A 55,810-nucleotide genomic window follows, 5' to 3' on the forward strand; every position below is an offset into this window, starting at 1 on the left:
TTCCGTCAGCACGGCCACCAGGCTGCCGGGGCGCGACACCACCTGCGCCGCAAAGCCGCCGCGCCGGCTCACTTCCAATGTTCCCAATTCCTGTTCCGGCACGATGAACGCCTGCTGCGCCAGCGCGGCCGGCGCCGCCACCTCCAGCCGGGCGAGCGGGCTGTCCGCCTGCACGGCCAGCACGAAGCGGTCGCGCAGCAAGACCACGCTGTCGATGCCGTCCGGCAAGTGCAGGGGCGGGCGCACGAACGCCAGGTCGACCCGGCCCTGGTCCAGCAAGCCGGGCAGGGCATCCATCGCGTATTCGCGCGCGCCGATGTGGATGCCCGGGTGGCTGGCACGAAAGCGGGCAAACTGGTCCTGCAGCACGCCGGAATACGCGGCCGACGCCACGTAGCCGATTTCCAGCCGCCCCAGTTCGCCCCGCCCGGCGCGCCGCGCCACTTCCTGCGCTTGCGCCAGTTGCCCCAGCGCGCGCGTGGCCTCGACGACGAACAGTTCGCCGGCCGCCGTCAGGGACACGGCGCGCTTGCTGCGCTGGAACAGCCGCGTGCCCAGCAGCTGCTCCGTTTCCTGCACCTGCTTGGTCAGCGCGGGCGGCGAAATGCCCAGTTCCGCGGCGGCCCGCGCGAAGTGCAGGCTGTGCGCGACGGCCAGCACGCAGCGGAAATGCCGCAGTTCCATTTCTTTATCTGTATTCACCATGAGTAAATTATAAGGCTGCTGTCTTATAACAGGAAATAATACAAGCGTGCTTACAATCGGGGCATGAAGAATACCAACTGGACCTTATATACGTGCTCGGGCGTCTGCGCGCTGATCATGCTCGACACCAACGTCGTGGCCGTCTCCTTGCCGTCGATCGCCCGCTCGCTGAACGCCAGCTTCGTCGACGTGGAATGGGTGGTCAGCGCCTACATGCTGGCGTTCGCCTCGTTTTTGCTGCCCGCCGGCAGCATCGCCGACCGCCTGGGCCGGCGCAAGGTCATGCTGTTCGGCCTGGCCGTTTTCGCGCTGGCCTCCTTGTTGTGCGGCCTGGCGTGGACGCCGTTCGTGCTCAACGTGGCGCGCGCCGTCAAGGGACTCGGCGCGGCGCTGTTGCTGACGTCCGCCTTGGCCGTCATCGGCCACACCTTTCATGCGGAAAAGGAGCGCGCGCGCGCCTGGTCCGTGTGGGGCGCGGCCATGGGCGCGGCCATGACGGTGGCGCCCCTCTTGGGCGGCCTGATCACGAGCGCCATCAACTGGCGCTGGATTTTCTATTTGAACCTGCCCGTCGTCGCCATGTTGATGTGGCTCGTAGGCAAGCACGTGGACGAATCGAATGATGCGTCCAACGCTAGTTTCGACCCGCTCGGCGCGGCATTATTCTCCGCCGGCCTGTTCGCCATCATCTGGGGCTTGATCGACGCCAGCGTGGCGGGCTGGTCCAGCCGCGCCACCGTGCTGCGCTTCGTGGCCGGTGCGGCCCTGCTGGCCGTTTTCGTGCTGGTGGAACGGCGCCAGCGCGCGCCCATGGTCGACTTGTCGCTGTTTGGCCGGCGCGTGTTCGTCGGCGCCGTGCTGGGCATGTTCGGCTATGCGATCGCCGCGCAGGTGATGATGACCTTCCTGCCGCTGTACCTGCAGAACGCCTTCGGCTTTTCCGCCGTGCTGGCCGGCTGCGCCATGCTGCCGTTTGCCGTCGCCATGGTGGTGCTGTCCCGTCTGGCGCCGCGCGCCATGCGCCATCTGGACGACCGCGGCATTTTAGTGGCGGGCTTGCTGACCGTCGCTGTCGGCAACGTGGCCACGGCGCTGGCCGCCGCCAGCCTGCAGTACGGCCTGGTGGCCGCGGGCATGATCGTCACGGGAGCGGGCGCGGGATTGCTGAACGGCACCACGCAAAAGGCCATCCTCGCCTGCATCCCGCGCGAGCGCACGGGCATGGGCTCGGGCATCAGCACGACGACGCGCTTTGTCGGCATCGTGCTGGCCGTGGGCGCCTTGGGCGCCGTGCTGGCCATGCGCACGGCAGCCTCGTTCGACAAGCTGGCGTGGCTGCACGGCCTGAAGGCCTCGCCCGAAATGATAGGGCGCATCGTCGCCGGCAACGCGGCCGACGCCTTCGGCCAGCTGCCGCCCGCCCTGCAGGCCGTGGCGCAGGAAGCGGCGCGCCACGCCTTCATCGACGGTTTTGCCAGCGTGCTGTACCTGGCTGGCGGACTGGCGGCCGTGGTGGCGGCGCTGGTGTTCGTGCTGGCGCGGCCGCTGGAAAAAGTGTAACTGTTCAGCAATATCCGCGTGCGCGGCCTCTGCTTGTAATATGATGCCATCGAGAAATACATGGCAATCATATAACACGATCAATCAAGAGCGCCGAACAGAACCTTAGCGAGCGGCAGTGAGTTGTGGCTGAGAAGCGGAGCTGTGCGAAGCACGGGGCCGCCGAGGCAGTGAGCATCGGAAGCCGCAAATCGCGACGCGCAGTAGGTTATGTTCGGTGCGGAGAATCGCATGCGCAGAAAACGCATTATCTTCACCAGCGTACTGGTGGCAGTCATCGGCGTGGCCGCCCCCCTGAGCCTGGCCTTCTATTTATCGTCCGTGCGCGCCGAGCAGGGCGAGCAGGAACGCCTGCGGCTGCTGGCCGGCTACGCGCTCGAGCGCGCCCACCGTTCCATCGCTTCGGCCGGGCTCGCCCTGCGCAGCGCCGATGCGCTGGACCTGGCGCCGTGCTCGGACGCGCATATCCAGCAGTTGCGCCGCATCACCATCACCACGCGCAGCATCGACGATATCGGCTATGTGGAAAACGGCTTGCTCAAATGCACGTCCACGGGCCTGGAAGAGGCGCGCATCGCCGTCACGCCCGGCGACTTCACGCTGGCCAACGGCATGGGCATCGATTTCAACCTGCGCCCCGTCGTCAGCGGCGGCAAGCGCATGGTGGGCTTGTCCTACCGCGCCTACAAGGTGCTGATCGATCCCGTGCGCTTTTCCGACGTCATCGTCGACAACGACATCCAGATGGCCGTGGCCATCGGCAAGCAAGGCGTGCTCGACACCTTGCACCATCCCGATCCCGCGCTGGTGCAAAGCCTGCTCGCCGGGTTGCCGGCGACGGGAGACGCGGCGCACGACGGCAGCATCCATGCGATGCTGTACCGCGATGGCTTGACGGCCGTCATGATCGAGCCGCGCAGCAAGCTGAACGACAGGCTGCGCCGCGAACAGCTGCTGCTTTTGCCGCTGGGCTTGCTGATGGCCGCCTTTATCTTCGGCATCGTCGTGTGGCTGTCGCGCCGCCGCCTGTCGCTGCGCGGCGAACTGGAAACGGCGGTCGAGCGGCGCGAATTCTTTGTCCATTATCAGCCCATCATCGCACTCGACACGGGCGTGTGCGTGGGCGCCGAGGCGCTGATACGCTGGCGCCGCCCCGACGGCAGCATGATACGGCCCGACCTGTTCATCCCCGTGGCCGAGGAAAGCGAACTGATCCTGCCCATCACGGACCAGGTCATCGCCTGCGTGATCGCCGACATGCGCGCCGCGCTGCTGGCCGACCGCGAGCTGCACATCGCCATCAACCTGTGCGCCAGCGATATCGAGACGGGCAGGGTGCTCGACGTGCTGGAACGGGCGCTGGCCGGCACGGGCATCGAGGCGCAGCAGATCTGGCTGGAGGCGACGGAGCGGGGCTTCATCAACGTGGAAGCGGCCCGCGCCACCATCGAAAAGGCCAGGGCGCGCGGCCACGCGGTGGCCATCGACGACTTCGGCACCGGTTATTCCAGCCTGTCGAGCCTGCAAAACCTGCCGCTCGACGCCTTGAAAATCGACAAATCCTTCGTCGACACCATCGGCACGGACGCGGCCACCAGCAGCGTCACGCCGCACATCATCGCCATGGCCCGCACCTTGAACATGCTGATCGTGGCCGAAGGCATCGAAACGCAGCAGCAAGCGGACTATCTGCTGGAACGCAAGGTAGAATTCGGCCAGGGCTGGCTGTTTGCCAAAGCGCTGCCGGCCGCGGAGTTCCTCACCTTTTACCGGGCGCGCCGCGCGCCATCGTCCACATGAAACAGCCACGCTTTCCGTATGCCTTGCAGCCGCTGCGTGTTCCCGGCGGCTGGCACATCACCGTCAACACCCTGTTCGAAGTGGAGCCTGGCCCGGATACCATGCAATGGTTCAGCAGCGCATTGCTGCTGTGGGGCAGCTGCCGCGACAGCGGTTACTGCTTCAATTCGCACTTCGAGCCGGAAGACGATCCCGATGGCGAATTCGTGCTGGAGATGGGCAAGGTGGCATACGACCGCCACGGCAAGATCGTCCAGGGCAGCGACGCCTTCCTCGGTGAATTTCGCACGCGCAGCAAGGCGGCGTTTGTCGCGCGGGTCGAGCAATTCATGCAGGACCCGGCCGCTTGAATTTACGGCTTGCGCGGCAAGACGACGTCCTGCCCGCCCTGCTTGAGCACGGCGCCGGCGATCTTGCCCGCCGCATCGCGTGTAAATGCCAGTTCCGCCTCGATGGCACGGAAGAAAAACTGGTCCTTGGCGCTGGCAAACAAGGGGGCGGAGCCGACGCCCGTGCCGGCCGCTTCCAGGCCGTTCTTGCCCAAGGCCACCGTCAACGTGAATTCCTCGCCCAGCGGATACTCGCCCACGTACTCGGCCAATGCTGCGCGCGGCAGCTCGATGGCGGCTTGCGGCTTTTTCAGCGGCGGCAGCGGCGTGCCGGGCAGCAGGGCGGCCAAGCCCAGCGCATCGACGGTGCGCGCCGTGTTCGTCAGCACCATCACGCCCCGCTTGCCGTCCGTGGTGAACGCCGCATAACTCGAGTAGCCGCCCGTCTGGCCGCTGTGCCAGGCGTAGGTCTGGCCCTGTTGCTGCTCCAGCAGCCAGGCCAGGCCGATTTTCGTACCGCTATCGGGCGCCAGCGGACGCTGCGGCTGGATCGCCAGCGCGTACTGACGCAGCGGCTTGAACATGTACGCTTGCAAGTAGGAAATCATGTCGCGCGCGCTCGAATACACGCCGCCGGCCGGCGCCACCACATTTAAATCCCATGCGGGCGTCGGCTCGCCCGACAGCAAATGGCCGGGCGCCAGGCGCGCCAGCATGCCGTGCGTGGGTTTGTTCGAGGTGGAACGCATGCCCAGCGGCACGGCGATGCGCTTTTGCAGCAGCGCTTCATAGCTGGTGCCCGCCTGTGCCGCCAGGGCCGTGCCCAGCACGGCCTAGCCGATGTTCGAATAGTCAAATTTCGTGCCCGGCGCGCGGGGCAGGTGGTAGGCGGCGAGAAATTGCCGCTGTCTGGCTTCCGTGTAGTCGGCATACGGATTGGCCGGGTCCTTGGGCGCGAAATTGTCGGGCAGGCGCGGCAGCGAGGAGTAGTGCGTGGCCAGGTCGAGCAGGGTGATCGTCTTGCCGTCGAACGCAGGCACCGTATAGCCGGGCAATAATGCCGCCACCGGCTCATCGGGTTTGACCTTGTTTTGGACGACGGCGTCCGCCAGCAGCAAGCCCGTCATGGTCTTGGTGACGGAACCGATCTGGTAGACGGTATCGGCGCCCGGCTTGATGTTCTTGCCGGCATGTACGCTGCCAAAGCCGTAGACGGCGCTGTCCTTGCCGTCGATGATGGCGATGACGATGCTCGCGTGCATGCCCGTGCGCGTGAGTTCCTCGGCGCGCTGGCGCACGGCGTCGTCCAGCACGGGAGCGGCCAGCGCGGCGCCGCCGAGCAGGCAAAGGGGGAGAAAAGTAAAAGTGGATGTCATGGGAGCCTTGTCCTGGGTGGGCCGAATGCGCGCCAGTGCCTCGATAGGGTATCTGGCATGTCAAGTGAAGGATACGGCGCCAACATGAAGGTTGCCTGAGTTTTATGACATGGTTACCGGCTTGAAAATGCTTGTGCCTGCTCAATTGTCAGCCGCCGGCGCTTCCAGAAAATCCGCCAGCTGCGCGCGCATGCCGTCGGCCATGTCTTGCAGCAATTCGCCGCGCCGCCGCGCATCGGCGCGCTTTCTCGATGGCACGCCGGCCAGATCGGGCGCACGGTAGGGCGCGCAGGGCAAGTGATAATTGCCGTCGCGCATGCGCAAGGCGTGCAACTCCTGCCAGGCCAGGTCGTAGTCGGCGGCGATATGGCGCCGACGCCGCGCATTCAGGGCGATGCGGTTGTCATTGCTGATCAAGAACAGGTTATTGCAGGCAAAAAAATCGCCGAAATCGCGCAAGGCCGCCACCATCAGGTTTTTCGGACGGCAACCGTGCAGCGCCCGCGTGGCGTCCTTGACGGCCAGCTTGCCCGCTTCCGAGCGCAAGCCTTGCAGCGCGCCCAGCTGCAGCGAGACGCCATCGGCGCGCGGCACGAACAAAAAACTGGCCAGGTACAGGGGCAGGCCGTCGCGCGTCAGGCGCAGGCACAGTTCGCCCTCGCGGTAGCTGTCGTGGATGGCCGTCAGCTGCAAACGGTATTGCGCCCCATCCTTGCCGTCGAGCGCGGCCAGCACCACGGGTTCGCGCGCGGCCCGTTCGACCAGCGCGCGGGCGCCTGCTTGCCACAGGAAGCGGTAATGTCCTTCCAGCAAGGCCAGGCGATCCGCGCAACCGAGCCGGCGCGAGGCGTATGGGCGGTAGATCTTGAAGCGCAGGCAGGGATGCAGCTGCGCCAGCGAGCTCAAGCCCGGCATGCTGCCCAGGAAAGCGTGCCAGCGCGTGCGCTGGCGGGGAAAGAAGAGGGCGCCCAGCGCCGCTTTCATGCGGTGGCCGCTGGCGGGAGGCGGCGTCACTGCGGGCGGCACGGCGGCACTGTGGCGCAGGGTCAAAGCGATGTCATTCATGATTCTGCCGGAAAATGGCAGGCGCTGCACAATGAGAGCCTTGCCAACATGAATGCTACGCGGGCCAGGTGAAGTTCATATTAAGAGCCAGTCCCGGCAGATGAATACATCCGCTGCTGACTCCCCTCGGCAGGAACGGCAGATATAATTGGGCGGCAAGGGCGCCGCCGTAACCTTGAATACTGCCCCCAAACCAAAGCGAACGAACACTTGAGACATTATCTGTATATCTGGCACGACCCGGCCGAGCGCATGCTGGTTGCTTCCGGCATCGAATTCAACGATGTCATCCCCGCGCTCGGCGAGGCTGGCGGCATCGTGCTGCGCAAGGGCAGCGCCGGGACGCCCAGGAAACCTGCCGGCTACCAGACCCTGGCGCGGCAGCAATTGCCAGCGCTGGCGCATGAAGATATCCATGCCTGGGGCAGTCACGCCTGGGCCGATTGGCACGGCAAGCCACCCGCGTCCAAGGATGCTGCCGTGGCTGAGATGCTCGACCACCGTGGCGCGCTCACGCCGCTGCCTGCCTTGCGCAGCCGCTTTCTTGCCTTTGCCCATGACGACGGCTGGTATTTGAAGCTGTTGTATCGGGAATGGAGTGACGTGGCGGCAATGCTCGCGAGCGTCATCCCGCCAGCCCTGGGCACGCTCGATCTGGCGGCACTGCAGCAGGGAGGTGACGGCTACTGGCTGCAGGACGGCACAGTCCAGGCGGAACTGAAAACCCACGCTATCGACAGCGTGCTGAACCGCCGTCTGTAAAGAATGGATAGCGCGCCAGTTATGTGCCTGATTCGTCCTTTCGCCAATGCGGACACGCAGCCCTGCACCGCCATCCTGGCCCTGGCCGGACGCGACGCCTTCGGCCCCGTCGCCGGCAGCGCTACTTTTACGGCGGCGACGCAGGGCGAAGCCATCCTCGTTGCCGAACGCGGCGGCATCGTCACCGGCTTTGCCGCCGTGTACACGGGCGATGCCCCCGATTACTTCCTGCACCACCTGTATGTGCACCCGGCGCACGGCGGCTCGGGCATCGGCAGGCAACTGCTGGCGGCCGTCGTGGCGCGCTTCGGTCCTCGCCTGAACCTGAAAACGCAGCTGAGCAATACGGGCGCGCGGCGCTTTTATGCGCGCGCGGGCTGGGTCGAAGATGCGGCAGACAGCGGCGTGGACGCCATCGGCGCGTGGATACGGGTGCGCTATCGGCAGTAAAGCGTCAGATTCAGCGAGGCGCGCAAGGCAGCCATACAGACAGGTTCAAACATCGCGCTTCTTCTTGCTATCCGAAAGCAGGGCCATGCGCGCCGCCATACCGGCATTATCGCGCAGCAAGGCGTCGCGCTCCTGCGCCAATGCCTCCATTTTCTGCTGCGATAGTTGCCCGTTCTCCGCCAGCATGTCGAGCTGCCGGTCTTGCGCGGCCAGCGCCACCTTGGCGTCGTTCAGCGCCAGCAAGGCTGTGTCCAGCTTGGCCAGCAGGGCGTCGGCCGAGGCGGCCGCCTGCAAATATTGAAATTCAAACTGGTCGCGTTCGGGACGCACGGTGGCCAGGGTTGCGCGGTCCGCGGCCGCTTCATCAGTCAGGCGCGTGTGTTCGGCCTGCAGCTGCGCCAAACGCATGTCCTGCTGCACCAGGGTCGCCTGCTGGCCTTGCAGGCGCTGCTGTAGCTGCGCATTGTCCTGCTCCAGACGGCTGATCCGTTGCTGCGCCTGGGCCCGCTCCTCGTTGCGCTGGGCGGCGGCCGCTTCCTGGTAGTGGTCGAACTGCGAGCGCACCTGCGCCAGCTGGCGGTTCAGGGCCGCGATTTCCTCGCCGCGGTCGGCCAGGCGCTGCGTCAGGCCCGCGTTATCGCTGTGCAGGGTGGCCAGGGTGACGGCGCGGAAATGGTGTTCTTCCTTCAGTTGCGCCAGCGCATGCTGGGTGGCGCGCAATTCCTGGGTGAGGGCGGCGCGCGCCTCCGTCAGTTTCAACCGCTCCGTTTCCGTCTTTTTCAGCTTGTCCAGCGCCGCGTCCAGTTCGGCGCGGTTCTGCTGCATGCCTGTTTCCAGCTGCTGCGCCACGTCGCGCCGCTGCTTTTCATAGACGCCGCGCATCGCTTCCATCAGTTCGGCCGGCAAGCCTGACTCCGTTTTCACGGCGCCCGCACCCTGGAACTCTTCCTTCCAGCGTTTCAACAGGGGCGCGATGGTGCTCTTGCTGCCCGTGCTGCCCAGCGCTTCGCGCACGCTGTCGACCGTGGGATTGCGCCCATCGGCAGCGACGATTTGGGCTGCTTTCATAACATCAGAGTACAAAATGCCGGTGCGGGCCATAAAATCACCTATGAGCGAAATTTAGTAACGTATTACATGATACGTAATATCAAATAATATTACGATATAAATTTTCGTGATTTTTGAAAAATATAAGTTGCGATAAGATCGCTTATCGCGTGTTATGGGGGGCTTTGCATGCTATTCTGTGTGTCTCCCAGTACAAAACCCCGATTTCGCCGCCGCCATGCCCGATTTGCCCGTCCCGAAACGCCGTATCGCCTTGCCAAAAAACGCCGCCTTGGCTCCTGTACCGTTACACGGCGCCCTCGTCGATGCCGAGCTGGCCGCGCGCCACCAGGCGTTTCTCGCCGCCGCCACGTCCGACAACACGCGCCGCGCCTACCGTTCCGCCATCCGCCACTTCCAGGCTTGGGGCGGGGCGCTGCCCGCCGACGAGTCCACCGTCATCCGCTACCTGCTGGCGTATGCGGACAGCCTCAACGCGCGCACCCTGGCTCTGCGCCTGACGGCGCTGTCGCAATGGCATGTCTACCAGGGCTTTGCCGACCCCGCGTCCACGCCCACCGTGCGCAAGACCCTGGCCGGCATCGCCCGCCTGCATGGCAAGCCAAAGAAGAAGGCCAAGGCCCTGCCTCTGGAAGATCTGGAAGTGATCGTGTCCAAACTGGCCGCGCTGGGCACCAGCAAGGCCTTGCGCGACAACGCCTTGCTGCAGCTGGGATTTTTTGGCGGTTTCCGGCGCAGCGAACTGGTGGGATTGACCGTGGAAGACGTAAGCTGGGAGCCGCAAGGCATGGTGATCACCTTGCCCCGCTCGAAAACGGACCAACTGGGGGAGGGCATCGTCAAGGCGATTCCGTTCGGCGACGGCGTCTGCTGCCCGGCCACTGCCTTGCGCGCCTGGCTGGCCGCGGCGCACATCCGTTCCGGGCCGCTCTTGCGCACGGTGAACCAGTGGGGACATGTGGGCGCGAAGGGACTGCACGCGAGCAGCATCAACACGATATTGGAAGGCTGCGCCAGGCTGGCGGCGCTCGATTACGTGCCGGAACTATCGAGCCACAGCCTGCGCCGCGGCATGGCCACCAGCGCGCACCGCGCCGGCGCCGATTTCCAGGCCATCAAGCGCCAGGGCGGCTGGCGCCACGACGGTACCGTGCATGGCTATATAGAAGAGGCGGGCCGCTTCGAGGAAAATGCGGCGGGGAGTTTGTTGAAGGGGAAGAAGACGGCGGGCTGAGGGCGTCCGGCAAGACCTTGCAGTGCGCCTTCAGCGGATGTCTGTGCGGGCGCAGCAAGCTGGGGCATTACACCGGGTTTTCTTCGACACGCTCCATTTCCAACTCGGTAGCAGAGCTTAATTGCGCCGCAATAAGAGCGCTCAGATCCACGTCCACACCGCCATCGGATACGTCCGCGCAGGTATCGATAATTAGCTGAAAACAGTTGTCGCGTATCTCCCGCGTATCTATATCCGGCGGTGGAGGCGCCAACAGAGCGATTTCCAGTCCAAGCGCGAAGGCGCGATACGCCGGATATTCTTCGTATTTCCCTTCCTCGTCAGGCGAGAACCTGATGCCAAGTGCCTCAGCCAGAATGACAACCGTGGCTTCGAATGGCAGCGTTGGCCGAATGTTCAGACAAGCCGTAAAGTAGCTTCCGCTTTGACAATTTCGCATGCAACCTCTGGTGTAAATTTAAAATAGATGATCTCTTGTCACGTCACGTTTGGACGCCCGCTCCTGGCCGGAAGAAGCCACCTCAAATGCCATACTTGTTGTGAACGGCGGCCTCAAGCTCAGCCTGCGCCAAGCCTCCTCTCCGCCAAAACGCAAAAAAATACTCTAAAGTTCCGGCAGAAGCCGGTGATGAATCGCTTCGCCACAGCGGCGACTGACTTAGCAGCCTCAGGCAATTGTGAAGTCACTCTTCCTATCGCCTCAATCATGAATCGCTGTGCTAAAACAAGTTCGAGTCTCTTGTGAACGTCTGGATTTGGCCGGAGCCGGCATCACAGTTTCTGATATAGAAATGTTGGGCACGTTCCCGCCCCATCTTTGCTAAATTTAACCACCTGAGTCAGCACAGCGGCGACGTCATGATACTCGGTCAGCGTCAACACCTTGTCTTGGTCGGTATCACGCTCACAGGACAAGACAGCGTTGGATTCGTAGCGCAGAACATGCAACAACGCTTGCAAAAACATATCTGGGCTTGGCCAAAGATATGCACGCTTACGGTCAAGTGTCGGCAGTAGAGCAATCACTTTTCCCTCACCGTCGCCACACTTCACAAGCTTGCCAAGCAAAGTCTCGCCCACATAGCAAAGCAATTCGTCAGTCTCTCCGAAGGACGTGACAAACGGCTGTATCGAAATAGTTTCTACTTGTGCCGGAATACGTAGCCAAAATGAATCCGGTGAGAATACGAACGTTGAGGTCATTACAAATCTGATGAGGTTAAAGTAAGGTACTGGCTGTCTGCTTGTGGCCGGGTACCGACCGAGACATAAAATCCTCCTGCAGCACAATCTCACGCGCAAGAAAATACGTAGCTACGTGACCGCTTCATAAAACCCGCTGCAAGAGGAGCGACGCCATTCGGATTTGTAACAAACTCAAATTTTCTTGGGCAGATTCGCGCAGCTTCGCGTTGCGCGTGAATGAATATGCGCTGTTCAATTGAACCCTCAGTTTCAGCTAGCGCCGGTGATGCTGTCACTACCAACATATGTTTGCCATTACCGAGAGCTTCATGCTCTGCTGCTACACCACCGGTAATGCCAACTGACCCGGTATCTTCTGTAAGTGCGGCATGAGAACAGCCGCCAAATAAAGATATAAAAGCAAGCATGAGGAGCGAATTTTGCATCTTTTCTTATACCTGATGTATTCAGTCGTAGATTGCGAGAGGCAGCTTCTGGTTGCGGATTCAATCGGGGGTCGCAACACGCTAACCTAAACGCCTAGGTTACAGGAGTGTTGAAGATGAAACAGAAACCACGAATTTATTATACCGAGAGCCAGAAGGCCTTGATGTGGGAACGCTGGAAGCAAGGCAACTCCCTGCAGATGATAGCCCAGCTATTTGATCGGAATCACTCGTCGATACAGCGGATTCTGGCTGAGTCTGGTGGCATACGGCCAGCGCCGCGATGCCGTTCCCGACTGGCGCTGACGCTGGCCGAGCCAGCTATACAGCCTACCATCTTCTGCTGGACCGTATCACGCGGCCGCTTGCTCCCGGGGGCGGATGATCATGCAGGTGGCCGTCGCGTGCGCGTAGACTTTGCCGGCTTCGTCGCGGATCGTGCCTTCGGAAATGACCAGGTTGCGGCCCGCATTGATGACCTTGCCTTCCGCAAAGACCGTCACGTTGAAGGGCAGGGGACGGCACATCTTGATGTTCAGGTCCGTCGTGCCATAGCTTTCGCCGGCCGGCAAGACCGTGTGCGTGGCGCAGCCCGTGACCGTGTCGAGCACGGTGGCGGCGAAACCGCCGTGCACGCCGCCCATGGGATTCGTATGATTTTCATTCGCCGTGGCCGTGAAGATGACTCTGCCGTGCTCGATCGTATGCGCATCCATGGGCATGGTCTTGGAAATGCCGGGCCGGGGAAACAGGCCTTGCGCGAACGCTTGCATCAGTTGCAAGCCGGTCATGTCTTTCGGGTGCATGGGTAACTCCTGTGGTGGTGATGTGGGGATGAATCAGACGTCCTGCGCAAAACGCAGGCGCGAGGCGTGCAGCAGGAAGCGGGCGACGATGGCCAGTTCTTCCTCGCTGAAACCGGCTTTCAGTTGTTCATTCAGGCTGTCGAGCAGGGGCAGGGCGGCGGTCAGCACCTCGCCGCCCTTGGGCGACATGTGCAAAGTGCCGGCGCGCGCGTCGAGCGCCGACTGGCCCCGCACGATCAGGCCGTTTTCTTCCATGCGCGCCACCAGGCCCGTCACGGCCGAGTTTTTCAGCTGCAGCGCCCGCCCCAGATCCTTCAACTGGCAGCCTTCCTCACCCTTCAGGGCAAACAGGGCGACCACTTGCGTGCCGGAAAAGCCCAGTTCGCTGGTGAACACGGCATCGGCCGAGCGGAACAGGTTCTGGCGCGCCAGGTTGAGCAGATTGAACAGGCGCGGCGAACGCTCGCCCAGCGGGCAGGCGGCGACATCGGGAAGGTCGGATTGGGGAGAGGTATTGGTACGCATGCGGAGTATACTACTACGTATGCGTAATAAAGCAAGCATCGATGTTCAAGTACCAGCGGGAGGCAAATGTCCACTGGCGGTCTACGGGGAATTCGCCAGGATGAAGACTGCCTTTGCGCATGACCTACGGGGCGCAATAATATTGGCACCCTGCATTACGGGGTTACTAAATGTGTCAACAACGTTAGAATCCGGAAAAATCGAAATAAGCGGCATTTTGTCTGTGATCCGCCAGTACAGAATAGGGCCCGAGACAGGACCGCCTTTGCGGCCAAAAGCCGCGCGCACTATTGCGTCCTTGTTGAACGAGAAAATTTGCTGCAGATCCGGGTCGATCAATGTCAAGTCTTGCCAACCAATGCAAGTTGCGTCCAGTCGGTCAGATTTTCCGGTTCGGGCTTCACACAGCCGAACAACGGTAATGCAATCAGCGATATGACTAATTTTCTGCGCATGGAACCTTCCCAAGTTACGGCGGCCATGATTTCCACGATCCTGGATAGGTGTAGCAGCTCGCGTTTCAAACCGTCCGTGCTCGCATTCGACGCCGATTTCGGCTCGAATTAACTGCAAATGACGGTATCATTAGCCAATGATCAGCATGCGGGCCATTAGCTCGGGATCGACTGATGGTCGGTTTGAGTCGGTAGATTTGCCCAGGCCAAGCTGCCCGAAGCAATCAAATGCTTATCTGCCCGCGTGGTCGTTGCCACCGTGCGCGGCGATGAACATGGCGACGGCCGAGCGGCAATAGGATTCGATTTCGTTGTCGTCCTCCGCTATCGCATCATTGAAGCGTGCGATGATCAGCAGATCGGAGCCCTTCAAAAGCGCGGCAAACAAGCGGGCGGACAGGAGAGGGTCGGGCACGTTCAGAACCGCCCTCGCGTGCAACCGACGCAACAGAGCCTCGATTTGGGCGATGACATGGGCGGGGCCGGCTTCGTATTGGAGCTTGCTTAACGACTTTTGATTTGTCTTGTCGATCAAGATCATGGCTTCGACAAGACGGACGTCCGGACTCAAGAACGTGCGAAGCAGGGATGACCCCACCGCCATGAGCTGATCCGCGGCCGAACCGTCGACGCCTTCAAACAGAGCCTGTGGCGCAAACTGATGGCAGCGGGCCGCGATGGCAGCGCTAAACAGCGCCTCCTTGTTCTCGAAGTGCCGATAGATGCTTAGCTTGGATATCTTCGCCCGCTGGGCGACCTTGTCCATTGTCGTCGCTTGAAAACCCAATTCCACAAAAAGTTCGCACGCGGCATCGGCGATCGTTTGACCAAGCGCCTCGTTGGCGGGCCGGCCGCGCCGGCCCTGATTTTTTTCAGTCATAAAAATTCCAGTACTTGACAGTATCCAATTCTTTAATTAGGATACCATGAAGTATCCAAAAGGTGCAAACCCAATGGGCAGGTTATCGCGCGCCAGGCGCAGCCCACCCTTCATCCACACACGGAGCCCATCACCATGAATGACGTCATCATCATCGGCGGCAGCTTTGCCGGCCTCGCCGCCGCCCTGCAGCTCGGCCGTGCCCGCCGCAAAGTCACGGTCCTCGACACTTGCCGGCCGCGCAACCGCTTTGCCGGCCATTCACATGGCCTGCTCGGCCACGATCACAAGCCGCCGCTGGACATCCTGGTCGAGGCGCGGCAGCAGTTGGCGCGCTATCCGACTATCAGGCTGGTCACTGCCCGGGCCGACAGCATCTCCGGCGCAATCGACGATTTCTGCGTCGTTACTGACGATAACGAAAGCCTAAGGGCACGCCGCCTGATCCTGAGCTATGGCGTCGTCGACCAGATGCCTGATGTCCCGGGCTTCGCCGAAGGCTGGGGCACGTCCATTGTGCCTTGCCCCTATTGCGACGGCTTTGAAGTCGCCGGCCAGCACTGGGGCCTAGTCTGGTCCGGTCCGCAGTCGCACAATTATGTCAGGCTGTACCACGATTGGACAGAGACGCTGACGGTCTTCGCCGATGGTCACGACATTCCACCCGATATCCGGGCCGATCTGGCGTGCCGCAACATACCTGTCGTCGATGGCCAGATCACGGAAATCGCCCGACACGGAGGCCATAATGCCACTGTCAAGCTCGCTAGCGCCCCCAATGTCGCGGTCGACATCCTGTTCGCGCATCCGCGCAACAAGCCGTCTGCAAGCCTGCATGAATCACTGGGCCTCGCCACGCTCGATACGCCCCTGGGCATCGCCCTCAAGGTCGACGAGCGCCGCGAAACCAGCATACCCGGCATCTACGCCGCCGGCGATCTTGCAAACCCAGCCATGGCCTCGGTCACCACGGCCATATCGCAGGGCGCGACGGCTGGTATCTCCGCACAGCAATCGCTGCTGGTCTGAAAGCACAGATTTGAGATGAGCATGGCCATCGAACCCGGCAGCACGGGTGTGCGCTTCCCTCCGCCTTTCATCTATCCGGGAGCGCTGCTGTCGGGGTTGGCGGCGGAGCGGTTCGAACGCGCCGTCGCGCTCGCAATCCCTTACCCACTCACGGTCATGAGCCAGCTGACGTTCCCCGCCCAGCTACGCCGGAGCTGGTACATGGGGCTGCTTCAACTGTCTGGAAGCGGCTGGGTGGCCACCACCCGCGATCTCGCTCTCCAGGCGGAGCTACAAGAGCGCCTGCGGACGAGCATGCCCGCGCCTCTATAGTACTACCGGGCGATGCTGCGACCCGGCATGCTTGGGGCGACGCGCCGCATGTCTCAGCCGATCGCGGTGCCCCTGTTGCAGCTTCACGGTACCAACGACGGCCACTTCCTACACCTCGAGCCCCCGAGGCGATTGCGGAACGGAGCGCGGCGTGGGGCCGACTCGTGTCATCCCCCTGCCTCGATAAAAGGGGACGAGTTAAGAACGAATCAGAACAAGGAGATAGCATGACAGAGAAAAATACCTATCAGGTCGGCGACTGGAATGATCAAAGCGGGGAGCGCTGGGTCGCAAACCAGGCCCGGCTTGATGCCATGGTGGCGGTGTTCGGCCAAGCCGCGATCGAAGCCGCCGCGCCCGCGACGGGCGAGCGCGTGCTGGACGTCGGCTGCGGCGCGGGCGCGTCGAGTCTGGCTTTGGCCGCCCGCGTCGGCGCGGAGGGCCACGTGCTGGGCGTGGACATATCCGAAGCGTTGATCGGCCGCGCGCGCGCGCTTGCGCCACAGGATACGCCGGTCCTGTTCCAGGTAGCCGATGCCAGCAGCGCCGAGTTGCCCGAAGGCGCGTTCGACATCCTGTTTTCGCGTTTCGGGGTGATGTTCTTCGACAATCCGACAAGGGCGTTCGCCCACTTGCGACGCGCGCTCCGGCCGGGTGGGCGGGTCGCTTTCGTTTGCTGGCGCGGCGTTGCCGAGAACGATTGGATGCGCCTGCCGATCGGCGCGATCAAGAGCATCGTCCCGCTGACCGCGCTGCCAGATCCTGAAGGGCCCGGCGCATTTTCGTTCGGCGACCAGGGGCGGGTGGCGTGCATCCTGACGGCAGCCGGTTTCACCGATATCGCTATCGCGCCCTTCGATACTGCCGTCCCGTTCGGCGAGGGCGGGACGCGGGACGCTGCAATCGACGACGCGGTGAAGATGGCGCTCGAGGTCGGCCCGCTGTCGCGTGCGCTCGCTGATCAGCCAGACGACATCCGCGCCCGCGCCTCGGCCGCGGTTCGTGCCGTCTTCGCGGGCCTCCCTGGCGAGCGGTCGGTGATGATCGACGGTGCGGCGTGGATCGTGATGGCGCGCAATCCGATAAGCTGACAGGGATTTAAAGGAGGGTTTACCCCAGTCCCACTTAATGCAATTCAATAACTGCTCTGGGTTGCGGATTCAATCGGTCAACGCAAGCATTTCATTTGCAGTTAGCGTGAGCACGACCCTACGTTCATTTGCAGTTAATTCGAGCCGAAAACGGCGTCGAATGCAATACAGATAGGCAAACCAGCGTTACGTATAGTGAAAAATTACCAAACCGGTAGTGTCATATATGCTGACCTGAGAGGCAATTCACAACGCATTCTGAACTTTGATTTCTAATCGCGATGATGGCGCCCCACATAGCGGGCTCTCGGCCGTATCAGGGCCGCGCTGGCCGATTGCTCGGCGGCATGCGCGATCCATCCGGCGGAGCGGGCCAGCGCAAACACGCTCATGCCGGCGCCCTCCGGCCAGTCGAACACCAGTTCCATGGCGGCCAGCGCCAAGTCGGCGTTCGGCCTGGCATCGAGCAGCTCGCCTGCCGTGGCGCAGATGGACAGGGTGGCGCGCAGTTGCGGATGCTCGTGCGACAGCGCCGACAAGCGGTCCAGCAGATACGCGGCGCGCGGGTCGCCATGCGGATACAGCGGGTGGCCAAAACCGGCGAATTCCGGCGCGACGGTCTTGTAATAGGCGCCGATGGCGGCCCTGGCGTCCGGTGCGGCCAGCGCCTGCGTCACCATGCGCCGGGCCGCCGCGCTGCCGCCGCCGTGCCTGTCTCCGGACAAGGCCGCCAAGCCCGCGCCCAATGCGGCGGGCAGGCTGGCGCCCGTCGACGCGACGCAGCGCACGGCAAAGGTGGACGCGTTCAATTCATGGTCGGCCAGCAGCACGAGGGCGGCGCGCAGCAATTCAGTCTGGTCTGTGTCGGCCTGCCACGCCTGGGACAGCTGCCGGTGCAGCGGCATGGCGGACGGCGCCGTCCGGAGCAGGGCGGCAGCCAGGATGCGCATCAAGGCGGGGCCGGACTGCAGCGGGTGCGCAATGTCCACTGTCGCCAGCATGGCCATGGCGAACATGGCGCGCGCCAGCGGCGGCGCGTCCGGTGCGCAGGCCAGCACTTGCGGCAGGGCAGACGCGTCCTGCTGAAAATGGTCGCTCACGTTATCGTCCCACAGCAGGCAAGCGGCCGTCTCCAGCGTCGCGTGCCGCGCCAACGCCGTCGCATCGCAGCCCCGGTACAGCAATCGTCCATCGAAAATGCGGGAAATCCGCGTCTCCAGCACGGGCACGCCCCAGTGCATGGCGGCCACGGCAGTCTGGCCACCGCGCTTGGCATCGCTTTTGCGGGCTGCCAGGCGCAGCACGTCTTCCTGCGGATAGCGCTTGCGGCGCGATTCTCCATTGCTGACGGAGGCCAGCAAGCCCCGGCTCACATAGGAATACAGGGTGGGCAGGCTGACGTTCAAGAGGCGCGCAGCCTCGGTAGCGGACAGATCGTTGTTCATGGCGGCCATTGTAGCGGCTGTCGCTTTATATTGATTGATGGAATCAAGATTGACGGGCCGGGCCGGGCCTCACTAGACTCATGCCTTTCCAGGAGTCTTCATGAGCATACACACCATTCGCACCTTGCGCCCCGGCGACGCCGCGCCCTTGCTGGCTTTCGAGCAAGCCAACCGGGCCTGGTTCGAGCGCCATATCGACCGGCGCCCCGACGATTTTTACAGCCGCGACGGCATCCAGGCGCATGTCGCGCAATTCCTGGACGAACACGCCCAGGGGCGCATGCATCCCTGCGTCATCGTGGACGAACAGGGACAATTGATCGGGCGCGCCAACCTCAAGGATATCGATGGGCAGGCGCAAACGGCCGAAGTCGGCTACCGCATCGGACAGCAGCAGGCGGGCAAGGGCCTGGCCACGGCCGCGCTGCGCCACCTGATTACCCTCGCGCAAGAGGAATGGCGGCTGCAACGCCTGTGCGCCTACGCCATCGACGGCAATGCGGCGTCGATCCGCGTGCTCGAGCGCTGTGGTTTCGCGCAGGGAACGGCCGTGCCCGATATTGCCATCGTGGAAGGTAATGTTGTCGATGGTCATGCCTATGCGCTGGAGTTGCGGCCGGCTGGGGTAGACTCTGCCCTGTGATAAACAAGCAAAGTTGGCAGAGATGAATCATGAAAGTCCAAAACGCCGAAAACGCGTCGTCGTCGTCGTCATCGGCGCCGGCATCGTCGGCGCCTCGCTCGCCTACCACCTGGCCGGCAAGGGGACACAAGTTATTGTGGTGGAGGCGGGTGGCGTCGCGTCCGGCGTGACGGGCACCTCGTTTGCCTGGATTAACACGTCCTGCGCGGGCCCCGATCCCATTGCGGTCCTGCGCGGCGGCGCCATCGCCGCCTGGCGCCAGCTGGAAACGCAGGTGCCGGGTTTGAAAGTGCGCTGGCATGGCGCCTTGTCGTATGGCACGCAGGATGGGCGGGTGTCGCCCGAATCCATCTTGGTGGGCCGCTCGCGCATCGCCCAGCTTGAACCGCGGCTGCGGCAGCCGCCGGAACAAGCGTTGTACGAGCCGGAACAGGGCGCCCTCGACGCCGTTGCCGCGACCCACGCCTTGCTGGCAGCGGCCCGGGCGCTCGGTGCGACCGTGCGCACGCACACGCCCGTGCTGGATTTTGTGGTCCAGGACGCGAAGGTAACGGGCGTGCAAACGGCCGCGGGCCTTCTCGAAGCAGACGTGGTCGTGCTGGCGGCAGGCACGGGCACGGCCAGCCTGGCGGAAAAACTGGGCGCCAGCCTGCCGATTCACGCCTCGCCCGCCATCTTCCTGCGCTACCAGGCACCGCCCGGCCTCGTGCGCGCGATTATTTCCAGCCATGCAATGGAAGTGCGCCAAGCCGAGGACGGCACCATGCTGGCAGCGGAAGACTACGTGGACGACGCCCCGGACAACCAGCCCGCCGCCATGGCGCAGCGCACGGCCAGCGCGATCCGCAATGAACTGGCCGGCGCCGAGGCCATCGCGCCGGAATTCGCCTGCATCGGCCTGCGCCCCATGCCGCGTGACGGCGTGCCCGTTGTCGGCTACTTGCCGCAAGTGGGCGGCGTGTATGTCTGCGCCATGCATCCGGGCGTCGTGCTGGCGGCCATCGTGGGCCAGCTGGCCAGCGGGGAAATCGTCACTGGCGCGCCGGCACCGGCCCTGGAGGCTTGCCGGCCCGCGCGTTTTATGGTGCGCTGATTCCTAGGGGACACGCGCCACGAACACTGGCAGGACGAACGGCGCGGCTTCCTCCTCATCGCCGTCTTCCGACGGCGCCTGCATATAGTGCGCGTTGCGCCAGTCCCCGTTCACCACGCGCTCGGCGATCAGCGCCAGATCCTGCGTTTCGCGCAGCGCGCGGCGAAACGGCAGCCGCCCATGCGAGCGCGACACTAGGCTGAAGCGCAGCTGGCGGCATTGCGCGTCGTGCCAGCAATAAAACAGCATATCCTCGCCAGCGAGTGCGCTGCGGCGCGCCGCGACCACCTCGCCGATGAAGGCGACGATATCGGCCGCATGGATCTGCGGCGTTTCCGCCTCTGTGGGCGAAAAGCTCCACATATTGGTCCTGGCTTCGTGGTTGATGTCGTCGGGATCAATTTCTACGGCATCGTCTTTTGCCATGGCGAACCAGCTGCTTACGACTGCTGAGTGAATCATGTAAAGCTTTCAGTGCTTATCAATATTGTTTATTTACGCATCACCGGCTTGATTATGTCGGCGCATCCATTCATCCGCGACAGCGCCCATGTTTTTGACGGCGCCATCGCCGATCCAGGCCATGAATTCACGGTCAAGCTTGAACTCAGGCCTTGGAAATACATCAATGCTCAGCTCAGCCTCATCCGACTGCAGATTCCGCATATACTATTTTAAAACCATGATGCTGAGATTGTAGTTTAATACATAATCCTTGATGAAAATTCTCCTGAGTCAAGTCATTCACAATGCAATATAAGTTAAATCCCGGTGGTCGAACGATCAATGTCAGTTGATAACTTAGAATTTCTTCATTTTTCTCGGAATAATATATTTTCATTGCTTTGTTTTTTACATGTACTCCGGATTTTCTCAAGGCCTCATTAATCAGATATATTATATTGTCATCGAGCGTCACATCTAAATTATCAGGGCCATTATATTCGCATAATATTGAAATCGGAAATTCCACCGCAATGTCAACTTCTTTCGCATAGTCACAGATTATTTTCATAATTTCATGCTCTGTTGGTAATTTTATTTTAAATGAATTTGGCTGATATCAATCGTTCGAATGACGTTCTACAATTCAAAGGCTGGCGCCGACTCAAGATGCCGTGCCGTAGGGAATGCATGTGCCCGGCATGTACCCGGTAACGCACTGGATAGCAATCGACTTTCTGCATCAAACTACCGCTGATGGCCAGTGCATAATTCCATGCCAGCATCTTGGTGGGGCTTTCGCTTCCAGCGTCGTCAAACTCCACCATGGTCACTATTCACCCCCTCGGCCCATCCGCCAGCAACTCCGCCAGCCGCGTCGTCAGCCACAAACTCGTCTCGCTGAGCTTCTTGCCATGGATCGACAAGCGCCGCACCGGCAGCCGTGACAAGGCCAGCGCAGGGCAGGGGACTTCCTGCAGATAGCCCTTGTAATTGTCGTAATTGGCGATGTTCAGCGGCAGAATCGCCCAGCCCAGCCCGTCCGCGACCATTTCGGCGATGCTGTAGAAACTGTCGGAAAACCAGACGGCGGGGCTGAACGCGTGTTCGCGGTTGAGCTCGGAGTCCATGATCAGCTGGCGGTAGCGGGTCAGCTCGTTGCGGCTCACTTCCTGGCCGTGGGCCATGGCGTGGCCTTTGGCGACGAACACGCCTTGCGCCACGCTGCCGATGTGCTGCTGTTCCAGCACGGGGGAGATCGGGCCGCGGTCGAAGTGGAAGGCCACGTCGGCTTGCTGCTGCTCCACGTATTGCGCCACTTCCGACGCCGTGGCGTTGAGCATCACCAGTTCCAGCGCCGGGTAACGCGCCGCCAACTCCTTGACCAGGGTGCCGATGGCTAGGTAGGGCAGGGCTTCGTCCAGGGCCAGGGTCAGCTGGGCTTCGGGCGCTTCGCTCAGCAGTTGGGCGCGCAGCTGCAGGCGCTCGGCCTGGCGCAGCAGTTCGCACGCTTCCAGGTGCATCACCTTGCCCGCTTCCGTCAGCACGGCGCTGCGGCGCGAACGGTCGAACAGTTCCACGCCGAATTCCGCTTCCAGCAAGCCGATCGAGGTGCTGACCACCGATTGCGCGCGGCCCAGCCGGCGCGCCGCGCCCGAGAAAGAACCGGCCGCGACGGCCGCTTCAAAGTAGCGCATTTGTTCCAAAGTCCATTGCATGGCATCAACCTATCTGTTTTACAGATGGATTTTAACTTGAATGCCATTCAGGGGCGACATAAAATGGCATTTACCAATTCAACAACATGAGATCCGCCATGAAAAACGCTCAAGCCAATTCACCCGCCATCCGCTTTGCCTGGTGTCACGACGCCACCGCCGAAGACGCCTTGTGCAAGCTCTACCTCGACAACGTCAGCGCCGACTATATCTCCCATTCGGAGCTGCAGGGCGAACGCGCCGACGCGCCCGGCAACTGGCGCGCGGACTTGCCTGAAGTCATACGCGGCGAAATCCGCGCCGCCCTGTCGCATGACTGGGTGCATGGCGATTCGACCCTGCTGGCCGTCGCCACCGACGGTGACGCCATCGTCGGCATGGCCTTGGTGTCCATCGACACGCGCCAGCGCGCCTCGAAATCGTTCGCCGCGCTGGACGACCTGGTCTTGCTGCCTTCCGTGCGCGGCAGCGGCATCGGCAGCTTGCTGGTGGAGTGGGTGGCCGACGAGCTGCGCAGCCACGGCATCGCCCGCTTGTTCCTCGAATGCGGCGCGCACAACCTGACGGCGCAGCAATTCTTCCAGGGCCGCGGCTTCAAGCAAGTATCCGTCGTCATGCTGCGCGAACTTGACGTAGTCGATGCGGCCGTTGCCGTGTCCGCCGCCGTGGATGACAAGGATGGCGACCGTGGCTGACGCCCGCCGCCCCCGACAAGCCCAGGCCCGTGGCAGCCTGGAACGTAAATATTTGCGCAGCACCAGATTTATCCAAACCGACAGTTGTTAAAAGTTACACCAAAATCCATGAGTTGTTTATGCATCCAATGAAAAAATGGCTGACGCTGGCCATCGTCTCCAGCGCCTTGTTCCTCATCGTGGTCGACATGACCGTGCTCTACACCGCCTTGCCCTCGCTGACGCGCGACTTGCAGGCCACTTCCTCGCAAAAACTGTGGATCATCAACGTCTACGCGCTGGTCGTCTCCGGTCTGTTGCCCGGCCTCGGCACCCTCGGTGACCGTCTGAGCCATAAACCCGTTTTCCTTGCCGGCCTGGCCGTGTTCGGTATCGCCTCGCTGTGCGCCGCGTTTTCGCCCGCAGCCGAATGGCTGATCTTTGCCCGCGTGCTGCTGGCCGTCGGCGCCGCGCTGATGATGCCGGCCACCTTGTCCATCATCCGCCTGACCTTTACGGACAACCGCGAGCGCTCGTTCGCCATCGGCGTGTGGGCGGCGATCGCCTCCGGTGGCGCCGCGTTCGGTCCCGTGCTCGGCGGTTTCCTGATGGAACACTACTGGTGGGGTTCCGTCTTCCTGATCAACGTGCCCATCGTGCTGCTGACCCTGGTGCTGGCCACCGTCATCCTGCCGAAACGGGCCGGTAACCGCGACAAGCCGTGGGACTTGAAGGGCTCGCTGCAAATCATGATGGGTCTGCTTGGTGGCGTATATGCGATCAAGGAATTGGGCAAGTCGCAGCCCTCGTATGCGCTGGCCGCCGCCTCGTTCGCCGTGGGCGCCTTCTTCATGCTCAAATTCGTCCGTCGCCAGAAGCGCCAAGCCCGGCCGCTGATCGACTTCGCCCTGTTCCGCGAACTGCCGTTTTCCAGCGCCGTGGCCGCCGCCATGGTGGCGTCCGCCGCCCTGATCGGCATGGAACTGGCGCTGAGCCAGCACATGCAACTGGTGCGTGAACTGTCGCCGCTGGAAGCGGGCTTGCTGCTGCTGCCGCTGCCGCTGGCGTCCGTATTTGCCGGCCCGTTGACGGGTTTCATGCTGCCGCGCGCCGACAAGGCCAAGGTCTTGTGGGGTTCGCTGCTGCTGTCCGGTATCGGCATGGCCTCGTATCTGCTGCTGCATGACGCCGCCGTCTCGGCCCAGGTGGCCAGCCTGGTGATTCTGGGCCTGGGTCTGGGCGCCGTCATGACGGCCGCATCGAGCGCCGTGATGCTCAACGTGGCGCCGCAGCAAGCGGGCATGGCCGCCTCGATCGAGGAAGTGTCGTACGAGCTGGGCGCCGTGATCGGCGTGACGGTGCTGGGCACCATCATGTCGGCCGTCTACAGCGCCACCCTGGTGATACCGGAAAGCGCGGGCGTGTTGCCGAACGTGCATGACACGCTCGATGCGGCGTTGCTGGCCGCCGAGCAATTGCCGGCCGAACTGGGCTTGCAAGTGTCGGAACTGGCCCGTTCGGCCTTCGACAAGGCGTTTATTGTCGTGCTGGCAACGGCTTCCGCCATCCTGATGGCGGCCGCTGCCACCATCCGCTACCTGCATCTGCGGGCACGCCGCGCGATTTAATGAATCAGCGGCGCCACCTGGTCGCGCAAGACCGTCCATTGGGCGTCGAGCACGGCCTGGTTGGGATCGTGTCCGGCCCGTTTCACGAGGGTAAAACTCTTGACGGGCGCCGTGATGCTGTCGAAATACGTGCGCGCGATGGCGGGCGAGGTCAGCAAGTCCGCTTCGCCCATGATGAGAAACACGGGCAAGTCAAAGCGCGTACCCAGGGCGGGCAGATCGACCTTGGCGAACATGCCGTCGCCGCGCAGGCCGATAAACTGGATGTACGAGTAGTCATCGGCCGCCTCGGCATCGGCAAGGGCCTGCGGCGTGGCATAGAACGGCGCCGGCTGCCACCAGTGCCTGGGCGGCGCATCCGTTGCCAGGCCTTCATATTTGCGGTCGAAGCGGCGCAAGATGCCGAAGTTGCGCGGATCGCGCCATGGCGGCGCACCGAGCGCCGTCAGCTTGTCCACGGTGGCGGTATCGCCGGCCGCTCGCGCCAGCGCCATCACTTCGCGGTACATGCCTGTCTCATTGTCCCGCGCATTGACCACTTGCGCCGTGCCGATATACGCATGGAACAGGTCGGGGCGCGCCTTGGCCATGTGCACGCCCAGTATCGATCCCCAGGAACTGCCCATCAAAATGACCTTCCGCTGGCCCAGATGCTGTTCGATATAGCGGGCCACGGCGATGCCGTCGTCGCGCATCTGTTCCACCGTCAAGGGCACGTCTTCTGCGGGCCGCTGCTTTGCATACGTCATGCCGGCGCCGCGCTGGTCCCACTGCACCAGGGTATAGTGGCGTTCCCAGCCGGCGTAGATGGCATCCGCATACGGACTGAGCGCGTTGCCGGGGCCGCCATGGATGAACAGGATCACGGGATTGCCGCAAGCGGCGCCCGTGACCGTAATCCATTGCGCGATGCCATTGATGGGCACATAGCCTTGTTCGCGGATCGACTGCGCGGGCGAGGCGCAGATGGACGGGGAGGCGGGCGGCGCCGCTTGCGCCACGCCGTAACAAGATAACAGCAGCACTGCCAGGCTCGTGATGCGCATTTCGTCCTCTTCTCACTAGTTGGTGGAACTACAGCGTGCAATCGTGCGCCGGCTTACCGGCAATAAAGCGGGTGCTGGCCTGTTCAAAACAGGCTGGCGCCGTCCATAAAATGAAATGCGGGGCGTTCTGCACGGTGGATAGGGCCACCTTGCCGGCCTTGCTCTGTGTCAAAGCCCGCACTTGCGCCTGCGCGCCCGCGTATGGCGTCTTCGGGTCCAGCGTTCCCTGCAGCACCAAAGTTGGCGGCATTTTCTCCGGCAAGACGCCGAAATAGGCGTCGCGCGGGTAGGTGGGCAAGCCGCCGCCCAGCAGGATGCGGGGCAGGGGACTGGTAAACAGCAAGTCCGCCTCGTCGCGGGCGATGTCGGCGGCCGTCCAGCCGGGGCGCAACGACGGCTGCAGATTGTTTTCCGAATTGCTGATGATGCTGACCAGCGGAATCGACAGCGGCGACTGGGGATAGCTGCCCAGGCTGGCGGCTGCGTCCGTCAACGTGGCGCGCACGGACGCCAGTTCCGCTTCGCCGCCCCGGTCCAGGTCTTGCAGCAGATACGGAATGCGGGCGCGGGCGTTTGGCACGTCAAGCATGCCGCCAAGGAAGTTTTTCAGGTTCTTGCCGGGAATGGTCGCCAGCAGGGCGGGGTCCGCTTGCGCTTTCTCCAGCACGCGGCGGTACAGGGTTGCGGCCGGTTCGCCCAGTGCCGAATGACAAGCCGCATCCGCATCGCAGCGGGCCAGTACCTGCATGCCGACCGTGTTGACCACGTGCGAGCGCTGGCTCAAGTCCCGGCGCGCATCCGTTTGCGGCGGCACCAAGGAGTCGAGGATGACGCCCTGGACGGGCAGCGGCCCCAGCTGCAAGGTGCGCAAGACCAGCTGCGTGCCGTACGACACACTGTATACATACACGGGCGGCTGCTTGCGCTTGCTCTTGCCCTGTTCGCCTTCGATCAGGGCTTTCAAGTCGCGCGCCGCCATGGTGATGGAAAACTGGCCCGCGTATTCCGGCACCAGGTTGATGCCGGTAAAGCAGCTGCCCCATTCGGCCCCGGCCAGGGCGCGGCCGCCGGGACTTTGTTCCGACTCTTCCACTTTGCACAGGCGCGAGGAATGACCCGTGCCCCGGTGGTCGGGAATCAGGAATTCAAAACCGGGAAAGCTGCGGCGCAAGGTGGGCAGCAAGCTGTAGAATGCGGCGCCCGATTCGCCGGGACCGCCCGCCACCAGCCACAGAGTGCCTTTGGCCGGCTTGCCGGCAGGTACATTGGCGGAAAATTTGCGCACGAAGACGTGCATGGCATCCGCGCTGCCGACGGCACGGCCCTGGGCATCGTAACTGCCGGGCACGTTCAAGCCCGAGCACAGGCTGCCGGGGGCGGCCGTATCGGAGCAGGGTGTGAAAACGAGGGGTTCGGCATGCAGGCAGGTGCCGGCAAGCAGGGTAGACAGCAGGGTCAAGCGGGGCAGGAAGGTCATCGGCTACTTTGGCGGCGGTGGATATCTACCTCCAAAGTAGCGTTTTTTACAGCAATTGTCCAGATGGAAATATTTCTGCTAGGGACTATGCTTGCTGGCTCTTGCGCAGCAAGCGCAGGCCGTTCGCCACCACCAGCAGACTGGCGCCCACGTCGGCGAATACGGCCATCCACAAGGTCGCCATGCTGGCCAGGGCCAGGCCGAAGAAGACAGCCTTGATGCCGATGGCAAAGCTGATGTTTTGCACGAGGATGCTGCGCGTGCGCTGGCTCAGGCTGATGAATTCAGGCAATTTGCCCAGCTCATCGTCCATCAGGGCCACGTCCGCCGTTTCGATGGCCGTGTCGCTGCCGGCCGCGCCCATGGCAAAGCCGATGTCGGCTTGCGCCAGGGCCGGGGCGTCGTTGACGCCGTCACCGAGCATGGCCACCACGCCGAACTGCTGCTGCAAGGCCTTGATTTCATCGAGTTTGTTTTCCGGCAGCAACTCCGCCTTGACCAGGCTGACACCGACTTCGGCGCCGATGCGCTGCGCCGTCAGCGCATTGTCTCCCGTCAGCATCACGGTGGTGACGCCCAGCGCAGTCAATCTGGCGATGGCGGACGCCGCCGTCGGGCGCAGCACGTCGGCCACGGCGATCACGCCCAGCGCGCCGGCCGAGGTGGCCAGCACCATGGCCGTGTACGCCTGCTGTTCCAGCCCCGCCAGGATGGCTTGCAATGCCGGCGTCAGAACCTTCAATTCCGTCATCAGGCGGGCATTGCCCAGGTAATACGTCTGGCCAGCGATCGTGCCTTGCACGCCGCGTCCGTGCAGGGCGGCAAACTGGGTCACGGGCAAGTGACTGCCGGCGGGCGGACCGGCCTTGACGATGGCGGCGGCCAGGGGGTGAGCCGAGTTGGCATCGAGGCTGGCAGCCAGCAGCAGAATAGTGTCGCGGTTGCCGCCATCGAGCGCCACCACGTCCGTGACGGCCGGTTTGCCCATGGTCAGGGTGCCCGTCTTGTCGACGGCGATGGCCTTGATGCGATAACCGGTTTCCAGGAATTGTCCGCCTTTGACCAGGATACCGCGCCGCGCGGCAGCCGTCAGGCCGCTGACGACGGTGACGGGCGTGGAAATGACGAGCGCGCAAGGGCAGGCGATCACCAGCATCACCAGCGCCTTGTAGACCCAGGCCATGAATGGCTGGCCCAGCAGCAGTGGCGGCAGCACGGCCACCAAGATGGCGAAGACGACGACGGCCGGCGTGTAGTAGCGGGCGAAATTGTCGACAAAGCGCTGCGTGGGAGCCTGTTTGCCCTGGGTTTCCTCGATCACCTTGACGATTTTCGCCAGGGTGCTGTTGCCGCTGTTGGCCGTCACCGTGACGTCGAGCAAGCCCCTTTCATTGATGGTGCCCGCATACACGACGTCGCCCACGGCCTTGTCCACCGGCATGCTTTCACCGGTGATCGGCGCCTGGTTGACGGACGATACGCCGCTGGCCACCACGCCATCGAGCGCGATGCGTTCGCCCGGCTTGACGCGCATCAAGGCTCCGATGGCCACCGTGGCGACGGATACCTGCTGCCAGGCGCCGCTGGCATCGGCGACCGTGGCCGTATCGGGCGCCAGCTGCATCAGGCTGTGCACGGCGTTGCGTGCGCGGTTCAGGGACAAGCCTTCGATCAGTTCGGCGATGGCGAACAGGAAGATGACCATGGCCGCTTCCGGCCACTGGCCGATGGCGACGGCGCCGAAAACTGCAAGGCTCATCAGGAAGTTGATGTTCAGCGTGAATGTTTTCAGGGCAATCCAGCCCTTTTTCAGGGTCGGCCAGCCGCCTGTGGCAATCGACAGCAGGGCCAGGGCGATGACGAGGGGCGAACTGTCTTCGTGCGTGGTCCAGGCCAGCGCTTCGGCGGCGGCGGCAGCGAGGCCGGAGACGACCAGCAAGCCTTTTTGCAGGCCGCTCAGGCTGCCTTCGTCCGGATCGCGTGCGACGGTGGCGTCCGCTTCCATGGGAATGGCCTGCATGCCGATGCCGTGCAGGGCCGCTTCCACCGTGGCCAGTGTAGGCAGCGTGTGGTGCACGTCGAGCACACGGTTCATCAGGTTGAAATCGAGGCCCACGACGCCGGCCATATTGCTCAGCTTGTTGCGGATCAGCCGTTCTTCCGTGGGGCAATCCATGTTGGCGATGCGGTATTTGGCCGTGTTCGCGCCGGCAATGGCTGTGCTGGGCAGGGCCGGACCCGAAGGGGCGGCAGGCGTGGACGAGCACGCATGCTGGCTGGAACAGCAGCTGACCGGCTTGGGCGCATGGTCATGCTTGTGGTCATGCTGATGGTCGTGCTTGTGCTCATGGTCGTGCGCATGGGTGTGGTCGTGATCGTGGCTATCGTGTGGCATCGCATCGTCCTTCCGGTTTCGTGTATGCTTCCATTAGAAACCCTGTAGCCGCTACAGGGTCAAGCGCAATTTGCGCGAAAGAATGAAAGGGGATGCCATGCGTATCGGAGAACTGGCCAAACGGACAGATTGTGATGTGGAAACCGTGCGTTACTATGAAAAGGCGGGCTTGCTGCAGGAACCTGGCCGCAACAGCGCCGGCTACCGCGAATACCGCGAAGAACACCAGGAACGGCTGCAATTCATCCGTCATTGCCGCTCCCTGCAGATCGGCTTGACCGATATCCGCGCCTTGCTGGAATTTAAGAACAACCCGGCCGAAGGCTGCCAGAGCGTCAACGAATTGCTCGACCATCATATCCTGCGCATCGCCGAACAGATGGCGAATTTGCAAACCCTGCAGCAGCAACTGGTGACCTTGCGCCACCAGTGCGACCAGCCGCAGCCGTCGCAAGACTGCGCGATCCTGCAAAACCTGTCCGAGGCGGCCAGCGGCCACGACTGCGCCTGCCATACCGAACTCCATTAATACCTACTATTTATTGATTCATGCTGAAACTGATATCCAGAAGGGCCATACTCACCTTGTCCATGCTGTCTCCGCTGAGCCATGCCGCCGATGCCGGCCACTACCTGACCCTGTACGCCGCACCCGGCGTGCCGCAAAACGATGACCCCTACACCTGGAGCACGGTGGGCGGCAAGCAGCTGACAAAGGGCGTGACGAAGGCGGATGGCCGCGCCTATCTCAAAGGGGAAGAGGGCGAAGAAAACTATATTTTGAAAACCGTCAGCATGCGTTGGCAGCTGAAGGTGCCTGCCCAGTGCTGGCAGGGCGCGCCGGAGGCTTTCCTCGATTGCGTCAAGCTGGCCAAGACCACGAGCCGCTATGACGAGGAGCAAGAGGCGCTCAAGCTGGCGGAGCAGCAGAAAGAATTGAAAATGCAGGCCAAAATCGCCGCCTATGCGGTGGAAGCCCGGGCCAACGACGATGCACTGGCCTGGCTGGGCCGCTTGCCTTCGAGCTGGACCCTGGACGGCTATGGCAAGCGCCTGCTGGGCATCGGCGACAAGGTCTCCCGGTACATCGCCGACGAGTTCAAGGAGGACGGGCCCGATGCGCGCCAGTTCGTCTGCCGCGCGCCCGCCTACTATGGCCCGGTGCCGGACCAGGCAGCCGTCGAGGCCTGGCTGGGATCGCCTGACAATGTGGGCAAGGTACGCACCGGCCCCGCCTGGAATGCGCTGGTGGCGGCAGGCGAAAAGGGCAACTGGATGGCCCGTCTGGAGCTGTACTATGCCCTGTCCGGCGCCAATGTCAGCGAACTGAGCTTGCTGGAACAGTACCGCACTGTGCAATTGATGGAATGGCTGCACAAGAAGAAGGTTAGCGGTCTGTACAGTTATTTCATCGGCGCCATGCCGGTCGCTCCCGGCAGCAACTACAGTGCCGTCTGGCGCAGGCGGGATCAGGTTTTTCTGTATGCCGCCATGCTCGGTGATTACCATCAACAATTCCGCATGGGCAATGTCTTGCTGCGGGAAACAGACCCCGCCCTGGTCGAGATAGGCAAGGCCATGCAAGCCTGTTCCCGTGCGGCCATGCCGCACCGGCGCTAACGGGGCAGCAGCGGCGGGCCGCCATCGCCCAGGCGGAAAGCGTCGACCACGCGCAATAGATCATGCGCCTGGTCCTGCATGCTTTGCGCGGCGGCGGCCGATTGTTCGACGAGGGCGGCATTGCGCTGAGTCAATTCGTCCATTTCCGTGATGGCATTGTTGACTTCCTCGATGCCCTTGCTCTGGCGCTGGCTGGCCGCCGTGATGTCGTTCATGATTTCCGTCACTTGCTGGACGGAGGCAACAATATCTCCCATGGTGCGCCCGGCGCTGTCGGCCAGCTCGCTGCCCGTTTCTATCCTGGCCACGGAATCCTCGATCAGCTGCTTGATTTCACGCGCCGCCGTGGCCGAACGCTGCGCCAGGCCCCGCACCTCGGTGGCGACGACGGCAAAGCCGCGCCCCTGTTCGCCCGCGCGCGCCGCTTCCACGGCCGCGTTCAGCGCGAGGATATTCGTCTGGAACGCGATGCCGTCGATGACGGCGATGATGTCGACGATGCGCCCGGAGCTGGCCTTGATCGAACCCATCGTCTCGACCACCTGGCCCACGACGCGCCCGCCCTCGAGCGCCACATTCGACGTCGACAACACCATCTGGTTGGCCTGGTGCGCATGGCCGGCATTCTCGCGCACGGTGTCGGTCAAGGCATGCATGGACGACGCCGTTTCTTGCAAGGAATGGGCTTGCGACTCGGTACGGGCCGACAAGTCCGCATTGCCCAGCGCGATTTCACTGGCTTCCACCGTGATGGTGGAGCCCGCCTGACGTATGTCGCCCAATAAAGTGTTCCAGTTTTTCAGCACGGTGGCCAGGGCCCGGGTCAGCTTGCCCACCTCGTCGTCGCCCTGGGCTTCGATGCGCGTGGTCAGGTCGCCTGCGGCCAGGCTTTCGGCGGCGCGGCAGGCGTCATCGATGGGCCCTACCACGGAGCGCGCCACCCACGTGGCGATCAGGGCCAGCAAGGCAAAGCCGACAGCCATGGTGCCCAGCGACAGCCAGCCGGCGCGCTGGCCCGCATTTTTTGTTTCCTGCAAGGCCGCAACCGTGCGCTGATCGAGGTTGAGCAGTACCTGGCGCAGCTGTCCGCGCACTTGCTGGTAGTGTCCGGCGGCATTTTGCATCGCGGCCACGCCCGTATTCGGGTCCATGGACGCCAGGTCCAGCGCCTGCGCCACGCTGGCACGGTAGCGCTCGACACCGGGCAAGGCCTGGCCCGCTTCCGTGGCGGCGCCCGAGAATTTCCGCAGCTCCTTCAATCCTTGCGCGATGGCGTTCAGCTGGCCATCCGTTTGCGCGCCGAATTGCTTGAACTGCTCTTCGGATAGGCTGGCGGCGATGGCGATCTTCGCGTACACGTCGGCGTGCACCTGCCCCAGGGCAATGGCTTGCTGATTGGCAAGCCGTTCGGCCGTCAGGGTGACGTCCTTCAGGTCGCGCATGCGGCTTTCGTTTTGCTGCATGGCGAAATACGACAAGGCCCCCATGGCCAGCAGGCAAGCCAGCGCGACCACCGGGACGATCAACATCTTCTGTGCGATTTTCATTGAGGCCCGTAGCGTTGAAAAATTCGTTGAGAGATCGGTTGCCATCCCGGCGCTGGCCGCGCGGCGGCCGGCTACAGGTAGATGCCGCCGCAGACGACGGAATCGGCCAGTTTCTCGCAGTACATCACCTTTGGCTCGATCTTCTTGGTTTCCGGGTTCGTGAATTTGTATTCCTGCCAGAACGTCCCTTTGCTCTTGGCCAGGTCGACTCGTTCCTTGACGAAGGCCTTGCCATCGATATCCTTCAGCTCGATCAAGTTCTTGCCGACCATTTTCGGGTTGGCGCCATGCGCGGCGACCGTGCCGTCGAGTTTATAGACGACCAGGTACAGGTCGTGCAGGATGAATTGGGGCGACTTGGCCGTGATCTCGCCATACGCCTTGGCGTCGCCGGCGCTCTTGATGTAGGCCACGCCTTTCTTGACCATGGCTTCGGCGTCGGCGCGCGTGGCGCCGCCTTCGGCAGCGCTGGCGATACCGGGCAGCGTCGCGGCGGCAAGCATGACCGACAGGCAAATGGCAGGGGTGAACTTGGGCATGAGAATCTCCTTCATATTGCGGCAGGGGGAAGCCGGCGGGGAACCGGTGCGGTGAGGCGGCGCCTATCGAAGTGCCGACGTTTCATAGTAGCGCGATGCCAGCAGACATGCGCTGGTGCAACAGTATTTTTTTGAGTGGGGCGTTTTTGCAACGTCGCGTGCAGGTGGCCGCAATCGCGTTGACAGAGGGAAAAAGCGGCCGGAAGCTATCGTATCGATAGTGTGGCGGCCGCGCCGCGCTACCAGCTGGCCGGGTCTTCCGCCGCAGCGCGCGCCAGGTCGTCGCGCCAGTCCTGCTGTGCCAGCCGGTAAATATCCGCGAAAAAGGCGCGCGGATCGTCCATCTCATCCCACAAGGCGGGCAGGGCGTTCGTGCTTTCGGGGTCGTGCTCGAGGATGGCCTGGAAATCGAAAGCGGGGTCTTGCAGCGCCTGCGCCAGCACGGCCACCAGCGCCTGGCGGTGGCGGTAGCTGAGTTCCTTGTATTGCGACGTGATGTCGCGGCGTATCAGCGCCGCGCGCTGGGCTGGATCGTTCATGTTCCAGGTGGCGAGTTCCACGCCCAGGGTGTGTTCGCGGTCGTACACATCGAAGGGACCAAGGAAATGGTAAAGCGTGGGCTCATATGGCACGTCGACCCAGGGGTTGCGCAGGCCCTTTTGTCTTTGCGTGCTCATCGATCGTTCACGCGCATACAGGCAAGGTCCAGCCTTCGTCACCGAGGTCGGTCGGGTAGATGGCGCGGGTCTGGTTCTCGCCCCAGCGTGCATGGTCGAGGATGCCGTCTTCATGCATGTCGAGCACCCATTCCGTGCTTTCCAGCAAGGTGCCATCCTTGTGGTAGACACGGAAGAAGGTGGATGTGCTCAGCGCGCGCACGATGTTCTGCGGCACGCCGTTGCCGTAGTGCGGCACATAGGTCTTGATCACGCACGTGCCCTGGTTGTTCCACTGCTGTGCATACACGGTGGCATTGCGCGCCGCGCTGACTTTGATGAAGAGCCAGCCTGCCAGCAGGAAGATGAGCAGGAAGGCGGCGGCGATCAGGCCGGTTTTCTTGAGTAGCTGCATGAGGTCATGGCATGGCCGAAAACGAAGTTGCCGCATTGTATGTCAAGAGCAGACATGCTTGCCGTACGGCACGTACAGCAAGCATGTCCCCGCTAATTGCCGTCAACTTGGCTATTTGCCCACTGCAGCATGCAAGGTATTCGCCATTTCCAGGTGATGTTGCAACGCTGGCAAGGTCTTCGCGGCAAAGGCCTTGATCTCGGGATCGCTGGCCTTTTGGCTGGCATCCGTAAACAGTTTCACGGCGTCCTTGTGCGCCGCCACGCCGATGGTGGCTGCATATTCCTTGTCGAACTGCGCACCTTCCAGGCGGCTCAGCTTGTCGATCTGCGCCTGGTGTTTCTTGCCGGGCTGGTCGCTGACCTCGATCTGCTTGCTGCTGGCCAGCTGTTTCAGCTCGTCAGCGACTTTCGCGTGGTCCGTGACCATGGCATCGGCGAATTTCTTCACTTCCGCATTGGTGCTCTTGCTTTGCGCTATTTTGCTTGCGGCGATTTCCGTGCTGCCCGCGTCAGCGGCCTTGCTGAGGAATTGCTTGTCGTACGCGCCCGGTGCGGCAGCGGCGATGCTGTTGATGGCGATGCCGCTCAGTATGGCCACGGCGGCGCCGATGGCCACGCTTTTCAGGGAGGGGGTACGGGAACTGGTGGTAGGGATAGGCATGGCAAATCCTTTCGGGTGTGGTTTTTTCTACAAGCTGATGACAATGTTAAGCCAGCAGCCCGCGCACACCCATAGGACAGTCGCGATTATGCCCGTAGGACTAGTCCTGTTCGTTAGCGCACAATTCGACTTGTTTAAGAGCAAACAAAGCGGTGATGCCGGCATCACGGCGCCAGGCGGGCATGCCGATATCGAGCCATTCTGCCATCGCGTCCAGGTGCGATGGTTCCGAAACGCTGTGTTCGAGTTCATCGAGCACCGTGTCGCGGTCGATGTACAGGCTGTCCAGCCACGCGTCGAACGACGGCGCCAGTTCCATCAGGCCGTGGGCGCGCTTGCCCGTCCAGTCCGGCAACTGCTGCACATAGGCCAGTACGCGGCCGCCGCCTTCGTCCGTCAGGTCCAGGTAAACCATGGAATTGCCGCCATCGCGGGCGAAGGGCAGGATGCGCACGGGCATGTCCGTGTGCTTGCGCGCGGCGCGGATTTCACCGACCAGTGTTTCATCGCAGAAATCGCCTTCATCCGCGCTGAAGAAGGTATTAAAGCCCATTTTTTCCACGCCGCCATTGCCGTCCGGCACATCAGTGGTGTAGTCAAAACAGGCGCCGTTGGCCACTTTCAAGAACGCCAGGAAGGCGGGCGGCAAGGGCGCTTCCAGCAAGGCCTCGATGGCGGCGATCTGCCGCGCTGTGGGGGCGGGCTTGGCGTCCTCGATCGCCAGGTGGCGGTAGCGCGTGTAATAGTTGCTCATTGATTGTCCTTGTATTTATTCTTGTATTCCACTGGCGCCACATCGTTGCAGCCCGTCTCCACCTTGGCCAGCGCATCGACGAGGCCCGCGCGCAGCACGGCCATCGAGCGGGCCTTGTCGTCGATCTGGGCAATTTTCGTTTCCAGCATAGCTCGTTTGGTCTGCGCATCGAGCGCGTTTTCCTGCCAGACGGCAATCACGTCGGCGATTTCCTTCAAGGTAAAACCCAGCGCCTTGGCGTGGCCGATCAGCTCGATGCGCCGCAAGGCTTGCGCCGAATATTCCTTGTAGTTATTCGTCAGGCCCGGCTGCGGGGCTTCATCCAGCAGCCCCTGGCGCTCGTAAAAGCGCACCGTGTCCTTGCTGACGCCCGTCAGGCGGGTGATTTCTCCGATGCGCATAGTTTTTTGACTTTCTACTAATTTGTGAGACGCGAACAATATGCAGGGCAAGCCTGTGCAACGCAGCCATGTGCTTTTTTTGTGCTTCACGCTTGACCGTGGACTAAAGTCTACAGTTTACATTGAAAACTTCATCTACTCCACACCACTGCCATGACCGCTTTCAACTATACCAACCAGACCGTGCTGATCACGGGCGCCTCGTCCGGCATCGGCTGCGTCTTTGCGGAAACCCTGGCCGCGCGCGGCGCCCATTTGCTGTTGCTGGCCCGTTCCGGCGCCGTGCTCGACAGCCTGGCCAGGGAACTTTCCCAGCGCCACGGCATCCGCGCCCATGCGCTGGTGGCCGACCTGAGCCAGCCCGGCGCCGCTGCACAGGCCTATGCGCAAGCGTGGTCGCTGGGCATGGCGCCCGACGTACTGATCAATAACGCGGGATTCGCCACGCATGGCCGCTTCGAAAGCATCGACCTGGCGCGCCAGGCGGCTGAAGTCACCGTCAATTGCACGGCGCTCATGGAAATGACGCACTGCGCCTTGCCGCACATGCTGACAAAAGGGCGCGGCGCCATCATCAACGTGGCCTCCACGGCCGCGCTGCAGCCCGATCCCTACATGGCCGTATATGGCGCCAGCAAGGCTTTCGTGCTGTCTTTCTCGGAAGCGCTGTGGGCGGAAAACCGCAGCCGCGGCGTGCGCGTGCTGGCCCTGTGCCCGGGCGCCACGGAGACGGCTTTCTTCGACGTCGTGGCCGCGCCCGAAGCGGCTGTAGGCAAGCGCATGGATCCGCAAGCCGTCGTCGATGAAGCGCTGCGCGCGCTGGACCAGGGCCGCAGCAGCCATGTGGCGGGCAGGCCGAACCGGCTGCTGGCGTGGCTGCCGCGCTTGCTGCCGCGCCAGACCGTGCTGGGTATCGTGGAAGGCATGCTCAAACCGAAGACAGCCTAGGGTTCAGAAGGCCATGATGCGCTCGCGCAACCAGCGGTGCGCCGGGTCCAGGTGCATGCGCTCGTGCCAGACCATGGCCATCTCGTAATCGGGCAGGCTGACGGGCGGCTCCCACGTGCGCAGGCCGCCCAGGGCGTTTTTCAGCAGGCGCGACGGCAGCAGGGCCACCATGTCGGACGCCGCCAGCAAGGGCGGGACGATGAGGAAATGCGGCACGGACAGCACCACCTTGCGCGCCCGCCCCAGCTGCTCCAGGGCCGTATCGACGTTGCTGCGGAAACCGCCGCCGTTGGGCGAGACGACGATGAATTCGAGCGCGCAGAACCGGTCGAGGTCGGGCTGTGCCTGCAACAACGGGTGGTCGTGGCGGCCTGCCAGCACGTAGTGCTCGGTAAACAAGGTGCGGTGGCGCAAGCCGGGCGGCGCTTCTTCCTGTGCCAGAAAACCCAGGTCGACCTGGCCGCTTTCCAGGTCTTGCGCCATGCGCGCCGGCACGGCCTCGAAGACGGCCATGCGCGACAACGGCGCCTGCGCGCGCAGGGCCGGTAACATGGGCAGCAGGATCGCATATTCGGTGGCGTCGGCCGCCGCCAGGTTCCAGCGCACCTCGGCCGTGGCCGGGTCGAACGGCTGTTCTGGCTGCAAGACTTGCTCCAGCTGGGCCAGCACGGCTTGCAATGGTGCGAACAGGGCCAGCGCGCGCGCCGTGGGCAGCATGCCGCGCGGGCCGGGCAGCAGCAGCGGATCGTCGAAGGCGGCGCGCAGCTTACCCAGCTGCACGCTGACGGATGGCTGGCTCAAGTGCAGCCGCGCGGCCGCCCGCGTCACGTTGCGCTCGATCAGCAAGGCATCCAGGGTCAGCAGCAGGTTCAAGTCCAGCTTGCGCAAATTGTTCATGGCTATACCTTGTATATCAACTATTCATTTCCACTATGATAGCGCAAGCCCTACAGTTGTTCCTGTGACTTTTATTCTTCACCTTTTACAGGAACTAACTGATGCAACTCCATGAATATACAAGCTTTGATGGGCTGGGACTGGCCCAGCTGCTGCGCGATGGCGCCGTCTCTGCGGCGGAATTGCACGATGCGGCCGTGCGCGCCTGTGCCGCCGTCAACCCGCACATCAATGCCGTGGTCGAGCTGTGGCCGGCCGATTTCACGCACATCGATCACACGGCGCCGTTCGCCGGCGTGCCATTTTTGATCAAGGATGTGGCCGTCACCATGGCAGGCAAGCGCAGCGAAGCGGGCAGCCGCCTGGGCGCCGGCCACGTCGCCGCGCTGGATTCCCACCTGATGACCCAGTTCCGCCAGGCGGGACTAATCGCCTTTGGCCGCACGAGCACGCCGGAAATGGCCTTTGCCACCACCACGGAACCCGTGCTGTACGGCGCCACGCGCAATCCGTGGAACGTGGCATTGAGTGCGGGCGGTTCCAGCGGTGGCGCGGCGGCGGCCGTCGCGGCCGGTATCGTGCCCCTGGCCCATGCGACGGATGCGGCCGGTTCCATCCGCGTGCCGGCCGCCTCGACGGGCCTGTTCGGCTTGAAACCGAGCCGTGGCCGTGTCTCGAACGGCCCCGTCATGGACGAAATCTTCAGCGGCCTGGGTGTGCAGCTGGGCGTGAGCCGCACGGTGCGCGACAGCGCCGCCTTGCTTGATTGCGTGCAGGGTGTGCTGCCGGGCGAGCCATATGTGACGGCTGCGCCCGGCCACAGCTGGCTGTCGCAAGTGAGCGTGGCGCCGGGCAAGCTGCGCATCGCCGTGCAGCGCGCCGCCTGCAATGGCGCCCATCCCGTGCCGGCCATCGATGCCGCGCTGGACACGACCGTGCGCCTGCTGGAAAGCCTGGGCCACCACGTGGAAGAAGTCCCGCCCGCGCTGGGTGTGTCGTGGGAAGCGTTCGTGCACGCCAATGCCGGCATCTGGTGCGCCAACCTGGTGCCGTGGATAGACGCCCTGGCGCAAGAGAGCGGACGCGGCGTGTCGCTCGACACCCTGGAAGCGGCGACCCTGGCCTGCTATCGTCATGGCCAAACGGTGTCGGCCGTCGACTTCGTGGCCGCCCTCGACGTGCGCAACACCGTTACGCGCCAGGCCGGCGCCTTGTTTGGCCAGTACGACGTGCTGCTGACGCCCACCATGCCGGATGTGCCGTGGCAGCTGGGCCGCTATGGCGAAAAGGAGGAAAAACTTGACGGCGTTGGCTGGACGGCGCGCCTGTTCGAGCATTCGCCGTACACGCCGCTGGCGAACGTGGCGGGCTTGCCAGCCATGTCCGTGCCGCTCGGCATGTCGAATGACGGTTTGCCGGTCGGCATGCAGTTCATGGCTGGCTATGCGAACGATGGGATCTTGCTGCGCCTGGCGGGACAGCTGGAGCGGGCGGCGCCGTGGGTGCAAAAAAGGCCTCCCGTGTGGGCGGGCAAGGTGTAAGCCTGCCTTGCAGGCGGCTGAAACCGGCCGCCATATCGGCTTTGGCCCGCGGCAAGAAGCCGGGGTCGGGCCCGGCGGGTCCGCCCCCAGTCCTTGTTCTTGGGTGAAAAATATCAGGTGGGCAGCGTCGCCAGCGGCACCGCGCTGCGGCTTTCCACACGAAAGCGGGCTTTTTCCCACAGCCGGTCGTGGAAGGGCAGGACGATCACGTTGCAGATCGGCTCGACCACGGCCAGCAAGCCGCCAAACGCCATGGAACCCGTGGCCCAGTACATGACGCCGAACGCCACGCCCATGTGCAGGGCCGTCTGGCTGAGCTTTTCGCCGGCCAGGGCGGCAAAGCCCAGGCGGCTTGCGGCGTAGCGGCGGCGGATCGCGTGCCAGGCTTTTTCATGCCACGGCAGCAGGGCCACGTTGATGACCGGTTCGATGATGGCGGCCAAGCCACCGAGCGCCAGGGAGCCCGTGAGCAAATAGGCGAGGCCGAAGGCGATCGACATGTGCGTGCAGACCTGGCTGAATGTTTTGATCGCGGTGAACAAGGGAGGCTCCTTTCTGTTGAATTCGCTTATCCTTGATTTAGATAGTAACGATTCTCATTTACAAAAGGAAGCAAAATATTTCAACCGAATCAATAGAAATAAACTATCAATACCTGCAATTACATTTTATTTTCACGAAATCGGGCTGATCCCGTCCAAAACACGCATTTGCTACCTACACAGTAAACCAGCATGTGCTGGGGTTTCTGGAGAACAGCATGCCCACCCTTTTTAACGATGTACTGACCACGCCACAGCCCTGGTCGCAGCAAGTGATTGCCGAGTGGCGCGACGTTTTTCCTGCGCAACACGGCGCCAATCTCGATGATTTCGTCGTGCGCGAGTGCCGGCGGCGCAACGCTCTCATGGACATGCGCAGCGTCGTCGGCCAGTTGGACCATTATGCGGGGCAATCGTGGCGCGACGCGGCGCTGGCACCGCAATACAAACCGGGCAAGATGCGCGCCGTTTTTGCTCAATATGAACGCAATCCGGACTACTATTTCAACGGCGAACTCGACAATGGCATCGTGCTCAGTTCCATCGATGGCCACGATTGGTACACGGATGGCGGCGGCAATCACCGCACGGTGCTGGCGAAGTTCGCCTGCGACCGCATTGCGCGCCGCACCGGGCGCTATCCGCTGGTGCGCGGCGTGTCGACCTGCCGCTATGAGCCGGACATGCAGGCCTGGCTGTTGTTTTGCCAGCTGCGGCAACGCCATGCGCAGCTCATTTCCGTGGCCGTCACGCGTGAAGACAGGCATAGAGCCGATGTGGCCGGCGCGACGGACATCACCTGGCGCCTGCGGTTCTTCGTGCTGGACCGTCGTTTTGGCGGTATCGGTATTCCTCGCGCCGGGCATCTCGACGCCGCATGCTTTTGCGCCTATGCCCGGCATGTGCTTGCCCAGGACGGCAAGCCAAGCTGGCGCGACCGCGTGCAAGATTGCCTGATTGCCGACCCGGACCGTCTCGTGTACCCGTCCGTAGCGTAAGCACGCCTACCTATATGGTGTGCAGGCCGGAGGAGGGCAGTGCTCGTCCGGCCTGTCTGATGCCTTATGGCAAGGTCTTCAGCACGGTCTTCGTCGGCACGGAGAAATTATAGTTGTCGTGGCGGTCCCAGTTGATCGACCACGTCATTACGCCGCGGAAGTCCGGATACGCCTGCAGCGGCTTGATGGTGCCGCAGTTGAGCAGGCGCGTCAGGCAATTGAGGGCGTTGCTGACGTCGGCATTCGTCGTGAAACCCGAACCGGCCGAGCTGCGCCCTGACGGCACGCCAAAGCCCACTTGGTCCGGACGCAGGCCAGCAAAGGTATTGCTGCCGTAATTGAAACCTTCGATCAGCATGCGCGCCGTGGCCACCAGCTGGTCGGCCGAGCCGGCCTTGATGGGACCCGTGGCGTACGGCGTATAGATATCGCCATTGTTGTAGTACTGCGGGTGCAGCACCGTCAGCTCCGAGCGCAGGGCGTTGATGATGGGAATATAGGCGCCCCAGATGCTGCCGTAACTGGTGTAACCACCTTCCACGTATACCCATTCCGGCGCCATCGACAGGTAAAAGCTGCTGCCGACCTTGGCTTTCAGGTTTTTCACGGCGATCGGCAGATAGGTCTGGATGGCCGCGCCTTGCGCCACGCCGTTTTCCAGGTCCAGGTCGATGCCGTCGAAACCATATTTGGTGATGATGGCGTACAGGCTGTTGGTGAAATTCGTCGCTTCGGCCGTGTTGCCGACGGAAACGGAGCCATTTTGGCCGCCCAGCGACAGGATGACTTTCTTGCCCTTGGCACGTTTGGCGGCCACGTCGGCGATGAATTGCGCTTCCGTGCCGGCGCCCGGATCGATGGTCAGGCTGACATTGCCGCCGCCCGCGTTGTCGCCGAACGAGACGACGATTACATCCCAGTCATCGCTGACCTGGCTGATCGGGTAGGTGGCGCCGCTGGGGTTGGTGAAGTTGTGCCAGTAGCCGATCAGCGCGTGTTTCGCCAGGCCCGTGGGAGTGGGAGTAGGCGTCGGTGTTGGAGTCGGGGTAGGTGTTGGCGTAGGTGTCGGCGTAGGTGTCGGCGTAGGTGTTGGGGTAGGAGTTGGCGTAGGTGTTGGGGTAGGAGTTGGCGTCGGTGTTGGCGTAGGAGTTGGTGTCGGCGTGCCGCAGTCTCCCACCGCCGTCCAAGGCTGGCCGCTACCGGCGCCGCCGTTGCTGGTCGACGGGTTATTGCCTTGCGTCCACCAGTTTGCCGTGTAGTTGACGTTGTTGTAGCTGGCCTGGCCGCCGCCGTTGTAGGCTGTGCCGCTGTTCCACGGCGCGTAGCAGGCGACCGCTTGCGTGGCGCCGGCCAGCAGCTGGCTTGCGCCAGCGCTGGATCCTTCGCTGCCTCCGCCGCAGGCTGCCAAGGTTCCCCCGAAGAGGGTAATGATGAGGGTATTCATGACTGTCCGGTTCATTGCGTCTCCTTGTGTATTTTTTTTGCCGGCCGGCTGGACACCGTCCGATTTTTCAGAGTGCAAGCATTGCAGGTGGTAGTCAACTGGTTTTATTCTTTGCGCAAGATCACAATACCAGTTGCAGTCTTTCCCCATGGGACGCGCGATGCGGGCCATACCAGTGGCTGTTTTCTGGCGCGCTGGTATGGTGCTTGGATTGGTGACGGGAGCAGGGCGGGGAAGGGAGGAAGAATCTCGCAACGGCTATGACGCTGTTTCCTGGCGCAATACGGCATACGACACGCGACAGCTCCAGCAGCATCTGCGTCAAGGCCACGGCCTGATCATCGGGATTTAATGTTGAGATTTCTCATTGAAAATAATCTGCAAATAGCTGATTTCATTGCCTATTTTGTTGATGCTGCTGGCAGTGGAATATTAGTCGCGGGCGGCAATTTGCCACCAGTCAAGCGCATGTGTTCCTTTCATTAAAGAAAGCCTGTAAGTTCCTGTATGGAACCATGCCACGGCGAAAGCGAGAAGATGAAAAAGATAGTGATACCGGGTGCAGGCGGACAAGTGGCGCAGTGGGTCATCCGCGCCTTGGCGGGCCGTGAAGACATTGCCTTGACGTTGTTGTTGCGCAATCCCGCCAAGCTGCCTGCGCCAGTTCCGGCAAACGCCGCCGTGCTGGCCGGCGACGTGCTGGATCAGGCATTGCTACGGCAAACGATGCCTGGTCACGAAGTCGACTACGAACTGACGACACGCCACGCGCCATTCAAAGGCACCGTAGTGTCGCGCAAGAGCGTGGCAGACCTGATCGCCAGCATCATCGAAGCGCCGGAATTGCATCGGCACGCCAACCTGGGCGTGCACAAACCGAACACGGACGGAGACAAGCCGTATTTCATGTAGCTTGTTCAAGCGGCGGCAACAGCGGCGCGCAGATCGGCGCAGATAGGGAAAATCGCGTTTGCGATTGGGGAGATGGCAAAATGGGGGTTTTCTCAAATTCATCCATAACTTCGCATAATTTATATTATGTAAAATTGCTAAAAGAGTGCACAATCAAAGCAGTACATGCACGTTCGTTTGAGTACGCCGACAGCATTTTGAGTACTCCAGCGACAGCATTGTAGGTACTCTGGGGCTTCGATCTGAAAAAGATCAACTTGCTGTCGCACAATACTTCGAACAATCACCTATATCAGTAAGTAAACCGACATAATTCTCTATCATTCTCTGCGCCCCCCCTTCCGTGCATTTTGCGCGGCTAGTTGGCTTACTGTAGTGGTCAACCCATCACGGACACTACGTTAAGTTTTTCTTCTGCGACGGCCGGTGCCAGTCCCTGGTTGAACTGATGTGGCCGTATCCAGTTATACCGATGCATCAGGTAGTGGCTGATGTCCCGTTGTGCTTCTTGTGCCGTCACGTAACCGGTTGACGGCACCCATTCCGTTTTGACGCTACGGAATAGCCGTTCCATCGGGGAGTTATCCCAACAATTTCCCCGCCGGCTCATGCTCTGTCGTATCCGATAGCGCCACAAGCGCTGACGGAATTTTCGACTGGCGTACTGGCTACCTTGATCCGAATGAAACAGCAGCGCCATCGGTCGACCTCGCTGCTCGTAAGCCATTTCCAGCGCTTGCACAACAAGGTCAGCGTCGGGTCGTAGCGAGAATGCCCAGCCCACCGCTCGGCGAGCGAACAAATCCAACACCACTGCCAAGTAATACCATCGGCCTTGCGCCCAGACATAGGTGATGTCCCCGCACCAGACCTGATTTGGCGCCTCGACTGTGAATTCACGATTGAGGTGGTTCGGAATATCGACCCGTTCCACCGTGGCCTGCTTATAGGCATGGCTGCCAGGCTGCTTGCAGACCAGCCCCAACTCCTCCATCAAACGACTGACTTTGAAGCGGCCAATTGCCGTGCCTTCCTCGCGCATCATGCCCATGATACTGCGGCTTCCCGCCGAACTACGACTCTCGACGAACAGCGCGTGCACACGGCTACGCAATGCCATGCGCTCAACATCAATGTGGCGGGCGCGCTCCCGATATGCATACAGGCATGACCGCGCTACGTCGAACACCGCGCAGATCAACTCGATTGATTCGTCACCACAAATCTGATCGATTACCTCGTACGTTCTATCCCTTCCGACATCAAGAGCGCGGTAGCCTTTTTTAAAATGGACTTCTCCCGCTCGAGACGCTCAATGCGTGCTTCGAGTTCCTGTATTCGCTGCTGATCAGACGTTATTGCCTTACTCTGTGGCGTGATGCCCTGCCGCTCCAACTGAAGCTGCTGCACCCAGCGGCGCAGCACTGATTCGCCGATGCCCACCGACCGGCTTGCCTCCGTATGGCTATATCCTTGATCCAGTACCAGGCATGCCGCCTGCTGTTTAAACTCAGGGGAAAACGTACGTCTTTGCTTGCTCATCAAACACCTCTCCATGGCGAGCATTCTCGCCTAAATCAGTGTCCGGGTACATTAAACCACTACAAAGTCGTCGTGCCCTGGCGGTCTCAAGCGCAAGTGTCTCTAGCGCAAATACCAGTGCCAGCCGTCTCCTTTTTTCCGACCATTGAAGTCTAGGGCGACTGAGGCATCTCGCAAGTGCTCGCGTCTTGGGTTTCATCCAGCGGTACACTGCTAGGCTAACGTAGCGTTTAACGAGTTCTTGACGTTGCTGAAGAAGTTTTCGAGATTGGGGTGACATACCGATTGACCTAAGTATCTGACCAAGCTGTTCAAAAGACGTTCTAATCTATCTGCTAGATCAGGTCCCAAGTTCGCCGGCGAAACCCTCCGGCGATCTCCGTAGGCCAACAGGCGTTCCTACTACCTTTTACGTTCTACCACCGTAAAGCCTCTTTTTGCGCTGATAGGTCCGCTTGCTCCGCATCGCGCAACCAGTTCTCTGAAATTTGCATCAACATTGCGGCTGTCCGCGGCCATGCCGGCATGGTTTCGGCCCACTCGCGAGACTCTCTCGCAAGCATACGCTCTTGATCACCGCCTTCATCCATAGCTTTACTGTAAACTCCTCGCATATTGAACCGTTCCGTGATCACACCACGTTCAAGTTCGTCACACGCGAGCCGTTCGATGGCTGACCTTACTGATTCATGTGGCCATGCATTGTCCTTCTTGCTTAACGGAGCATGAGCGAGGATCGTTCCGATACGTTGTTCAACAATCTTCTCGCGATCAACTTCCACGGCAAGGCGACGAACCTCTATACACCAGGTAATAAGCAGCCCCTCATCTATGTCATCCTCTGCCTGCCCCGGAAGAATACGAATGCCCATGAGCAGTTCATATGCTACTAGCGCTAGCTTTTGTGCCTGCTCAGTGGGTGGCTCGCTCGCTTGCTTTGCCGGTTTATACACCGCGCAAATTGCATCAATGAACAGGCGTGGCTGCTGGACGATCAAGGTATGAAGCACCAGGGGCTTCTTTCTGGTGTGAAACACTGGCAGGTACATAAACTCTAGAGCCGCGATCTTCTCTGGCGCAATATCCTGTCTCTTGCGCAACTCATCGAAGGCCCGCTCGATGTTGTAAATGGAGATGGTCCCTACTGGGCCCCCTGCCCCTTTGATTTCCTGAACCGATTCATCCAGCAGGCGGATAAGAAGCTCTGTAGGAAGCTCAGAAATTCTTCGATTTGCCGAATCCAACGCGGCAAGAGGTCGTTTACGAGCCAAGTAGTTGTTAATGGCAAGCACGAGTTCGTCAAAGTTCCCCTTAATATAATATGAGTGCTTGAGCTGCCAGTACGTATCATCGACTTCACCTCCATAGGCCTTTACGTATGCCCACGTTGCCGCCGATTCATCAAGTACCATGAGAAGTCTTGCAATTCGCTCTGGAGATGCCCCCTCGCCAGACAACTCATCTGCGATAAACGCCATCCACTTGGCGCCGAAGCGCGAGACTCCCTCCGCCAGGATCACACCGGCTAAAATATCAAGTTCTTGGCGTGCTCGCAATGCTTGGACAAAGAACTGACACAGCGCATCAAAGTCTAGGTCCAAGCCTCGCGCAGCATATGCGACGTGTTGCGGTAGCTTTACCTTTTCAGCAAGTTCAATAAGGCCAGGCGTTCCTGATTCCTGAACTACCTCGCGAATAGCGTTGAGACGCGCAGTGTTAATTGGTTTTTCTGGATCAACATCCTCCTGCCCTTTCCCTGGTACATCAGGCAACCAGTCATCAAAAAGCCAAGTTGAGCGAGCGACAGCATCATTCGGCGCAAAGGTTTGCACTAATAAGTCAAGTTGAGTCAAAGCTTCATCTCGTAGTGCCCAATCGGTGTGGGCGTATGTAAGATGGCGGTTAACTTCCTTCCGTAGAGCATCCCAAATGGAAAAACGTGCTTCCTCAGTTGTCGATGCTAGAGCATTCTCCAGCGCCTTTGCAGTTCCGTCAAAGGACTGCTTCGGAAAATGGCTGACGGCGCCAATAAGCTCAACCCACCGTCCGGCGTCCAAGCCTGCATGACGCGTCGCCATGTCAATAACAAATTCCTGAGTTTCCCAGACTAACCCATACGTGAGCACTTCAGCGTTGGCCTCTCCAAACTCACGAAAGGCCGGTTGCTGTGTAGGACTCGAATGGTCATGTGCGGTTGGCAACAATTTTGTTAATAGCTGCCAAGCAATAGAAGGCACCAACTCCAAAACACGCGCAAGTACACCTATTCGCTGCTTTGTCGTCGCCCAAGTGCTTGGGGACCAAGACAGAAAAATGGAGCGAAGACTGTTGATTGGACGATTAGAGGCAGGTCCACCCGGGTCAATCTTTGCCAGTCGAGCAAGGCACAATGCCACCCTGAAGAGGAGATGTTGATCCCAGGCTAGTAGCTCCAATCCCCAAAGAATTCCGTAGTGATAGCTTTGGGACCCGATGTGCCCCTTGTACTCCTGAAATATGGGGCGAATACCAGCTTCGTCGCCCTCAAGCAGACGCTCGAGGGCCTCAACGAAAGGGATCGGTGCCGCTTCCGCGAGTAGTGCCATCTGGTCTTGCAGGCTTGCAAGCAGTCGATAGTCACTAGACAGACCTGGCAGTCCTCGTACAACACTATTGACGTACTCTTGTGGTGTAGTACCAGCCACCCTGAATTCTGCTTGCTCATGCAGAACCGCCATGTGCAGGAGTGTGTTCATCATACCGTCGCGTAACCACCTGCTATGGGTGTCTGGGGACCTCTGTGCAGCTGGTCTGAAGACCTCGTCCGCCTTCGGAGGCTCGGCTATTGTCCCGAAGACGGTCTTGGCAGCTTCTGAAAATCGAGCTAAATGTTCGGCACCTATGAGGTGGCCAAGATGAACGAAGGCATCTACAGATGCTCGTAGTGCCCAAACATCCGCGATGTAGTCAATCGGCGGATCCTGCAGCTTGGCAAGCGTTCGAAGTGGAGCCTCGCACGCTGCATAGTCCTTTTCCCCTGCAATGCTAAGCAAAACTTCTTGATCTGCCTTTGTGGGCACGTGCCAAGCTCCAGCCAAAAGTGCTGGCAGTAGCTGCGCACCGCGATCCATCCATTCCGGATTTTGAGCTGTGCCACCGGGCTCTTGCCGCGCAAGCACAGTAAGGCTACGGCCGCAACGTCGCGCAAGATCATAGCCGTCTTGCTCCGTAAAGCCCATTTTCGACAGGGCCTTTCCGAGCTCTGTACTTGACGGACGACGCAGTACCACATGGTCATGTTTCTTGTCATCCGCTCCGGCACTGACCACCGTCGGCCCTTTCTGCGCAAGGTATCCAGCAAGTACGCGGGCTTGGCCCCGCGGTAGGAACGTAAGTCCAGAAATATCAGCGACATGACGAGCGGCATCCTCGGTGTCAACAACGAGTGTCTTTGATTCTAAGAAGTACCGAACAGCAGGTTCCGACAGTCGGATTGCAGCAACTACAAAGGCGACGACCTCGTCAGGAGCATCGGCCGCATACGGTAGCTTGCTGACACCTTCGTTCAGGCGCTGAATCAATGCCATAGCTTGCTGCTCTCTTCCTGCTAACAGAACCTGTTCTACCAATTGCGGACCGAATCGACTTGAATACTCATCCCAAAACTCGTCCGTACTGCGTATGCCTGTAATCGGCATGAGTTTGAGTTCGAGTTTGGCATATCTTGCTGCCACGGCAGGAGACTGGCTAAGCCAATCCTCAATCATCGAACCGTCTAGATAGATAACATCCTTCCACAGTGCAAGCTTTTTCTTTGTGTCGACCCAGTCCGCAAGCTTTTCATGGCCATTGTTCCACGTGCGCGGCGTCGCGAAAACAAAGGTTGTCTGCTTGCGTTTATCCTCGTCAACTTCCCTAGTCCGCTTGTCGAAGTCGGAATTGGCTTTGATGGCGGCATCTGCACTAACGCCGAACTCCCATATCGACGCTCCGTCAGGTACATATGGTAAAACACCGGTCGCTTCGAGAACGCCGTCGAATCCTCTAACTTGTCCCTTGTCACCATTTGGAAAGCGAATTGTCGAAATACCTTGCGCCGACGCACGTATGAGGTCGGCAACCATACCCGGGAAGACGTTCCGTGCACCAAGTGTATCCGCCCAGGCCTGTAGGTTTAGTGCAGTGATCCAGCGCAATTTCGTTACCTCTCATTTTTGTCAGGATGGTGCATAATTTTTAAGCAAAACATGTGCTATGCTGAAGCAATCGGCAGGTTATTAGCTATAATCGTAGCGGTCTGAGATGGCATTATGATAAGCAATTCACAAATTCAATACAATAACGGCGCATTCTTGGATATTGATGAACGTCGTTTCGCAAAGCATGTGCCGGTTGCATTGGCCCTTCGCACTGCACCGGCTCCAATTGTGAACGAAATTATCTTTTTAGCTAACCTCCAGGTAGAAAGTTGGGAAAAGAGTTTGCTCTGTAGCAGAGACTATATTTCTGCTTGGCGAGAACTTCTCAAGCGACCTAGTGACGCGGCCTCCATTTTGGAAGAGCGGTCGTCTCGCGCAGCTGCTTTGCGCCAGAACTCCCCTTTTGTTGCCTCGGTTCGAAAATTCCATGCATCCTCCAAAGTGCCCACACAAGACTAGACATCCATCTTATTGCTATGGGCTTGGCAAGCACGCGGCGTGAGTGGCACTCACTCCAATGAGTGTCCATGCAGGCGTAGACGCTGGTAGATCGCCATCTTCTGCCCGGACAGAGGAGCACGCTCTGCGTCTTCATGCCAGTCGATCATGGATACTTCTTCAGACGTCACATCATTTTCCCAAAGAAGATCAGCCAGCTCAGTGGCATCAGCGTGCGATAAATGAAGGCCGTCTTCGCACTCAGCGACTAATACATCGCCAATAAGATAGATTCTGGCTCTCACAATACTCCTTTTAAGCAAACCTTAAGTGATACGCCCCCTACATAGAAAGTCGGCTTTTGGTAGCGGCCTCTCAGGACTTCAACTCATCTGACAGGTTATGTAAATATAAGTCTGGGTTAGTACAGCATAGTAAAGTTGTTTATGCTCATTGTGGTACAGCTCGCTTGGAGAATTCTTCAATCCACTTTGCGAGATTATTGACATCAATTTCAATTTGCGCAGCATCAGGCACAGGTGCTGGGAACTCTTCAGATTGCGAGTGCTCAAAAATCGAATATCGAGTCATTAGATCGTCCATTAAATCGCAGTCGCCTTTTTCGATCTTGGCAAGCGCGCCTAGCTTTCCTACAGTATTTATAGGGCGCCGGAATCTCGTTATGACATCATTCAGTAGCTCACTTTCTATACATTTCTCAACCACGATACGAAGGTCGCTGCACACGCCCTTAGCGTACTGTTCGTACTGTTCATCCCCATTAGTAAGAAGCTTCTTCAGTTTGGGAACATAGTCGTTCTGGAACGAATTTATCGCCTGCTTCGGCTTGCTGTCCCGAGCGCTAAACGAAACTCTAATCCCCGCAACGTTCCCCATGCGCCTTAATGTTTCAACATGTAACTTAACTGGAGAAGAAGTTTTCGCAAAATCAGCTGCTTCTTTGATTTTCTTGACTTCGGCATCAACCTGCGCAAGGAGGGAAAGTCGATGTGTGAAAATCACCACTTGCCTCTCTTCCGTTAAACCAACCAATCGCTTAACTACGCGCTCTTCAAAGTCTTGATCTAGTGAGGAAATTGGATCATCAAAAACAAAGGGCGTGACTTGGTTTGCACCCGTAATATCAGCCAAAAATGCAGCGAGCGCAACGATGCGTAATTCCCCTTCGCTTAGGATCTTCGCGGCAGGAGCGTCTCGTTTGGTTTCCGTTAGCGCAATGCCAAACGTAGTTTTGCCTTTACCCTGTTGTTTGCTTTCGGGGATGACCTTCAGTCGGTCGCCTCCTAAGCGTTTCAACTCCGCCGCGAAACGCTTCTGATAGCCCGCACTCAGCTCACTTTTTGCAAGCTCGTTGCTTTTTTTGGTCAGAGCTATAGTGTTAGCTTGTGAAATAGCCTTATCCATCGCTGCTACGGTATTCAATCGAGCAACTTCGTCAGAAATCGACTGTTTGTTCTGTTTCAGCCATTCTGCCGCACGAAGCTCGAATACACGCGCAACCATCTGCTTTCGCTGGTCGTCCTGTTGAAGCGCCTGCAATCCTTTCTCTTCTATCAAAAGCTCGCCTAAGAGCTTTGCAATAACTTGATCTGATTGCGCCCAATCTAGAACTGGAAGGTCTTTCACTTCGGTTGCTGACTCAGCAAACGATTTTCGAGCAAGTAAACTGGCGTGAAGCTGAGAACACGATTCTTCTGTCAGTTTTAACACCGCTAGCTGTACTCGCCATTCTTCGATTTGAGGCAATACCGGAAGGCGTTTTACTAGCACATCGACTTGTCCCTCTGCTTGTTTAGCGCTTGCCTCAAGACCTCCTTGCACGAATTCTTCGAAATGCTTCAAACGTGCTTGTGCGGCGCCATCCAGCTCTTGATTGCAGAGTACACACTTGGCTTCCTCTGATGTGTTAGGAAAGGGAATGCCAGGGTAAGCGTATTCAATAGAGAACTTTCGGGCCAACTCCCAAAGTTGGCGCCAAGTTGCATTCCCGATGCCATCGACCTCAGCGTCGGCAAACACTCTTTGCGCATCCTCCTTGGCTGCCTTACGTTTCGTAATCGCACTCACCCGAGCCTCAACTAGCTGCCCGACGGTTGCGTCGGATAGCTTCTCCTTAATGGCAGAAAGATGTTGATTTAGTTGTGTTAAAGCTGTCCGCTCTCGACCAATCGCAACTAAACGGCCGGCCACATCTTTTTGTGCCAGAGTCGTTTCAAGTGTTAGCCGTTCTGCCCCTTGTTCCGCTGTATAGGTACATGCTTTCTCAACGTTGTCGCCAATAGTTTTGGCCGATAGCTTCGCTAACCACTTTGCAGAGATTGTTTCTGCAAGGTCTACGGGAATAAGTGGTAGTTTTTTAACGAGCTTTGCCTTTCCTACATTCAGACACTCCGCAACGCCATCGCAAACCTTGATAAGCGATGAAATAAAGCGCATTTGACTTGGCTCGTATGTGGCTTCATTCTTTTCGTTTATATACATAGATGCAGTGCGAGAATCGAACACATGCATGCTTCGAAGCGGGCTAACCGGCCCGGCCGCAAGCGTCCAGTTGATTTCGGTTACGACGTCCGCAAGCGAGATACGTAGGCGAGCAGAGCTTGGTGGCGTAGCCTCCTCATAAATGTTCGGATATATCTCATCCTTGGCTTTTGAGCCACAAGCTTGCTTGATTAATCGAGAAAATGCTGTTTTCCCTGAACCATTCGGACCGTAGATTACGGCCAAATTATGAGGACCAAAGTCTATCTCTGCGCCATTCTTGATTGCGGAGACGCCTTGGACTTCAGTTATGCCACAAATGCGCAAAGGAGAACGTACTGCCGCATGCGCCAGAGTGCCGGGCTCGACTGTGAAAAAAATGGCATCCTTTTCGCCTGTCGCTTCGCTTTGACAGAGCTGAGCGAGCGCGGCAATTTCCTCAGGATTTAGGTGTCGCTTGTGGTCAATTATTTGTCGTGCCGCAGTTTGTAACCACTTAGGCCGTTCCCCGAGCCAGGTCTCGAATTCGTCTTTTTCTATGGGCTGAGTCGCCGGCGTCGCAATATCCTTCATATATGCCCTCTTATGACGGGAGGCGACCTCAGATCCCGATCAATATCGGTTGGAGGACTACTCCCACAAGAGATAGTACTCCTATAGTAAATGAGGATTCTCACCAATCATCACAAATTGCCCATCCGCGCTAACAAAGTGATCAGGAAACGCGTGGTTACTGCATCTCAGAATTTTTCCGTCACCCCAGATAATCATCGGTGTCTATTGAATCCGAGCTGACACATGAATTAAATCGTTGCTGTCGCTAAGCCGTCAATCTCAACTCAATCAGGTTTCGAATTACGGCCGCGCAGCTCAAAAATAATTTCCTGCTGTGAAACTAGCGTTGTTTGCGCCGTCCCCAATGCCGCTTCCAGCGCACGTGACTGGTTTGAGAGCACCTTTGTTTGAGATGCCGACTGAGCCAATTGTTCCTCAAGTGCCTCTATCCGCCGCTCGTTGCTGGCGACTTGCAGCAACATCACTTCGACCTGGTGCGTAGTACTTTGGCTTGCGGCAAGCTGCTCGGTTAGTCGGCGCCCTGCTACCTGCTCATCATAGAGCGACTTTTCGGCCTGCAAGAGCGCAGCAACCAGGCGTGCACCTTCCTGATTTAGGCGAGTCGCTTCTTCCTGCTTTTGCACAAGAGTATGTTGCTGTTGTCGTAGCTCTGCTTGCACTTGTTGTAGCTGTTGCTCGTGGCGCCGGAGATCCTGGTCACGCTGCTCTTTGACGGATTGCCTGTAGTGTTCTAAAGAATTGCGTGCATGTGTATGTTTTTCTTCCAGTGATTGTCGGTGCGCCTCATTTTCGGCGAGGCGCTCCTGAAGGTCAATCACCTGCTGTTGTGCGGTGTGACGAGAGATAGCTTCTTGTTGCAAGCGGTTACTAGTGTCGCCATGTACCCGCCCTATTTCCTCGACCTGGTCCTTGGCCAGGCACAGCTGCTCTTCCAGCGACACCAATTCCTGCCGCAATCCAGCCACAATCACAACATGTTCCCTCTCCTTCTCTTTTACAGCTGTCTCGATCACTGAAACGCGTTCATTTGCTTCATCGTGCAACTGCGCCGCCAGCCGCGCCACGATATCCTGCAATGCATCGCTGATTGGCGCCTTGCGGCCATCACGGCCCCCCTCCTCCGCTTCCAATTCTTTCAAATATTTATGGATGGTAGTTTTGGAACCGGTGTTGCCCAGGGCAACGCGCACGGCATCGACCGACGGATGCCGTCCTTGCGCAAGCAAGGTGTCACGTGCTTTTTTGACATCGAAATGATAAAGTCCAATACGGGCCATGGCGTGTCTACGAAATAGGATAGGATCTTACGTACCATGTAATTACATACCATTTTTGCCGAACTTCAAGAAGAGTTCTTACTTGAATTTGACGCAGGATAATGTATTCTTATCCTGCGCCAGGCTAGGTTTTATGCAGTTTTGACCAGAGCACCTGTACATTTAGCCTGAACGCCAGACAAACGCGGCACAGCTCCTTTTGCCAACGACCACATCACCGCCCTTGCCCGCCTTTCTTCAGCTTTGCTTGCCATGTCTGATATCGATCGCTTCCTGCAGGCCGCCACACGCGAAAATACCCGGCAGAGCTATCAAAGCGCGCTCCGCGACTTCGAGGTGGATTGGGGCGGTTTTTTGCCGGCCACCCCTGACAGCATTGCGCGCTACCTGGCCAATCGCGCCGACAAACATGCCGTCAACACCCTTCGTCAGCGTTTGGCTGCATTGGCCAAGTGGCATCTCGATCAAGGCTTTCCAGATCCGACCAAGACATCCGTGGTACGCCAAGTCTTGCGTGGCATCCAGACCTTGTATCCGGCCCTGGAAAAGCGGGCAAAACCCTTTCAGATTGATCAACTCATGCTAGTCGATCGCTGGTTGACGGCCGGCGCTGACGCGGCACAAGCGCAGGGAGCGCTGGGGGCCGAGTTGCGGTACCGTCGCAACAAGGCATTGATTCTGCTCGGATTCTGGCGTGGGTTTCGCGGCGACAAACTAACCCGCCTGCAAATCGAGCATGTTCACATTACTCCAGGCGAAGGGATGACCTGCTTCCTGCCGCGGACAAAAGGGGATCGCCAGTTTAAAGGCGGCAGCTTCAAGGTGCCACTTCTATCGCGCCTGTGCCCGGTCACCGCTTACGAGGAGTGGGTTACTGCAGTGGCATTGCCGGCCGGTCCTGTGTTCCGCGCAATTGATCGCTGGGGCAATAATTAAGGACGATTTATACGATTGGGTTGCCTCCGTAGCGCCGCTACACCCAGCCCACGGGCCTTCGCCAACTACGTGCGCGGCTACGACGTGGCCGCCAAGGTGCGCCATGCGAAGCTGCACGACCTGTTCGACACCATCAAGGAACGCCCGTCCCGCCCATGGCATGCCCGACTGGCCATGCACGCCATCATGTAAAAGGCCCGCGATTGCGGGCCTTTTCTGGCTAAGCTCGACGTACAATCGCTTGATTTATCGCTTCGACCACCTCGCTCACGAACGGCTTAACCTTGCTTTTCAAGGCCCGATGCTCGCCGGAAGCGCTTGCAAGCGTTACCGTATAGTGAGTTCGTTGAAGACACACCCAGATGAGCCCCGGAAGCAAGATAATTAGCCAGTGCCAGATAGACAGGGTTGCCAAGTTCTTTCCACTTGTGAGCGCCAATAATTCGCAAATTATGAGCGCAGCAGGCAATATCCTGTTCGGCTTTTTCACCCCGAGCTTGACTGATGTAATGCCACTTATTGCGTGAGTTTCGCCATCGACCATGAAACGGGCATTTGTGACGGTTACTCTGTCGTTCGTGTAATACGTGATTTCTGCTGCGCCGCTCATTGTTTCCCCCAAGAAATGAGGTCAATGTTATCAAGAATTCTCGATTCGGCTAGCACGAACATTCGTCCATCACCTGTGGGAATCCGGGCGCGTCGCCAGGTACACGACGCCGAGATTGTTGTTGCGATAGGTCTGCAAGCCGTCCATGCAATAACCTGAAAGCGCCTGAAATGCGGTCTGGGCGGCACGCAGCATCGATGTGTGATTCGGTACGCGCCATACATGGACTC

53 protein-coding genes and 3 pseudogenes (1 of these 56 only partly in view) are annotated in these 55,810 nt (G+C 60.3%); 23 read left to right on the forward strand and 33 right to left on the reverse strand.

Annotated features, from left to right (window positions below; genetic code table 11):
• A protein-coding gene (locus IGS55_RS02805) for a LysR family transcriptional regulator (protein ID WP_230515898.1) crosses the window boundary here: on the reverse strand, positions 1 to 705 show its 5' portion. The gene continues 192 nt to the left of window position 1, outside the view; 705 of the gene's 897 nt are visible here — the first part of the coding sequence; its start codon is at positions 703 to 705; the stop codon falls past the left edge of the window.
• Positions 706 to 765: 60 nt separating this feature from the next.
• Between IGS55_RS02805 and IGS55_RS02810 the strand changes: the two are divergent.
• The 3 genes and pseudogenes from IGS55_RS02810 to IGS55_RS02820 form a co-directional block, all read left to right on the forward strand.
• Positions 766 to 2,265: pseudogene (locus IGS55_RS02810) on the forward strand (MFS transporter); the annotation flags it as partial.
• Positions 2,266 to 2,496: 231 nt separating this feature from the next.
• On the forward strand, positions 2,497 to 4,065 hold the full coding sequence (locus tag IGS55_RS02815; protein ID WP_230515900.1) for an EAL domain-containing protein: 1,569 nt from the start codon (positions 2,497 to 2,499) through the stop codon (positions 4,063 to 4,065).
• On the forward strand, positions 4,062 to 4,415 hold the full coding sequence (locus IGS55_RS02820; protein WP_230515901.1) for a hypothetical protein: 354 nt from the start codon (positions 4,062 to 4,064) through the stop codon (positions 4,413 to 4,415). The genes IGS55_RS02815 and IGS55_RS02820 overlap by 4 nt, the downstream gene beginning before the upstream one ends.
• A 2-nt stretch (positions 4,416 to 4,417) precedes the next feature.
• Here IGS55_RS02820 and IGS55_RS02825 read toward each other — a convergent pair.
• Positions 4,418 to 5,770: pseudogene (locus IGS55_RS02825) on the reverse strand (serine hydrolase).
• Positions 5,771 to 5,911: 141 nt separating this feature from the next.
• Positions 5,912 to 6,835 (reverse strand): VirK/YbjX family protein, encoded by a 924-nt coding sequence (locus tag IGS55_RS02830; protein ID WP_230515902.1) that lies wholly within the window; start codon positions 6,833 to 6,835, stop codon positions 5,912 to 5,914.
• A 210-nt stretch (positions 6,836 to 7,045) separates the two neighbouring features.
• Between IGS55_RS02830 and IGS55_RS02835 the strand changes: the two genes are divergently transcribed.
• Both IGS55_RS02835 and IGS55_RS02840 read left to right on the forward strand, forming a co-directional pair.
• A complete protein-coding gene (locus IGS55_RS02835; protein ID WP_230515903.1) occupies positions 7,046 to 7,597 on the forward strand; it encodes a hypothetical protein in 552 nt (183 codons plus the stop codon).
• Positions 7,598 to 7,618: 21 nt separating this feature from the next.
• Positions 7,619 to 8,047 (forward strand): GNAT family N-acetyltransferase, encoded by a 429-nt coding sequence (locus IGS55_RS02840; protein ID WP_230515904.1) that lies wholly within the window; start codon positions 7,619 to 7,621, stop codon positions 8,045 to 8,047.
• A gap of 45 nt (positions 8,048 to 8,092) precedes the next feature.
• Here the strand turns inward: IGS55_RS02840 and IGS55_RS02845 are convergent, their stop codons facing one another.
• Positions 8,093 to 9,115, reverse strand: coding sequence for a DNA-binding protein (locus tag IGS55_RS02845; RefSeq protein WP_230515905.1), 1,023 nt, complete (start codon positions 9,113 to 9,115; stop codon positions 8,093 to 8,095).
• A gap of 220 nt (positions 9,116 to 9,335) precedes the next feature.
• Here IGS55_RS02845 and IGS55_RS02850 point away from each other — a divergent pair, with 220 nt between their 5' ends.
• The gene (locus IGS55_RS02850; RefSeq protein ID WP_230515906.1) at positions 9,336 to 10,352 is read left to right on the forward strand and encodes a tyrosine-type recombinase/integrase; all 1,017 of its coding nucleotides are present in this window, start codon (positions 9,336 to 9,338) and stop codon (positions 10,350 to 10,352) included.
• A 67-nt stretch (positions 10,353 to 10,419) separates the two neighbouring features.
• Here IGS55_RS02850 and IGS55_RS02855 read toward each other — a convergent pair whose 3' ends face one another.
• The 3 genes from IGS55_RS02855 to IGS55_RS02865 all read right to left on the reverse strand — a co-directional run bounded on the left by IGS55_RS02855 (position 10,420) and on the right by IGS55_RS02865 (position 11,983).
• Positions 10,420 to 10,791 (reverse strand): hypothetical protein, encoded by a 372-nt coding sequence (locus tag IGS55_RS02855; RefSeq protein WP_230515907.1) that lies wholly within the window; start codon positions 10,789 to 10,791, stop codon positions 10,420 to 10,422.
• Between the two features lie 332 nt (positions 10,792 to 11,123).
• Positions 11,124 to 11,555: a hypothetical protein gene (locus IGS55_RS02860; RefSeq protein WP_230515908.1), complete on the reverse strand. Its 432-nt coding sequence runs from the start codon at positions 11,553 to 11,555 to the stop codon at positions 11,124 to 11,126.
• An 89-nt stretch (positions 11,556 to 11,644) separates the two neighbouring features.
• Positions 11,645 to 11,983, reverse strand: coding sequence for a hypothetical protein (locus tag IGS55_RS02865; protein ID WP_230515909.1), 339 nt, complete (start codon positions 11,981 to 11,983; stop codon positions 11,645 to 11,647).
• 116 nt (positions 11,984 to 12,099) lie between these two features.
• Between IGS55_RS02865 and IGS55_RS02870 the strand changes: the two are divergent.
• A pseudogene (locus IGS55_RS02870) lies at positions 12,100 to 12,300 on the forward strand (IS30 family transposase); the annotation flags it as partial.
• A gap of 36 nt (positions 12,301 to 12,336) precedes the next feature.
• Here IGS55_RS02870 and IGS55_RS02875 read toward each other — a convergent pair.
• The 4 genes from IGS55_RS02875 to IGS55_RS02890 all read right to left on the reverse strand — a co-directional run bounded on the left by IGS55_RS02875 (position 12,337) and on the right by IGS55_RS02890 (position 14,649).
• On the reverse strand, positions 12,337 to 12,789 hold the full coding sequence (locus IGS55_RS02875) for a PaaI family thioesterase (RefSeq protein WP_070310764.1): 453 nt from the start codon (positions 12,787 to 12,789) through the stop codon (positions 12,337 to 12,339).
• Positions 12,790 to 12,822: 33 nt separating this feature from the next.
• Positions 12,823 to 13,314 carry a MarR family winged helix-turn-helix transcriptional regulator gene (locus IGS55_RS02880; protein WP_230515910.1) on the reverse strand — a complete coding sequence of 164 codons (492 nt, stop codon included), beginning with the start codon at positions 13,312 to 13,314 and terminating at the stop codon, positions 12,823 to 12,825.
• A 341-nt stretch (positions 13,315 to 13,655) separates the two neighbouring features.
• Positions 13,656 to 13,796 (reverse strand): hypothetical protein, encoded by a 141-nt coding sequence (locus IGS55_RS02885; RefSeq protein ID WP_230515911.1) that lies wholly within the window; start codon positions 13,794 to 13,796, stop codon positions 13,656 to 13,658.
• 205 nt (positions 13,797 to 14,001) lie between these two features.
• Positions 14,002 to 14,649 (reverse strand): TetR/AcrR family transcriptional regulator, encoded by a 648-nt coding sequence (locus IGS55_RS02890; protein ID WP_230515912.1) that lies wholly within the window; start codon positions 14,647 to 14,649, stop codon positions 14,002 to 14,004.
• Between the two features lie 135 nt (positions 14,650 to 14,784).
• Here IGS55_RS02890 and IGS55_RS02895 point away from each other — a divergent pair, with 135 nt between their 5' ends.
• From IGS55_RS02895 to IGS55_RS02905, 3 genes are all read left to right on the forward strand, one after another.
• A complete protein-coding gene (locus IGS55_RS02895; RefSeq protein WP_230515913.1) occupies positions 14,785 to 15,678 on the forward strand; it encodes an NAD(P)/FAD-dependent oxidoreductase in 894 nt (297 codons plus the stop codon).
• A 21-nt stretch (positions 15,679 to 15,699) separates the two neighbouring features.
• The gene (locus IGS55_RS02900; protein WP_230515914.1) at positions 15,700 to 15,990 is read left to right on the forward strand and encodes a hypothetical protein; all 291 of its coding nucleotides are present in this window, start codon (positions 15,700 to 15,702) and stop codon (positions 15,988 to 15,990) included.
• Between the two features lie 227 nt (positions 15,991 to 16,217).
• Positions 16,218 to 17,081 (forward strand): class I SAM-dependent methyltransferase, encoded by an 864-nt coding sequence (locus tag IGS55_RS02905; protein ID WP_230515915.1) that lies wholly within the window; start codon positions 16,218 to 16,220, stop codon positions 17,079 to 17,081.
• Positions 17,082 to 17,353: 272 nt separating this feature from the next.
• Here the strand turns inward: IGS55_RS02905 and IGS55_RS02910 are convergent, their stop codons facing one another.
• Complete coding sequence (locus IGS55_RS02910) at positions 17,354 to 18,526, reverse strand: citrate synthase family protein (protein ID WP_230515916.1); 1,173 nt, start codon at positions 18,524 to 18,526, stop codon at positions 17,354 to 17,356.
• A gap of 100 nt (positions 18,527 to 18,626) precedes the next feature.
• On the opposite strand from IGS55_RS02910, the gene IGS55_RS02915 reads away from it, so the two are divergent.
• Positions 18,627 to 19,169, forward strand: coding sequence for a GNAT family N-acetyltransferase (locus tag IGS55_RS02915; RefSeq protein ID WP_230515917.1), 543 nt, complete (start codon positions 18,627 to 18,629; stop codon positions 19,167 to 19,169).
• A gap of 22 nt (positions 19,170 to 19,191) precedes the next feature.
• Positions 19,192 to 20,262 carry an NAD(P)/FAD-dependent oxidoreductase gene (locus IGS55_RS02920; protein ID WP_230515918.1) on the forward strand — a complete coding sequence of 357 codons (1,071 nt, stop codon included), beginning with the start codon at positions 19,192 to 19,194 and terminating at the stop codon, positions 20,260 to 20,262.
• Between the two features lie 3 nt (positions 20,263 to 20,265).
• Here IGS55_RS02920 and IGS55_RS02925 read toward each other — a convergent pair whose 3' ends face one another.
• Positions 20,266 to 20,688, reverse strand: coding sequence for a hypothetical protein (locus IGS55_RS02925; RefSeq protein ID WP_230515919.1), 423 nt, complete (start codon positions 20,686 to 20,688; stop codon positions 20,266 to 20,268).
• 27 nt (positions 20,689 to 20,715) lie between these two features.
• On the opposite strand from IGS55_RS02925, the gene IGS55_RS02930 reads away from it, so the two are divergent.
• Complete coding sequence (locus IGS55_RS02930; protein WP_230515920.1) at positions 20,716 to 20,940, forward strand: hypothetical protein; 225 nt, start codon at positions 20,716 to 20,718, stop codon at positions 20,938 to 20,940.
• Between the two features lie 602 nt (positions 20,941 to 21,542).
• Here IGS55_RS02930 and IGS55_RS02935 read toward each other — a convergent pair.
• Positions 21,543 to 22,424 carry a LysR family transcriptional regulator gene (locus IGS55_RS02935; RefSeq protein ID WP_230515921.1) on the reverse strand — a complete coding sequence of 294 codons (882 nt, stop codon included), beginning with the start codon at positions 22,422 to 22,424 and terminating at the stop codon, positions 21,543 to 21,545.
• Between the two features lie 98 nt (positions 22,425 to 22,522).
• Here IGS55_RS02935 and IGS55_RS02940 point away from each other — a divergent pair, with 98 nt between their 5' ends.
• Complete coding sequence (locus tag IGS55_RS02940) at positions 22,523 to 23,119, forward strand: GNAT family N-acetyltransferase (RefSeq protein WP_230515922.1); 597 nt, start codon at positions 22,523 to 22,525, stop codon at positions 23,117 to 23,119.
• Between the two features lie 128 nt (positions 23,120 to 23,247).
• The gene (locus IGS55_RS02945; protein WP_329958118.1) at positions 23,248 to 24,726 is read left to right on the forward strand and encodes an MFS transporter; all 1,479 of its coding nucleotides are present in this window, start codon (positions 23,248 to 23,250) and stop codon (positions 24,724 to 24,726) included.
• Here the strand turns inward: IGS55_RS02945 and IGS55_RS02950 are convergent.
• The 3 genes from IGS55_RS02950 to IGS55_RS02960 form a co-directional block, all read right to left on the reverse strand.
• A complete protein-coding gene (locus IGS55_RS02950; RefSeq protein ID WP_230515924.1) occupies positions 24,723 to 25,772 on the reverse strand; it encodes an alpha/beta fold hydrolase in 1,050 nt (349 codons plus the stop codon). The genes IGS55_RS02945 and IGS55_RS02950 overlap by 4 nt on opposite strands.
• 28 nt (positions 25,773 to 25,800) lie before the next feature.
• Entirely contained in the window at positions 25,801 to 27,249 is a 1,449-nt protein-coding gene (locus IGS55_RS02955; RefSeq protein ID WP_230515925.1) for an alpha/beta fold hydrolase, read from the reverse strand.
• Positions 27,250 to 27,334: 85 nt separating this feature from the next.
• Positions 27,335 to 29,644 (reverse strand): heavy metal translocating P-type ATPase, encoded by a 2,310-nt coding sequence (locus tag IGS55_RS02960; RefSeq protein WP_230515926.1) that lies wholly within the window; start codon positions 29,642 to 29,644, stop codon positions 27,335 to 27,337.
• Between the two features lie 97 nt (positions 29,645 to 29,741).
• Between IGS55_RS02960 and cadR the strand changes: the two genes are divergently transcribed.
• Both cadR and IGS55_RS02970 read left to right on the forward strand, forming a co-directional pair.
• Positions 29,742 to 30,173 (forward strand): Cd(II)/Pb(II)-responsive transcriptional regulator, encoded by a 432-nt coding sequence (gene cadR, locus IGS55_RS02965; RefSeq protein ID WP_034787498.1) that lies wholly within the window; start codon positions 29,742 to 29,744, stop codon positions 30,171 to 30,173.
• 62 nt (positions 30,174 to 30,235) lie between these two features.
• Complete coding sequence (locus tag IGS55_RS02970; RefSeq protein ID WP_230515927.1) at positions 30,236 to 31,264, forward strand: hypothetical protein; 1,029 nt, start codon at positions 30,236 to 30,238, stop codon at positions 31,262 to 31,264.
• On the opposite strand, the gene IGS55_RS02975 is transcribed toward IGS55_RS02970, so the two are convergent.
• From IGS55_RS02975 to IGS55_RS03005, 7 genes are all read right to left on the reverse strand, one after another.
• Positions 31,261 to 32,811 carry a methyl-accepting chemotaxis protein gene (locus IGS55_RS02975; RefSeq protein ID WP_230515928.1) on the reverse strand — a complete coding sequence of 517 codons (1,551 nt, stop codon included), beginning with the start codon at positions 32,809 to 32,811 and terminating at the stop codon, positions 31,261 to 31,263. The genes IGS55_RS02970 and IGS55_RS02975 overlap by 4 nt on opposite strands.
• A gap of 71 nt (positions 32,812 to 32,882) precedes the next feature.
• Positions 32,883 to 33,350 carry a cache domain-containing protein gene (locus IGS55_RS02980; protein ID WP_329958117.1) on the reverse strand — a complete coding sequence of 156 codons (468 nt, stop codon included), beginning with the start codon at positions 33,348 to 33,350 and terminating at the stop codon, positions 32,883 to 32,885.
• Positions 33,351 to 33,589: 239 nt separating this feature from the next.
• Positions 33,590 to 34,027 (reverse strand): hypothetical protein, encoded by a 438-nt coding sequence (locus tag IGS55_RS02985; RefSeq protein WP_230515929.1) that lies wholly within the window; start codon positions 34,025 to 34,027, stop codon positions 33,590 to 33,592.
• 7 nt (positions 34,028 to 34,034) lie between these two features.
• Positions 34,035 to 34,421: a hypothetical protein gene (locus tag IGS55_RS02990; RefSeq protein WP_128141487.1), complete on the reverse strand. Its 387-nt coding sequence runs from the start codon at positions 34,419 to 34,421 to the stop codon at positions 34,035 to 34,037.
• A 111-nt stretch (positions 34,422 to 34,532) separates the two neighbouring features.
• On the reverse strand, positions 34,533 to 35,084 hold the full coding sequence (locus tag IGS55_RS02995) for a DUF4142 domain-containing protein (RefSeq protein ID WP_230515930.1): 552 nt from the start codon (positions 35,082 to 35,084) through the stop codon (positions 34,533 to 34,535).
• 100 nt (positions 35,085 to 35,184) lie between these two features.
• On the reverse strand, positions 35,185 to 35,838 hold the full coding sequence (locus IGS55_RS03000) for an SMI1/KNR4 family protein (RefSeq protein WP_230515931.1): 654 nt from the start codon (positions 35,836 to 35,838) through the stop codon (positions 35,185 to 35,187).
• Positions 35,835 to 36,239: a MerR family transcriptional regulator gene (locus IGS55_RS03005; protein ID WP_051990904.1), complete on the reverse strand. Its 405-nt coding sequence runs from the start codon at positions 36,237 to 36,239 to the stop codon at positions 35,835 to 35,837. The genes IGS55_RS03000 and IGS55_RS03005 overlap by 4 nt, the downstream gene beginning before the upstream one ends.
• Positions 36,240 to 36,392: 153 nt before the next feature.
• On the opposite strand from IGS55_RS03005, the gene IGS55_RS03010 reads away from it, so the two are divergent.
• Complete coding sequence (locus IGS55_RS03010) at positions 36,393 to 37,187, forward strand: SDR family NAD(P)-dependent oxidoreductase (protein ID WP_230515932.1); 795 nt, start codon at positions 36,393 to 36,395, stop codon at positions 37,185 to 37,187.
• A 3-nt stretch (positions 37,188 to 37,190) separates the two neighbouring features.
• On the opposite strand, the gene IGS55_RS03015 is transcribed toward IGS55_RS03010, so the two are convergent.
• Positions 37,191 to 38,084: a LysR family transcriptional regulator gene (locus IGS55_RS03015; protein WP_230515933.1), complete on the reverse strand. Its 894-nt coding sequence runs from the start codon at positions 38,082 to 38,084 to the stop codon at positions 37,191 to 37,193.
• Between the two features lie 101 nt (positions 38,085 to 38,185).
• On the opposite strand from IGS55_RS03015, the gene IGS55_RS03020 reads away from it, so the two are divergent.
• The gene (locus IGS55_RS03020) at positions 38,186 to 39,625 is read left to right on the forward strand and encodes an amidase (protein WP_230515934.1); all 1,440 of its coding nucleotides are present in this window, start codon (positions 38,186 to 38,188) and stop codon (positions 39,623 to 39,625) included.
• Positions 39,626 to 39,738: 113 nt separating this feature from the next.
• Here the strand turns inward: IGS55_RS03020 and IGS55_RS03025 are convergent, their stop codons facing one another.
• Positions 39,739 to 40,167 (reverse strand): DUF2061 domain-containing protein, encoded by a 429-nt coding sequence (locus tag IGS55_RS03025; RefSeq protein ID WP_230515935.1) that lies wholly within the window; start codon positions 40,165 to 40,167, stop codon positions 39,739 to 39,741.
• Between the two features lie 218 nt (positions 40,168 to 40,385).
• On the opposite strand from IGS55_RS03025, the gene IGS55_RS03030 reads away from it, so the two are divergent.
• Positions 40,386 to 41,165, forward strand: coding sequence for a hypothetical protein (locus IGS55_RS03030; RefSeq protein WP_230515936.1), 780 nt, complete (start codon positions 40,386 to 40,388; stop codon positions 41,163 to 41,165).
• 64 nt (positions 41,166 to 41,229) lie between these two features.
• Here the strand turns inward: IGS55_RS03030 and IGS55_RS03035 are convergent, their stop codons facing one another.
• On the reverse strand, positions 41,230 to 42,609 hold the full coding sequence (locus IGS55_RS03035; RefSeq protein ID WP_230515937.1) for a chitinase: 1,380 nt from the start codon (positions 42,607 to 42,609) through the stop codon (positions 41,230 to 41,232).
• 537 nt (positions 42,610 to 43,146) lie between these two features.
• Here IGS55_RS03035 and IGS55_RS03040 point away from each other — a divergent pair.
• Positions 43,147 to 43,521, forward strand: a complete 375-nt coding sequence (locus IGS55_RS03040; RefSeq protein WP_230515938.1) for an NAD(P)H-binding protein — start codon at positions 43,147 to 43,149, stop codon at positions 43,519 to 43,521.
• A gap of 379 nt (positions 43,522 to 43,900) precedes the next feature.
• Here the strand turns inward: IGS55_RS03040 and IGS55_RS03045 are convergent.
• The 5 genes from IGS55_RS03045 to IGS55_RS03065 form a co-directional block, all read right to left on the reverse strand.
• Positions 43,901 to 45,063, reverse strand: a protein-coding gene (locus tag IGS55_RS03045; protein WP_230515939.1) for an IS3 family transposase whose coding sequence is annotated in 2 segments (ribosomal slippage) — positions 43,901 to 44,808 and positions 44,808 to 45,063 — 1,164 coding nt in all. Because the reading frame shifts where the segments join, the coding sequence is not laid out codon by codon here.
• Positions 45,064 to 45,479: 416 nt separating this feature from the next.
• Entirely contained in the window at positions 45,480 to 49,238 is a 3,759-nt protein-coding gene (locus IGS55_RS03050; RefSeq protein ID WP_230515940.1) for a hypothetical protein, read from the reverse strand.
• Between the two features lie 512 nt (positions 49,239 to 49,750).
• Positions 49,751 to 49,984: a hypothetical protein gene (locus tag IGS55_RS03055; RefSeq protein ID WP_230515941.1), complete on the reverse strand. Its 234-nt coding sequence runs from the start codon at positions 49,982 to 49,984 to the stop codon at positions 49,751 to 49,753.
• A gap of 145 nt (positions 49,985 to 50,129) precedes the next feature.
• On the reverse strand, positions 50,130 to 52,754 hold the full coding sequence (locus IGS55_RS03060) for an AAA family ATPase (RefSeq protein WP_230515942.1): 2,625 nt from the start codon (positions 52,752 to 52,754) through the stop codon (positions 50,130 to 50,132).
• A 266-nt stretch (positions 52,755 to 53,020) separates the two neighbouring features.
• Positions 53,021 to 54,034, reverse strand: a complete 1,014-nt coding sequence (locus IGS55_RS03065; protein ID WP_230515943.1) for a DNA-binding protein — start codon at positions 54,032 to 54,034, stop codon at positions 53,021 to 53,023.
• 252 nt (positions 54,035 to 54,286) lie between these two features.
• Here IGS55_RS03065 and IGS55_RS03070 point away from each other — a divergent pair, with 252 nt between their 5' ends.
• Together IGS55_RS03070 and IGS55_RS03075 are read left to right on the forward strand one after the other, a co-directional pair.
• Positions 54,287 to 54,970, forward strand: coding sequence for a hypothetical protein (locus IGS55_RS03070; RefSeq protein WP_230515944.1), 684 nt, complete (start codon positions 54,287 to 54,289; stop codon positions 54,968 to 54,970).
• A gap of 15 nt (positions 54,971 to 54,985) precedes the next feature.
• Positions 54,986 to 55,162: a hypothetical protein gene (locus IGS55_RS03075; protein ID WP_230515945.1), complete on the forward strand. Its 177-nt coding sequence runs from the start codon at positions 54,986 to 54,988 to the stop codon at positions 55,160 to 55,162.
• A gap of 28 nt (positions 55,163 to 55,190) precedes the next feature.
• Here IGS55_RS03075 and IGS55_RS03080 read toward each other — a convergent pair whose 3' ends face one another.
• Positions 55,191 to 55,580 (reverse strand): DUF6232 family protein, encoded by a 390-nt coding sequence (locus tag IGS55_RS03080; RefSeq protein ID WP_230515946.1) that lies wholly within the window; start codon positions 55,578 to 55,580, stop codon positions 55,191 to 55,193.
• Between the last annotated feature and the right edge of the window lie 230 nt (positions 55,581 to 55,810).

This window comes from Janthinobacterium sp. EB271-G4-3-2 (genome assembly GCF_020858035.1).
Classification (GTDB): Bacteria; Pseudomonadota; Gammaproteobacteria; order Burkholderiales; family Burkholderiaceae_D; genus Janthinobacterium; species Janthinobacterium aestuarii.

Bases quoted from the DNA above. Each gene is read 5' to 3' on its own strand.
- IGS55_RS02815 (WP_230515900.1), top strand. From the start codon at position 2,497: ATGCGCAGAAAACGCATTATCTTCACCAGCGTACTGGTGGCAGTCATC.
- IGS55_RS02820 (WP_230515901.1), top strand. From the start codon at position 4,062: ATGAAACAGCCACGCTTTCCGTATGCCTTGCAGCCGCTGCGTGTTCCC.
- IGS55_RS02830 (WP_230515902.1), bottom strand. From the start codon at position 6,835: ATGAATGACATCGCTTTGACCCTGCGCCACAGTGCCGCCGTGCCGCCC.
- IGS55_RS02840 (WP_230515904.1), top strand. From the start codon at position 7,619: ATGTGCCTGATTCGTCCTTTCGCCAATGCGGACACGCAGCCCTGCACC.
- IGS55_RS02845 (WP_230515905.1), bottom strand. From the start codon at position 9,115: ATGAAAGCAGCCCAAATCGTCGCTGCCGATGGGCGCAATCCCACGGTC.
- IGS55_RS02850 (WP_230515906.1), top strand. From the start codon at position 9,336: ATGCCCGATTTGCCCGTCCCGAAACGCCGTATCGCCTTGCCAAAAAAC.
- IGS55_RS02855 (WP_230515907.1), bottom strand. From the start codon at position 10,791: ATGCGAAATTGTCAAAGCGGAAGCTACTTTACGGCTTGTCTGAACATT.
- IGS55_RS02860 (WP_230515908.1), bottom strand. From the start codon at position 11,555: ATGACCTCAACGTTCGTATTCTCACCGGATTCATTTTGGCTACGTATT.
- IGS55_RS02865 (WP_230515909.1), bottom strand. From the start codon at position 11,983: ATGCAAAATTCGCTCCTCATGCTTGCTTTTATATCTTTATTTGGCGGC.
- IGS55_RS02875 (WP_070310764.1), bottom strand. From the start codon at position 12,789: ATGCACCCGAAAGACATGACCGGCTTGCAACTGATGCAAGCGTTCGCG.
- IGS55_RS02880 (WP_230515910.1), bottom strand. From the start codon at position 13,314: ATGCGTACCAATACCTCTCCCCAATCCGACCTTCCCGATGTCGCCGCC.
- IGS55_RS02885 (WP_230515911.1), bottom strand. From the start codon at position 13,796: ATGGCCGCCGTAACTTGGGAAGGTTCCATGCGCAGAAAATTAGTCATA.
- IGS55_RS02890 (WP_230515912.1), bottom strand. From the start codon at position 14,649: ATGACTGAAAAAAATCAGGGCCGGCGCGGCCGGCCCGCCAACGAGGCG.
- IGS55_RS02895 (WP_230515913.1), top strand. From the start codon at position 14,785: ATGAATGACGTCATCATCATCGGCGGCAGCTTTGCCGGCCTCGCCGCC.
- IGS55_RS02900 (WP_230515914.1), top strand. From the start codon at position 15,700: ATGGCCATCGAACCCGGCAGCACGGGTGTGCGCTTCCCTCCGCCTTTC.
- IGS55_RS02905 (WP_230515915.1), top strand. From the start codon at position 16,218: ATGACAGAGAAAAATACCTATCAGGTCGGCGACTGGAATGATCAAAGC.
- IGS55_RS02910 (WP_230515916.1), bottom strand. From the start codon at position 18,526: ATGAACAACGATCTGTCCGCTACCGAGGCTGCGCGCCTCTTGAACGTC.
- IGS55_RS02915 (WP_230515917.1), top strand. From the start codon at position 18,627: ATGAGCATACACACCATTCGCACCTTGCGCCCCGGCGACGCCGCGCCC.
- IGS55_RS02920 (WP_230515918.1), top strand. From the start codon at position 19,192: ATGAATCATGAAAGTCCAAAACGCCGAAAACGCGTCGTCGTCGTCGTC.
- IGS55_RS02925 (WP_230515919.1), bottom strand. From the start codon at position 20,688: ATGGCAAAAGACGATGCCGTAGAAATTGATCCCGACGACATCAACCAC.
- IGS55_RS02935 (WP_230515921.1), bottom strand. From the start codon at position 22,424: ATGCAATGGACTTTGGAACAAATGCGCTACTTTGAAGCGGCCGTCGCG.
- IGS55_RS02940 (WP_230515922.1), top strand. From the start codon at position 22,523: ATGAAAAACGCTCAAGCCAATTCACCCGCCATCCGCTTTGCCTGGTGT.
- IGS55_RS02945 (WP_329958118.1), top strand. From the start codon at position 23,248: ATGAAAAAATGGCTGACGCTGGCCATCGTCTCCAGCGCCTTGTTCCTC.
- IGS55_RS02950 (WP_230515924.1), bottom strand. From the start codon at position 25,772: ATGCGCATCACGAGCCTGGCAGTGCTGCTGTTATCTTGTTACGGCGTG.
- IGS55_RS02955 (WP_230515925.1), bottom strand. From the start codon at position 27,249: ATGACCTTCCTGCCCCGCTTGACCCTGCTGTCTACCCTGCTTGCCGGC.
- IGS55_RS02960 (WP_230515926.1), bottom strand. From the start codon at position 29,644: ATGCCACACGATAGCCACGATCACGACCACACCCATGCGCACGACCAT.
- cadR (WP_034787498.1), top strand. From the start codon at position 29,742: ATGCGTATCGGAGAACTGGCCAAACGGACAGATTGTGATGTGGAAACC.
- IGS55_RS02970 (WP_230515927.1), top strand. From the start codon at position 30,236: ATGCTGTCTCCGCTGAGCCATGCCGCCGATGCCGGCCACTACCTGACC.
- IGS55_RS02975 (WP_230515928.1), bottom strand. From the start codon at position 32,811: ATGAAAATCGCACAGAAGATGTTGATCGTCCCGGTGGTCGCGCTGGCT.
- IGS55_RS02980 (WP_329958117.1), bottom strand. From the start codon at position 33,350: ATGCCCAAGTTCACCCCTGCCATTTGCCTGTCGGTCATGCTTGCCGCC.
- IGS55_RS02985 (WP_230515929.1), bottom strand. From the start codon at position 34,027: ATGAGCACGCAAAGACAAAAGGGCCTGCGCAACCCCTGGGTCGACGTG.
- IGS55_RS02990 (WP_128141487.1), bottom strand. From the start codon at position 34,421: ATGCAGCTACTCAAGAAAACCGGCCTGATCGCCGCCGCCTTCCTGCTC.
- IGS55_RS02995 (WP_230515930.1), bottom strand. From the start codon at position 35,084: ATGCCTATCCCTACCACCAGTTCCCGTACCCCCTCCCTGAAAAGCGTG.
- IGS55_RS03000 (WP_230515931.1), bottom strand. From the start codon at position 35,838: ATGAGCAACTATTACACGCGCTACCGCCACCTGGCGATCGAGGACGCC.
- IGS55_RS03005 (WP_051990904.1), bottom strand. From the start codon at position 36,239: ATGCGCATCGGAGAAATCACCCGCCTGACGGGCGTCAGCAAGGACACG.
- IGS55_RS03010 (WP_230515932.1), top strand. From the start codon at position 36,393: ATGACCGCTTTCAACTATACCAACCAGACCGTGCTGATCACGGGCGCC.
- IGS55_RS03015 (WP_230515933.1), bottom strand. From the start codon at position 38,084: ATGAACAATTTGCGCAAGCTGGACTTGAACCTGCTGCTGACCCTGGAT.
- IGS55_RS03020 (WP_230515934.1), top strand. From the start codon at position 38,186: ATGCAACTCCATGAATATACAAGCTTTGATGGGCTGGGACTGGCCCAG.
- IGS55_RS03030 (WP_230515936.1), top strand. From the start codon at position 40,386: ATGCCCACCCTTTTTAACGATGTACTGACCACGCCACAGCCCTGGTCG.
- IGS55_RS03035 (WP_230515937.1), bottom strand. From the start codon at position 42,609: ATGAATACCCTCATCATTACCCTCTTCGGGGGAACCTTGGCAGCCTGC.
- IGS55_RS03040 (WP_230515938.1), top strand. From the start codon at position 43,147: ATGAAAAAGATAGTGATACCGGGTGCAGGCGGACAAGTGGCGCAGTGG.
- IGS55_RS03060 (WP_230515942.1), bottom strand. From the start codon at position 52,754: ATGAAGGATATTGCGACGCCGGCGACTCAGCCCATAGAAAAAGACGAA.
- IGS55_RS03065 (WP_230515943.1), bottom strand. From the start codon at position 54,034: ATGGCCCGTATTGGACTTTATCATTTCGATGTCAAAAAAGCACGTGAC.
- IGS55_RS03070 (WP_230515944.1), top strand. From the start codon at position 54,287: ATGTCTGATATCGATCGCTTCCTGCAGGCCGCCACACGCGAAAATACC.
- IGS55_RS03080 (WP_230515946.1), bottom strand. From the start codon at position 55,580: ATGAGCGGCGCAGCAGAAATCACGTATTACACGAACGACAGAGTAACC.